This is a genomic window from Brevibacterium sp. UCMA 11754 (genome assembly GCF_021532275.1).
In the GTDB taxonomy this organism is placed as follows: domain Bacteria; phylum Actinomycetota; class Actinomycetes; order Actinomycetales; family Brevibacteriaceae; genus Brevibacterium.
This window is the reverse complement of record NZ_JACBOT010000028.1, coordinates 1-57,671: the sequence shown is the minus strand read 5'-3', so window position 1 is coordinate 57,671 and position 57,671 is coordinate 1. Positions and strand designations below refer to the sequence as shown.

The window sequence follows — 57,671 nt, the reverse complement described above, 5'->3', positions numbered from 1 at the left end:
GGCCAGCAGGTCTCCCAGGCTCTGCAGTCGGAGAAGGACAAGGCACAGGCCGTGGCGAGCGAAGCCGGTCAGGCCGTGACCAGGCTGGCCGCGGAGTTCAAGGCCGCATGGTCCTCGGTCGCCTCCGATCTCACTGCCGACGTCGCCGATCGACACGACTACCTGGGGATGCTCGACGAAATCCTGGCCCACGGTTTGCCCGATCACGAGAACAGATTTCGGGACCTGCTGCGACAGCGCTCCCGCGATCTCATCGGCGAACTCCTCAACGAGATCCACGCCGCCCCACGTGAAATCGAGGACCGGGTCGCACCGATCAATTCTTCCCTCCTGCGGTCCCAGTTCGACGAGGGACGATATCTGCGGTTGAAGGTCAAGACCCGCCGGAGTGAGACCGTCAACGCCTTCATCTCCGATCTCCGCAAGGTCGCCGGCGGCACCTGGGGCGAAGAGGATATGGAAACTGCGGAGGACAAGTACGACACCCTCGCCGAGGTGATGCGTCGGTTCTCCTCGAGCGAGTACGTTGACAAGGTGTGGAAGAACCAATGCCTCGACACTCGACTGCACGTGAGCTTCCTGGCCGAGGAGATCGACGACCACGGTCGCGCCCACGCCACCTACGATTCCGGTGCGGCGATGTCCGGCGGTCAGCAGCAGAAGCTCGTGATCTTCTGCCTCGCAGCGGCACTGCGCTACCAGTTGGCCGATCCGGACGAGGCGATCTCGAAGTACGGCACGATCATCCTCGATGAGGCCTTCGACAAGGCCGACACCAGGTACACGCGCATGGCGCTCAACATCTTCATTGAGTTCGGATTCCACATGGTCCTGGCCACCCCACAGAAGCTGCTGCAGACCATCGAACCCTATGTCGGTGCGGCGACCTCGATCGAGAACCCGAGCCGGCAGAAGACACTTGCAGCGACCATGGTCTGGGACGAGGAGAACGGCGACGTGCCGAGCAGTGACGATGGCGGCAATGGTTCCGGTGGTGAGACCGACGATGAGAGCTGACCAGGTGAGGCGGCGATGACGATGCTCACCGTCGCCGAGGCGCGGGCGAAGGCGCGTACCCGCCTGCGCTCGTCGATGTCGACCTGGGCCACCCGGCCCGACCCTGTCGTCGTCGAGATCGCCCTGCATCCGCCCACTGAGAAACAGGTGCTCGAGGACCAGGCAGCCGCCATGGAATGGGCCGGGACCTGGCGGACGATCGCCGCCCCCGATGCCAGTGATTCGAAGTCGGAGAATCTGAACGGCCCGAGTATCGACTGGACTGAACGCTCCTGGGCGCGCATCGGCCGTCAACAGATCCCACTGCGCCTGCGGCTAGGATCACCGGAGGCTGTGGCGAACTTCGTCGACGGTGACGACGCAAGACAATGGCGCCTCCTGCGGGACCGGACCGCAATGATCAGGTCGCGGTTCGAGGATCAGCACGGATCCGCCTCGGCGATCAAAGCTCATGCGAAACGGATCCTCGGACTTGAACACACCGAGTTCGCCACACTCCTCGACGTCGTCGAATGGTTGCGCAATCACCCCGTGGGAACCCTGCGGCCCCGACAGCTGCCCATCCGCGGGGTCGACTCGAAATGGTTCGAAACACACCGCTCCCTGGTCACGGCACTGCTGGAAGCATCCGGGAGACCCGATGCGGTCGACGTTCTCGATGCCGAACCTCGGATTCGGATGCGCATCCTCGACCCGGAGCTCACACCGTCAGGACTCAGCGACATCAGCGCGCCAGTAACTCAGCTCAGCGATCTGGCGATCGCGCCGCGGCTCGTCTTCGTCTTCGAGAACCTCGAATCGGTGCTCGCGATGCCCGATTGGGCCGATGCTGTGGCTGTGCACGGCTCTGGTTATGCCGTGGACAACGTCGCCGGCCTGACCTGGGTGCACGGGGCGCATGTCCTCTATTGGGGCGATCTTGATTCGCACGGCTTCGCGATCCTCTCCCGGCTGCGCAAGCACCTGCCGCACGTGGACTCGACGCTCATGAACGAGGGCACTCTCACCGACCACAAGGACCTGTGGGTCCAGGAGCCGAAACCCCACACAGGGGTGTTCACGGAGCTGACTGGGACGGAAGCGCGGGCGCTGAACCGCCTGCGTGCCGAAGGCGACGTTCGACTCGAGCAGGAGCGCATCCCGTGGGCCACCGCGCTCGCCGCACTGAAAGCAAAGGCCGCCTCGGCGGGGGAGTCTGCAGACGCGTCGAATAAGTCTTCGGCCTCGCCAGGGGAGCCGACAACCTCGGCGGGTGAATCCGCAGCCCCGCGAGGGGCAGAGGGATGACCGACCGGCCCCGCGGAGGGCTGGCTGCCCTCTGCATTGCCGAATTGGCCAGCTGGGGACTGCTCTACTACTCGCTGCCAGTGGCGGTGACTCCGATCTCTGCCGATATGGGCTGGAGCCACACCACTGTGACTGCGGCACTGACCCTCGGGTTCATCGTCTCCGCGCTCGCCGGCGTGCGCGTCGGAAAGCTGCTCGACGCGCACGGGCCCAGAACGCTCATGAGCATCGGCACGCTCATCGGCATCGTCGCGCTGCTGCTCGTGGCAGCAGCACCGAATCTCTTCGTCTTCTTCCTCGCGTGGGTGCTGGCCGGATTCGCCCAGGCCGCCACCCTCTATCCGCCGGCGTTCGCTGTCGTCACCCGCTGGTACGGAGCCGAGCGAACCAAGCCACTGACAACGATCACGCTGGTCGGCGGCCTCGCCTCGACGGTGTTCGCCCCGATCATCGCCTGGCTCATCGACTCGTGGGGCTGGCGACCGGCCTATGTCATCCTTGCCGGCGTCCTGGCCGTGACGGCTCTGCCGATGCACTGGTTCTTCCTCAACCGCGGGTGGACCGATGAGATGTCGCGGAATTCGACGGTGCCGTCGCGTGCGGAGATCCGCAGCATCACACGATCCCCGAAGTTCGTCATCCTCCAGATCGCCGTCGCGCTGGCGACCTTCACCCTCTTTGCCGTCACGATCAACATCATCCCCCTCATCATCGAGCGTGGAGCCGGGTACTCGCTCGCCGCGAGCGCTCTGGGACTTGTCGGATTCGGACAGGTTTCCGGACGGTTCTTCTATCCGGCGTTTGAACGGCGCACGAGCTCACGGGCGCGAACCGTGCTGCTGCTCGGCACTGGAGCTGTCGGACTGTGGCTGCTCGCCTTCGTGCCGGGTCCCGTCTGGCTGCTCATCGGCATTGCGATGATCGCCGGTGGTGTCCGGGGATGCATCACGCTGCTGCAGGCGACTGCCGTGGCCGACCGGTGGGGAACCGCAAACTTCGGGGCGATCAACGGCGTCTTCGTCGCTCCCATCACCGCCGGTACCGCTCTGGCACCGGTGGCAGGCCCGGCCCTCGCCGGAGTCGTCAGCGGCTATCCGATGATGGCGATTGTGATGGCCGCGCTCCTGACCGGGGCGACGGTGCTGTCAGCACGGACGTGAGGGACGCGTTTTCGGCACCGGCACGGGCTGTGGAACAGCATCTGAAAGATGCGTTGCACGAGTTACCACAACACCGAAGCGTGTAAAGAATTCGTCGATTTTTTTACACGTTTCAAGGACGTAGTAAATTGCTTGTCATGTTTTCTGTCAGCTCGTGATTTCAGCCGACGGAGGATGTTCACGGAAGCGGATCATCATCTAGTCTGGACGCGTGCCTGATGCGTTGTTTTCAGACCCCCGGCTAGCTGGAGTCTACGATTCGCTTGACCCGGACCGGAGCGACCTCGACATGTATGTCGACGTCGCCAAAAGGTTCGGGGCCAGTGAAGTTCTTGACGTTGGCTGTGGAACAGGAACATTGGCCGCCCTTCTGGCTGGATTGGAGATTTCCGCTCTGGGCCTCGATCCCGCGTCGGCCTCTATCGACATCGCACAGTCGAAGGTGGTTTCTGACTTCGCTGAGTTCGTCGTCGGCGAGGCTCCTGACATTGCTGACGATCCTGCTCGGCACCGCGGCTTTGACCTGGCAACTATGACTGCGAATGTTGCGCAAGTTTTTCTCGACGATGATGAATGGCTGGCCACCCTTCGGGCAATACACTCTTGTCTTCGCCCGTCGGGATGCCTGGTTTTCGAAGCCAGACGACCCTCCGATCGTGCCTGGAACCGCTGGACCAAAGAACTGACCTGGCGAGTAGTCGACGTCGATGGTGAGGGACCGGTCGAGACGTGGGTGCAGGTCACCGAGGTCAATGGCGAGTACGTCTCCTTTGACTCACCGACGATCTTCCACAGTGATGGTGAACGAATCAATTCCACGTCGACCTTGCGCTTCCGAACCGAAGACGCGGTGAAAGGCTCACTGACAGACGCTGGCTTCGGCACCATCAATGTCCACGACCTTCCCTATGCTCCCGGGCGCGGATGGCTCTTCATCGCGTCTGCCTGAGTCGCGCTGGATAACTTGAGTCGGCTTGGACAGATTCTGCCCTTCTGCGCTGTCGATCAAGGACTCGTTTTAGACTGATTGCCATGTCGATGCCCGAGGTGAAGCCAGTGCGAGGTCACCGACCTCCGTTGCGCCGACACCAACGCGAGGCACTTGACGCACTTACGAGTTCAGTCAGCGCCGACTCTCGCCGGTCATGGATCGTGTTGCCGCCTGGCGCAGGGAAGACCCGTGTCGGCATCGAACACGCCAAGAACCTGCTTGACGACGGGCACGTCTCCACAGTCGTGGCCTTCGGCCCGAACACCGCCATCCAGACTCAGTGGGCGAACGCGTGGAACAGCCACAGTTCCGATCGCCTCGGCGACGGTGCCGACGACGCCGCTGACGAGCCCGCCGCTGACGCCGTCGACGAGCACGCCGCCTTCGACGAGCCCGACGCCGACCACGCCGACCGCGCCGGTCTCGACCGGAGACTCACCACCCGGTTCAGCGCGCTGACCTACCAATCGCTCGCTGTCTTCGATGATGACCGCGGAAGCACGAAGAACCTCCTCGACGAACTCGCTCCTGGAGGGCGGGAACTCGTCGACCGCCTCGGCGATGTTGGACCTCTGCTGCTCATCCTCGACGAATGCCACCACCTGCTCGACGTGTGGGGCAGCCTGTTGACCGAACTCCTCGACCTGCTCCCTGAAGTCTGGGTGCTCGGACTCACAGCCACTCCTCCCGGAACAATGACGACAGCACAGTCAGAGCTGGTGACCGGTCTGTTCTCCGACATTCGCTACTCCGCTTCGATCCCTGCAGTCGTCAGAGAAGGCGATCTGGCTCCATTCGCGGACCTCGTGTGGGTGACGACCCCGACGAACGAGGAGAACAGCTGGCTATCGGGGCAGGCTGTGCGATTCACCGAACTCATCACCGACATCCTCGACCCTACTCAGGGCTCGGTGCCGTTCCTCGAATGGGTCGACAGGCGGTTCCTGGGCACCCGAGAGCACGTTGTCAGTTGGGCGGCCATGAGCCGCTCGACACCGGAACTGTGCTCGGCTGCGCTGCGGCTGCACCACACGGATCTGCTCCGTTTGCCTCCCGGTGCCAGTCCCGCCGAACAGCATCGCCGCAATCCCGATTCCGAGGACTGGGCGCTGCTCATCGACGATTGGATGCGCCACCACCTGATGGCCTCCGAGGACTCCAAAGACATCGAACTCGCCGAGGTGATCCGTCGTGCCCTGCCCGCAATCGGGTACCGCTGGACCCGGAACGGCATACGGGCGGGACGCTCACCCGTCGACCGCGTGATCGCCTACTCGGCGTCGAAGCCACAGGCGACGAGCGAGATCATCTGCGCCGAGGCGGCCAACCTTCAAGAACGCATGCGGATGCTGGTCCTCTGCGACTTCGAATCGCTGACAGCGACGCTGCCGGCCGACGTCAGCAGGGTGATCAGCGAACGCTCCGGTTCGGCCCTGCTCGTTCTCGAAACACTCGTCTCCGATGCCCGCACCTCCGGCCTCCGACCACTGCTCGTCTCCGGCAAGACCGTGGCTGGAGCTCCGGAGGTACTCGACGAGCTGCGTGCTCGGATCGCCGTATCCGACGATTCCCTGGCTTCTCGCTTGCAGGTGAGCGAACCGGTGTCGGGAATCAGCCGACTCGAGGGTCCGTGGACCAGCCGGACGTGGGTTCCCTATGTGACCGACTTCTTCACCACGGGCAGGACTCAGGTGCTCATCGGCACCCGCGCCCTCCTCGGCGAAGGTTGGGATGCACCGGCCATCACCGGATTGATCGACTTGAGCACCGCGACCACACCGACGGCGGTGACGCAGACCCGCGGCCGTGCGCTGCGGCGAGACCCTTTCCAGGCACACAAGGTCGGGCTCAACTGGACCGTCGTCTGCGTCAGCCCCGATCACCCACGCGGTAACCAGGACTGGGGGCGTCTCGTGCGCAAACACGACGGCTTCTTCGGCACGGACTCTGAGGGTGAGGTCGTCGACGGAGTGGCTCATATCGATTCCGCGTTCTCGCCCTACGAGCCTCCCCCTCCCGATATGGCAGACGAGATCAATGCGCGGATGATCGCCCGATCCCAGGACCGCGGGGAGATCGCCCAGCGGTGGCAGGTCGGCAGTGACTATCAAGACGAGGAGATGCGCTCGGTGCGAATCCTTCAGCGCACCGGCCATCGACGCACCGAACAGTCGAGCCTCACCTCAGCCGACCCCATTCGCAACGGCGATGTCAGCGTTGTGCCGCGCCACCTCGGCGGGGATCCGGGGCACATCCTGCCATTCCGAGTGAGGACTGCCACGGTCGTGGCCTGGATGGGGCTTGGACTGATTCTCCTGCTGCTGGGTGTGGCGCTCGCCGGCATCGGCGGTGTGGTGCTCATGGTGCTCGGCTTCGGACTCTGGGTGAGCCTGCCGGTGGTGCTGTCCGTAGCCGGAAAACGACGAACTCGGCTCTATGCGAAGCCGCCGACGGTGGGCCAACTTGCCGGTGCCGTCGCCGATGCCCTGCACAGTGCGGGGTTGAGCAAGACCGGATCGGACTCGGTGCGTGTACGCGTCGACGCGAGTGGGGATCTGCGGTGTCATCTCGATGCGGAAGCCCAGTCCGCGGAGGTCTTCGCGCTCGCCCTCGACGAGGCGGTGTCCCCGATCGCCGACCCGAGGTATCTGGTTCCTCGCTGGTCCTTGCCGCAGTCATCGATTGGAGCGCGCGGACTGTGGGAACGTCTGAAGGTCGGGTGGTCGAATGCGCAGCAGAGCGATCCGGTCTGGCACGCGGTGCCTTCAGCTCTCGGCACGAGAAGAGAATCGGCAATGGCGTATTCGCGAGCGTGGAACCGGTGGATCGGCGGCGGTGAAGCGATCTACACGAGGAACCCGGAAGGTGCAGGCGTCCTTACCGCGTATCGCGGAACGAATCCGATGCAGATGACTTCTGTGCTGCGGACATCCTGGCACTGAGCTTCGGACCGTGAGATTCGGGCCGTGTGCCTCTGACCGTGAGCTTCGGACATTGATACCTGGTCCGGCGGTGCTGTCTCTGACTTCACACCCGCAGACCGCTGACCTCGGGGATAGACTGAAACCGCGGTACCAGCCTGTGTCGGCACTCTGACTGGGATGCTGATGGAGGTCCACCCAGGAGCTGTGAGAGCTCCACGTGTTTCAACGGAAGGAATCCTATGCCCACCGTCGCCGGAAACATTGTCGATACGCTCGTGGCCAGCGGAGTCAAGCGGGTCTACGGGATCCCGGGAGATTCGCTCAACGGCTTCACCGATGCCCTGCGCGTCAACCCTCAGCTCGAATGGGTCCACGTCCGCCATGAAGAGGCGGCATCCTTCGCCGCCAGCGGCGAGGCCGCACTGACCGGTGAACTCGCCGTCTGCGCAGGCAGCTGCGGACCGGGAAACCTCCACCTCATCAACGGACTCTACGATGCCCAGCGCTCCCGTGTGCCAGTGCTCGCCATCGCCGCTCACATCCCCAGCGATGAGATCGGCTCGAACTACTTCCAGGAAACCCACCCGACCGAGCTGTTCCGCGAATGCAGCGTCTACGTCGAACACGTGGCGACCGCGGAGCAGATGCCGCGCCTGCTGCGCATCGCCATGCGCGAGGCCATCGAGAAGCGCGGTGTTGCCGTTCTCGTCATCCCAGGTGACGTCGGGCTCACCGATATCTCTGCCGCCGCCGAGGTGGTTCGGTCCTACGCGCCCCGGGTGATCCCCGCCGAATCCCAGCTTGAAGCCGCTGCGAAGGCGCTGAACAAAAGCAAGAAGGTCACGATCCTCGCCGGCGCCGGAACGCAGGGTGCTCATGACGAACTCATCGCCATCGCCGCCAAGCTCCAGGCGCCGATCGTGCACTCGCTGCGCGGCAAGGAGTTCATCGAATACGACAACCCCTACGACGTGGGTATGACCGGGCTGCTCGGCTTCTCCTCCGGCTACCATGCGCTCAAAGACTGCGACACCCTGCTCATGTTGGGCACCGACCTGCCTTATCAGCAGTTCTATCCCGAGGACGCGACGGTCATCCAGGCCGATGTCAGGGGCTCCCAGATCGGCCGGCGAACACGCGTCGACATCGGTTTGGTGGGCACAGTGGCCGACACAGTCGGCGAGCTCCTGCCGTTGATCAAGCCGAGCCGCAGCAGTTCGCATCTGAAGTCGATGACCAAGCATTACGGCAAGACCCGCAAGGACCTCGACGAACTCGCCACCCCGTCGAAGCGGACGATCCACCCGCAGTACCTGACGCGCCTCATCGACGAGATGGCCGATGACGACGCTGTGTTCGTCCCCGATGTGGGCTCACCTGTCGTTTGGGCTGCCAGGTATCTGACCATGAACGGCAGGCGCCGGCTGATCGGGTCCTTCAGCCACGGGTCGATGGCCAACGCCCTGTCCCAAAGCGTCGGCGTGCAGGCCTCCCATCCTGACCGGCAGACGATCGCGCTCGCCGGCGACGGCGGACTCGCGATGCTGTTGGGAGAACTCATCACCCTGACGCAGAACAAGCTGCCGGTCAAGACTGTCGTCTACAACAACTCCTCGCTGAACTTCGTGGAGTTGGAGATGAAGGCCGCTGGCTTCGTCACGTTCGGGACTGAACTGTCGAACCCCGACTTCTCCACCATCGCCGAGGCGGTCGGCATCAAGGGCTTCCGCGTCGAGAAGTCGAAGGACCTGCCGAAGGTCGTCAAGGAGTTCCTCGCCTACGACGGGGCCGCGGTCCTTGACGTGGTCACCGAGCGCCAGGAACTGTCCATGCCGCCGACGATCACTGCCGAACAGGCCAAGGGCTTCGCCCTCTATGCGGTCCGCACGGTGCTCTCCGGCAAGGGCGACGAACTCATCGACCTGGCGCGCACGAACATCCGCCAGTTGTTCTGAAGGTCGCGCCCAAACGGTCGGTAAGTCCGAGTCGAATCTGAGCTTGTCAGCGACTCGGACTTACCGACCGTTTGAGTTGCAGCGTTTTTACGCGATCGGGTAGTCCGCCAGAGCCTGCGCGGTGACCAGCGCCGCGGTCATAGCCTCGTGGCCCTTGTCTTCCTGAGAGCCTTCGAGTCCGGCACGGTCGAGTCCCTGCTGTTCGGTATCGCAGGTGAGCACCCCGAAGCCGACTGGTTTGCGGGAGTCGATGGCAACGCGGTTGAGGCCATCGGTGGCTGCTTGGCACACATAGTCGAAGTGCGGGGTGCCGCCGCGGATGACGACGCCAAGGGCGACGACCGCGTCGAAGTGCGGTGCCAGTCGGGCTGCGGCGATGGGCAGCTCGAAGCTTCCCGGGACCCGCACCAGGGTGGCTTGGGCCCCAGCTTCGGCGGCCGCCCGCTGGGCGCCGTCGACCAGGCCGTCCATGATCTGTGTGTGCCAGGATGCTGCGATGATAGCGACTCGAGTATCGGCCGCGGAGACGGCGAGTTCGGGTGCTCCGGAATGTGCCATGGGTAAGTCCTTTCGTAGCGGCCGTGATGGCCGGAAGAGTCAGTGGTGATGAGTACGAATCAGTTGAAGTGCCTGATCAGCAGTGGAGTCGCTCAGCAGTGGTGCTTCTCAGCGATGGTCGCCGAGGCTGTGGCGCTGCCGACCACCGAGGGCAGGGTCAGCGTGTGGTGCATGCGCTCGCGCTTGGTGTTCAGGTAGTTCGAGTTCTCCGGCCGCGCTGGGATCTCAAGCGGAACGACGGCCTCGATCGTGATTCCCAGTGCTTCGAGCGCCCGGGTCTTGTCCGGGTTGTTCGTCAGCAGACGGATACGAGTTAGGCCGATGGAGCGCAGGATCTCCGCGGCTGCACGATAGTCACGGTCATCGTCGTGGAAGCCGAGCTCACGGTTCGCATCCACGGTGTCCAGCCCCCGATCCTGCAGGGCGTAGGCGCGGAGTTTGTTGCTCAATCCGATTCCGCGGCCCTCGTGACCGGTCATATAGATCACGGCACCACCCTCGTCGGAGATGCGCTGCAGTGCCAGATCCAGCTGCTCCCCGCAGTCGCAGCGGTGAGATCCGAAGACATCCCCGGTCAGGCACTCCGAATGCACTCGAACCAGGGGAGCGGGCCCGCGAAGTGAAGGGTCCTGACCCGCCGGTTCATGGGTAACGGCGGCAGAATCGATCCCGGAGAACACGCCGAGGTGGTCGTGGCCGTCGATCGTGAATGCGCGGGCACTGAAGCTCCCGTGCTTAGTTGGCAGCGGCACCTCCGCCGAGGCTTCGATCGCCTGCGGGTTCGCCTCATCCGTCGCGCCTTCGCGATCCGACTCATTCAGGTAGTCGATGAGTCCTTCGATCGAGACCATGACCAGCTTGTGGGTATCGGCGAACTCGCGCAGGGAGTCGAAGCGCATCATCGAACCGTCGTCATGGACGACCTCGCCGATCATCGCCACGGGAGCAGCCCCGGCCAGTCGTGCGAACTCGACTCCAGCCTCGGTGTGGCCTGGGCGTTCACGGACTCCACCGGACTTGGCGATGAGCGGGAACACATGCCCGGGGCGTGTGATCGATGCCGGATCGGGGGCTGCCGCGGCAAGGTGACGTCCGGTCAAGGCACGCTCGGCGGCACTGATTCCGGTGCTCACGCCGACCGCGTCGCAGCTGATCGTGTAGGCGGTTCCCTTCGGGTCTTCGTTCGTGGAGACCATGGGCGGCAGGTCGAGTGCCGCGGCACGCTCAGCATCCATGGGTGCACAGATGACTCCAGAGGTGTAGCGGACGAAGAAGCCCATGGTGGCCGCCTCGGCGAACTCGGCGGCCATAATGAGATCGCCTTCGTTCTCGCGGTCCTCATCATCGACGACGACGATGGGCTGGCCCGCCGCGAAGGCAGCGATCGCGTCCTCGATCGGATCGAGCCGCGCAGCGGTTGGGTCGGTATCAGGCATTGTCGGCTCCTTGGCGGGTGCTGCTGTCGGTTGAGTTGAAGAGAGTGGTTGTCTCGGCAGATGTGGCAGATGTGGCAGATGTGGCAGATGTGGCAGATGCGGCAGGTTCCGCAGGAGCGGTGACCTCTGTGTGGAACGAGAGCAGGCGGGCGGTGTACTTCGCGAGCACGTCCACCTCGACGTTGACCGGATCGCCGGGGGCCAGATCGCCGAACGTGGTGTGGGTCAACGTGGCCGGGATGAGTCCGACCTCGACCCAGGCACTGGTCTCGCTGGGTTCTGATACGGCTGTCAGAGTCAGCGAGACGCCGTTGAGGGCGATGGACCCCTTGGTGGCGGTGTAGGGAGCCAGAGAGTTCGGGATGCCGATGCGTAATATCGACCACTCATCGAAGTCGTCGCGGCTCAGCAGTTCACCGCACCCGTCGACATGTCCCTGCACCACATGCCCATCGAAGCGCCCCGAGGCGGGTGTGCACCTCTCCAGGTTGACTCGGTCCCCGGTGCGCAAGGCTCCCAGTCCGGTCAGTCGCAGGGTCTCGCCCATCACCTCGGCGGTGAAGGGTCCTTGCACCTCGGCGGTGAAGGCACCCGGCGATTCGGAAGGTGCACCGTCGGGCGGCGAGGATGCTTCGTCCCTGACCGAGGTCAGACACACGCCGTTGACGGCCAGCGAGCCGCCGAGTCCGAGGTCGTCGACGAGTTCCTTGGCGTCGATGGTGATGACAGCCGAATCGTCCCTGCGGTCGATAGCTGCGACGATGCCGAGCTCTTCGATGATGCCGGTGAACATGTGCCCTCCGAGTGAGTGTGCGATCAGTGAGTGGATGGTGCGTCAGATGGTGTAGTTGTCAGTGCTGCCGGAACTCGAACCGCTGCCCGAGCCCGTGACGAAGTGGAGAAGCACGTCGGGTCCAAGTCGCGCGACTGCAGGTTCGGCGGTCTCGTCGGGAACCAGACCGACCGCCTCACTCAGTGTCGACGTGCCCAGGCCCGACAGGCTGGATTTCCCCGCGCCCACCAGCAGCGGAGCCTGATAGCAGAAGACTTCGTCGACTGCACCGGCGGCGAAGAAGGCGCCGAGCACGCTGGGCCCACCCTCAACAAGGATGTGACGCAGACCGCGGGCATGCAGTTCGCCCAGTGCTGCAGTGATGTCGCGTGTGCGAAGGTGAATCGTGTCGGGGTTGAGTGCGAGGAAAGATTCCTGAGGCAGGGAGGTCAGCCCGAGCACGATGGGCACCGGCTGGGTTTCCAGCGGTTCACCGCCTGGTCCCCTGGCATTGAGTCGGGGGTCATCGGCCAGGACCGTTCCGGTGCCGACGAGGATGCCGTCGACCCGGGACCGAAACTCATGTGAATGCTCTCGCGATTCCGCCGAGGTGATCCACTGGCTGGTCCCATCGGAGGCAGCGACCATGCCATCAAGACTCTGCGCGATCTTCACCGTGACGAAGGGACGCTCGGCATCGACAGCACGACGCCACCTGGCGTTGAGAGCCGAGGACTCGTCATGGCCCAGGCCCGAGCGGACCCGGACCCCCGCCTCGGCGAGGGTGGCCCCACCACCGGCGGCGACGCCGTTGGAATCGGGCAGTGCGAAGACGACGTCGGGGATGCCGGCATCGATGATCGTCTGGGTGCACGGCCCGGTCCGGCCGGTGTGATTGCACGGCTCCAGGGTCACGAACAGGGTGGAGGCGGCGAGGTCGACGCCGAGGTCGATGGCCGTGGTGATGGCGTCCACCTCGGCGTGGGGACTGCCTGCGCCTGCATGATGGCCGACGACGATCTGCGAGTCCCTCGTCAGAATCGCGGCTCCAACCAGAGGATTCGCGCCCCGGTGACCGTTTCGCGCGGCCTGCAGGGCAGCGGACATCGCGGTCGTTTCGAGATCGGTGAACCCCGCGTGCATGAAAAAACCTCCCGAACTGATGCCGGGAGGGAGGATATTGCGGGTGCAACTGTCAGAGCGTGCAGACGTGTGCGACAGCGCATTGGGATGCACCGAATCACAGCGACCGCGGTCGCCATGCTCCTCCCATCCAGACTCTGACTGTCGGTTTCGGAATTTCACCAAGTCAACCTCCTGCACGAATGCAGTCGGCTCGCGGACTATCACCGCCGGTACGGATTTTCACCGTCCCCGGAACATGTGACCACAGATTAGCATGACCCTCGCCGAGGTGGCCATGATGTCCGTCACATGAGAAGTGCAGGTGCCCTGCCGCAGTTCTTGCGATATTGCATAACCAAGGTATATAAAAGAGTTATGGATGATGTTGATTCGGCGGAGCTCGTCACTGACCTTGTCGTTGTCTCCTCGCGTCTGACCAGGGCGTTGAGGCAAGTGGTCGGCAATGAAAGTGACCTTGTCGCGTTGCGTGCGCTCAGCGTGGTCGAGCAGTACCAGCCTGTCCGGGTGGGGCATTTCGCACAGGGATATCTGTGCTCGCAGCCTGCTGCGACCAAGGTCTTGGCCAGACTCGAAGTGGCTGGATACGTCCTTCGCGAAGCCAGCCCCAGTGACAGGCGGGCCTCACAGTTCTCACTGACGGAGGCGGGCCGTGCGCGGTTGGCCGAGAACCGCACCATCTTGGTCGAGCGGATGGAGCCCTACTTCGAGGCTCTGACTCCCGACGACAGGCTCAGTGTCCATCGGGCGCTGGGACTGGTCTCGAAGTATCTGCAGGAACAGCATCCCGTAGATGTTGACGAAGTCCAGCAGGACGAGACGCACACCGGCTGACGAAGACACATCAGGCCAACAACAGCGAAACACGAAATATAGACGAAAGGGTGCGCAGGAACAGCAATGAGCGTGTCACCAGGTAATGAAGCACAGACGAAGGATGGGGAGGGCGCGGAACCATCTATTCTGCGTCAACCACGAGCAGTATGGGCAGTCGCGTTCGCCGCGGTCATCGCGTTCATGGGTATCGGTCTGGTTGACCCGATTCTGCCCGCGATCTCCGCCGAACTCCACGCGTCCCCGTCGCAGTCGATGCTGCTGTTCACCAGCTACCTGTTCATCACCGGCGGCATGATGTTCTTCACGAGCTTCGTGTCCTCCCGGATCGGTGCGAAGACCACGTTGCTCATCGGCCTCATCCTCATCGTCGCGTTCTCCGCCCTGGCCGGTTTCTCTGGCAGCGTCGACCAGATCATCGGCTTCCGTGCCGGTTGGGGGCTGGGCAACGCGCTCTTCATCTCCACCGCGCTCTCAACCATCGTCGGTGCTGCCTCCGGTGGTGCCGACAAAGCGATCATCCTCTACGAGGCGGCTCTGGGCATCGGCATTGCGACCGGACCTCTGCTGGGTGGCCTGCTGGGCGGAATCTCCTGGCGCGGACCGTTCTTCGGCACCGCTGTTCTCATGGCCATCGGCTTCATCGCCATCGTGATCCTGCTGCCCGGCGGGAAGACCGACACCGGCATCAGGACCTCGCCCGAGCCGATCAAGCTCAGTGCCACCTTCCGGGCGCTTGCGCGTCCCGGCGTCCTCGTGCTGGGCATCGCCGCATTGCTGTACAACTTCGGCTTCTTCATTCTCCTGGCCTACAGCCCATTCCCTGTCGAGGCGGCCGCGGCGAAGGCCGGCATCGAGGACTTCGGGGCCATGGGCCTCGGTTATGTCTTCTTCGGCTGGGGCATGTGCGTGGCAATCACCTCCGTTTTCGGGGCGCCGCTTCTGACCAAGCGCATCGGGCGTCGCCGCAGCCTCGTCGTCGCGTTGATCGCACTGGCTGTGCTGCTGGCAGTGATGGGATTCCTCGTCGAGTCTTTCGTCGGCATTATCGTCTGCGTCATTGTGGCTGGCCTGATTCTGGGCGTGCTCAATACTGTCTTCACCGAATCAGCGATGGAAGTCAGTGATCTGCCTCGTCCTGTGGCTTCGGGGACCTACTCGGGTGTGCGCTTCATCGGAGGCGCGGTCGCACCGATTGTGGCCGGCATCGTCTCCGAGTCGATCGGTACCGGAGCACCGTACTTCTTCGGCACTGCAGTGGTGTTCTTGGCCGTCGTCGTCATCGCCGTCGGTTGGAAGACTCTGCGCCGCGTCGATGGCCACATCGACGAAGCCCCGGTTGACGAGGCCTATGCGCTGACTGGCGGAGATGCCTGAACCGAGAGCTTTGACGGCGAAGAGCTGCGTGCTCCGAATGTTCGTCTGAGGTGATGCGGCAGGGGCGTTCGAGAAGATGTGTCTTCTCGGGCGCTTCTTGCGTAGTAGTGCCGTTGTGGTTGGCCCAGTCGATCATTTCATCACACTGTTCATTTCACGTTCCAGATCTGGAACACCGCGAATGCGCGGATTCGGGTCACTATGTAGCACAATTGGTATCGCACTCCCTGTGCAGAGACGATATTTTTCCTACACGAAGGTCACCATGTCCTACGACGCGAACAGCGCCTACAACGCGAACAACGCCTATCCTGCTGGCCCCGGTGCCGCTGGCCCAGGTGCTATGGGTCCTGGTGGCCAGATCCGTGGGGCGGCCAGCCCCGATGATCTCTCGCTTCCTCTCTACGGCGCATCATTCGGCCAGGCCGTCAAGCGCTTCTTCAAGAAGTACGCCAAGTTCTCCGGACGTGCATCGCGCAGCGAATACTGGTTCGCCTACCTGTTCCTCGGCTTGCTCAGCATCGTCCCGGTGGTCCTCTACTCGATCGGTTTCGGGATGAGCGCGGCGACTGCGTCGATGGCGTCGGCGGATCCTTACGCGATGCAGTCTGCCTCTCCGTCGGGTGGAGCGATTGCTCTGATCGCGATCGGCGGCATCCTCCTGCTGATCATCGGTCTTGCCACCATCATTCCGCATCTGGCGATCATCTGGCGCCGGCTTCACGACGCGAATCTCGCCGGGCCGTTCTTCTTCCTGTCATTCATCCCCGGTGTCGGCTCGATCATCCTCATTGTCCTCATGATTCTTCCCTCCAAACCGGAGGGGCAGCGCTTCGACGTGTGAGCGCCTGAACGCTTACGTTGTCGCAGGACTCTCATGGGGGTATCCGCGCCTCTAACGAACTGAAGCTGCCGCATGCACATCGTGCATGCGGCAGCTTTTTGCTGTGTGGGTGTGGCCAGATCATCGTCGTGATTGATTGTTGCCAACGATTCGGAGCTTGGCGGGCATCGTGTCTGAGGTTCGCCGCACTCTATTGCGCGAGCGCGGGACAGCCTACCGTCAAGGAATCATGACATACGATGGGAACACGACATACCCCGCCCGCTGCTGTGCTGATTGTCCGTTCATATTTGGCGCTGTCGGCGAGACCCGCGAGGCTGCACGTGCTGACGACCTGTCTTTGCCGCTCTATGAGGCGTCGTTCGAAGAGGCGATCAAGCGCTTCTTCAAGAAGTACACCACATTCTCAGGGCGCGCATCCCGCAGCGAGTATTGGTGGGTGGTTCTTTTCTACCTCGGGCTGAATTGGATCCCGCTGATTTTTTTGCTGGTTGGCTCGTCGTATGCTTCCTCGCCGACCGCTTCAGAATCCGGCACAGCGTTGGCTGTCGTCGGAGGAATTCTGATGTTCATCGCGTACTTCGGCACTATTGTTCCCCTCTTGGCGATCTCATGGAGGCGACTCCACGATGGTGGCTTCGCAGGACCGCTGTATCTTCTGATTTTCGTTCCAGGCGTAGGCGGGATGATGGTGTTCATCCTGATGCTCATGCCTCCCGAACCAAAAGGGCAGCGCTTCGACGCATGAACGACTCACCGTGTATGGCGTGAGCCATCGGCCTCTGTATTAGAGGGCGCCCCCTACTGTCAGTGGCAATTCATTCCCGGACTTCCAAATGGCACCGTTGGTTCCTCGCAGCGCCTCGTTCGCTTCGAAACCTACCGTTGCAACAGTAGGTTTTAGTGCCAGCTAGGCGCTGTGCTTCTGACATTCGTCAGTCCAGGCCGCCTCGATGCTCACCTATGACACGCAGCGGTGGCTCTCGCTCGTGGCTCTCGCTATCCGGCGGTATCAGAGACGCCGGCCCTCGCACTCATGGACTTGATGAACGACCACACCATCGCGGCGAAGACGAGCGCCCAGACGGTCAGCGCGATCCAGTACCACTGAGCGCCGATCCAGGAGATGACCGGCACGTCGTCGACCTTGCCCACGTTCGTGCTCGCCACGGAGTACATTCCCATGGGGAAGACCATGCTCCACAGCCCGGCCGAGTATCCCAAGGGGATGCGGTGACGGAAGTGCCGCCACAGCCCGGCGATGACAAGCGCAGGGATGAGCCAGGTCGAGATTGCCCACAGGATCGCCGAGGCGCCGGCGATGATGACGGTCGTCGCCGCGAAGATAGGGGACGTCCCGCCTTCGAGGATCTTCGAGCCCGCGACCACGGAGATGGCCAGAGCGCCCATCATCACCCAGTACGGGGCATCGAGGCCCTCTGGGCCGATGCGCTGGAGCAGTGCCCTCGTTCCCACGAAGACTGCGCAGACGAGGTAGAGCCCGATGCCGACGCTCCAGGCGATCACCGCGATGACCGCGAGCGCGGAGCCGAAGCTGACTCCAGACGCAGTGTCTTGATTCGGCAGATGCGCCATCAGCCCGGACGCGGCGACGGCAACGGACTGAGCCGCGACCACGCAGACGAACCAGGTTCCATTGACCTGAAGGAGTATGGGAGAGGCCGAAGAGCTGAGCACGGCGGAGAAGGGGATGAGATATCCCAGGATCAGCCAAGCGATAAGGCCGAGGCCGAAGATCGCGAGAGCGAAACGAAAGTGCCCCTGCCCCTCCAAGGCCGTCGCAAGGACATTGGTCGCTGCGACGAAGGTGAAGAACCCGAAGGCCTTCGACGGATCGTGGAGATCGGCACGCAGCTCATCGCTGTGCGAGCAGGCGCGCCAGATGACGAGCGTCAGGAAGAAGCCGTAGAGAATCACGGCCAGCCAGAACAGGGCGGTCGACAGTGCGGTCAGGCCCTTGAGATGCGCGCCGACGGACATGATTCCGGTGGCCATGACGGACGCGAAGCACCCTGGTGTGACCGTGCCCGGGCTCAGGCCCCACCTTGTCTGGAGGTGTGCCATGCTCGTCTGTCCCTTGCTCATTCCTCCATTATCGACTTTTTGTGGGATTGGAGACATTCGGGAAAATGTGGGTAGATTGTTCAGCTTCGACCATTATAGTTACTTATGAGTAACTTGACCTGCGTCAGACGGAACGGCTTTGTCAGTGCCCATGTGGCGTAATGTGCTTGGCAGTGGAACGTGAGTGACCCGCGTTCCTGGCGTCAGCGGCCAGCACACGGTCGATATAGTCGCACACACTGGGAGCAGTACGAATGCAGAGCACTTCACAGACGCTCATCGATGAGACGGAACGGGCAATCAGTCAAGTCAGCCTCCGCGAATGGGGGATGTCGGGAAAGCGCGGAGACGTGTTCTCCGGAATCGACCTCGACGTACCTCCCGGAGCAATCTCCATCATTCAGGGCCCCGCCGGTTCGGGCAAGACATCCCTGCTGCTGTCGATCGCCGGGCGCATGCGCGTGGACACCGGCGAGGGTCACGTGGGCGAACTCGACATTCGCAAACAGGCCCGTCGCGTGCGTGAACAGGTGTCCGTCGGCCACGTCGCTGGTCTCACCGACCTCGAGAACGACTTCACTCTCGCCCAGCACCTCGCCGAGCGACTCATCATGCTTCAGCCCTGGTATAAACCCTGGGTCTCGAAGTCCTCCCTGCACGAGGTCATCGAAGTCATTCGCGAGACCTTCACTTCCGCCACCGAGGTGATCGACCGTCTTCCCGAGGGGAACTTCTCCGCGTCTGACGCCAAGGACGCCGACTTCCTCATCGATGACGAGGGCAAGGCCTTCGTCTCCGAACTCAGCGAGCTGCAGAAGTTCCTCCTCGAACTCGGCCTCGCCAGCCTCGCCCAGGCCCCGGTCATCGTCCTCGACAACATCGACTATCTGCGCGAGCGCGAAGACCGTGCCCGCGCATGGGCGGCAATCCTCATCTACCAGGAGCTGCGACGCAAACGCGATCCAGAGCATCCGCTCACGGTCATCGCCTCCTGCGAAGATTCCTCCGACGTCGACCTCGTCCTCGACGCGCTGTCCACGGAGGTCTCACCCACCTCGGCGGACAGATTTTCCCTAACGCGGCAGCCCCGTCACTGAGGTAACTGCCTCCATCAGCTTTTCCGAATCAGACCCGACAATAAGGTGTTTCTGCGATGTTCTCTCTGCCTTGGCTCGAACTCTCTCGCTTCAAGCGGCACACGATCACTCGACTGGCGATCATCGTCGTTGCCGTCATCCCCGCGATCTACGGCGGCCTCTACCTGGCCTCCAACTGGGCGCCGACCGACAACCTCGACAAGCTCCAGGCAGCCGTGGTCAACACAGACGAAGGGGCCGAGAAGCCTGGCTCCGAAGGCGAGAGGCTCCAGGCAGGCGATGAGCTCGTCGACCAGATCACCCCCAAGGGTGAGGGTGGATTCGACTGGCAGGAGGCATCTTTGAAAGAGGCCAACGACGGCCTCGCCGAAGGCAAGTACTTTGCTGTCCTCGAGATCCCGAAGAACTTCTCCGAGCGACTCGTCTCGACCGGGGGAGATGATCCCGAGCAGGCAGGACTGAATCTGCGCACCGATGATGCGCGCAATTTCATCGTGGGACAGATGGCTGGAACCATCCTCAACGAGATCAAATCCGGACTGAACGAGACCACCACGGCCGAATACGTCACGGAGGTCTACCTCGGTTTCAATGACATCCATTCCTCGACGAAAAAGGCCGTCGACGGGGCGAGGCAGCTCAACGACGGTGCCGTCGATCTCCACGACGGAACGGGCGAGCTCTCCGACGGTGCGCATACCCTCGACAAGGGAGTCGGCACGCTGCAGACCGGCATCGGTGACCTCGATGAGGGGGCCGGTGAGCTGAAAAAGGGCAGCGGCGATCTGAAGACCGGCGCAGATAAGCTGGCCAAGAGCACGACCGAGGCGAAGAACGGTTCGAAGAAGGTCGCCGACGGTGCCGGGCAGGTCGCCGACGGAACGGGCCAGTTGCGCGATACAGCTGACGAGGCCACGGACAAGGCCGAGGACCTCAAAGACAAGGCCGACGACCTCGTCGACGGGACACGGCCCAAGCTGAACCAGGCGGAGGACGACTTCGACTCGGCGCGGAACACGGTCAACGGCGACATGGATGACCGGGTCGCGCAGCTGCGCGAAGACTACCCCGACGATCCGAATGTGGCGAAGCTAGCCGATGACATGGACAACCTCGGCGGGGATCTGGACAAGGCCCACGGGCGAGCGTCGAAGGCGGCAGATGAGGCTAAGGATCTCGAAGATCCGGTCAAGAACGCCGTCGACGACGTCATGGGCAAGATCCGGGAGGCCGACAAGAAGATCGGCAAACTCGACGACGGCGCACAGAAGGTGGCCACAGGAGCTGACGACCTGCACTCCGGGCTGATCAAACTCGACGCCGGTGCAGGCGACCTGGCCAAGGGTGCCGGCGACCTCAATGACGGCGTCATCCAACTCAAGGACGGCACCGAGAAGGCCAAGACGGGCGTCGCCGACCTCAAGGACGGATCCTCGCAGCTTGCCGATGGATCCGATGAACTCGACAAGGGTGCGAAGAAGCTCGTCGACGGCTCGGGAGAGCTCGCCGACAAGCTCGCCGATGGCCTCAAGCAGATCCCGACCTATGACAAATCCGATCGCGAGAACCGTTCGGACGTCGTCGCTGTGCCCGTCGATGCCCAGAAGCTCAAGGACAACTCCGTGGACGCCTACGGCGAGGGCCTGGCCGCGTTCTTCGTCTCCCTGGCACTGTGGATCGGCGGCATGATCACCTACATGGTCATCAACGCGATCCCGTACCGCGCACTGATGTCATCGGCGAAGTCCTCCCGAATCGCCTGGGCCGGCTACGTGCCTGGCCTCCTGTTCGGGATAGCCCAAGTCGCGGTGCTCTACGGAGTCCTCACCTTTGCCCTCGATTTCTCCGCGGGCAGCTGGTTGTGGACCCTATTGTTCTCGATCCTCGTGGCGGCCAGCTTCCACGCGGTCCACCAACTCTGCGTCGCGGCCTTGGGAGGTGTCGGCAGACTTGTCGCCCTGGTCCTGCTCATGGTCCAGATCGCCTCGGCGGGAGGCACCTATCCGGTGCAGACGGCGCCTGGCATCTTCCAGATCATCTCGCCCTTCCTGCCCATGACCCACGCGGTCAACGGCCTGCGGACCCTGATCGCCGGCGGGGACATGTTCATCGCCGCTCAGTCGGCAGTCGTCCTGCTGCTGATGACCGCGATCTGTCTGGTGGCAACCATGTTCGTCTGCGGCCGAAAGCGCACGGTCACGCTGACCCAGCTGCACCCGAGCCTGTCGCTGTAGGGCCTGATCCTCGCCGAGGCGTCGGTGCGTCGGCGCGCACCGCCGTCACCGTCGTCCCCGTTGTCCGGGGCGGGCAAGTCGGCGAAAAGAGGCGGTCAATCATCATCGAAATACCGCAGGTATCGCTGTGGTTCCTGGAGGAAGCGTCTCCAATGGTCGACCATGTCGAGCCGATCCCATGTGGATTCGCGCAGCCCCCATTCCCCGACCTCGACGAGTTTGGCACCCTCTGCGCGGGCGAGGACGGGGGAGTGGGTGGCCATAATGGTCTGCAGCCCCGCGCGATCTCGCGCTCGGATGAGCTGCAGCAGGGTGAGTGAGGCGGTGAAGGACAGGGCGCTTTCCGGTTCGTCGAGGACCCACAGCCCCAAATCCATGAACTTCCCCGTCAACATCTCGATGAACATCTCACCGTGAGACTGCTGCGAGTAGTGGTGGCCGCGGCCGGCGCCGATCTCCATCAGGTAGGCCATGTTCTCGTGCATTGTTTCAGCGCGGAGGAAGAAGGCGCCCCGTTTGGAAGCCGCGCCGCGGACGATCTGCACGTGTTCGCTCAACTCCGGGACTTCCTCGGCGTGGTCTCGAACCTCCCATCCCGTGCCGCCTCCGTGCGGAAGGTCGAGGGCGGTGGCCAGTGCTTCGATGAGCGTCGACTTGCCCGAGCCGTTCTCGCCGACGAATACGGTTGTGCGCTCGAACTCGAAGCCGTCCAGAAAGTCGCGCACAGCAGGAAGGTCATGCAGCCATGGGCTGAGCTCTGGCGGAGAGTGCGCATGTTTGATCACCGACCGCAGCGGCAGATCTACCCGGGAATCCATGTGTCCGAATGTAGACGACGGTATGGACATGACAATTCTGGGCAACGGCGCCGAGGCAGCTGGCGAAGACGGCTGACGTGCCGACGGGTCGGCCCCCGCTGCTAACCCCTACCCGAACGCAAGCCGGAGTGCCAGGATCACCAGCACGATAGCGATGATGATGTCGAGGACCTGCCACACCCGCGGCCTGGCAAGATATCGCGAGAGACCTCGGGCACCGAAGCCGATTCCGAGGAACCAGGCGAGAGATCCGAACATCGCCCCGAGCGTGAACGGCAATGCTCCGCCGGAACCCTGCTGATTCGCCAGGTTGCCGAGCATGACGACGGTGTCGAGGTAGACCCCAGGATTGAGGAACGTCAGAGCCAGGGTCGTCGCGATGATGGACTTCAGACTGCGCTGATGTGTATCCGCCGTCAGCCCCGATGCCTCGCGCGCAGATTTCAGGCTTCCCCACGCATACCAGAGCAGATAGGCCACACCAAGCCACCGCAGGATCTCCAACGCCCACGGTGCCAGGAGCACGATCGCTCCGATGCCGACGGTGCCCGCGCCGATGAGCAGGACGTCAGCGAGGATGCAGATCGTAAGCACGACGCCGAGGTGCTCACGCCGAATACCCTGGCGCAGGACGAGGGCGTTCTGCGGGCCGACGGCGATGATGAGCGACCAACCGGCAAGGGTTCCGCTGATGAGATGAGTGAGCACGGAGACAGACTATGACGCACGAATGGATAAGAAAAACAACATAGTCTTCATCTGATGCACAATTGCTTCATGAACATCGATCACGTCAAAGCTCTGGCTGCCGTCGTCGACGAGGGGACTGTGGAAGGAGGAGCATTCGTCCTGGGCGTCACGCCCTCGGCGACGAGCCAGCGCATCCGCACGCTCGAATCCCGCATCGGGCAGGTGCTCATTCGCCGCACGAACCCCATCACCGTCACCGAGGCGGGGGAGGCGGTCCTGAAATATGCGCGCGAGATCGAGCTTCTCGAGTCCGAAACCATGGATCGTCTCCATGGCATCGACGTCGGGGCCCCGGACGGGGCCGGTTCCGCCCCGTCCCACGGACGCAGGAGGGTCCCGACGGTGCTGCGGATCGGGGTCAACGCAGATTCGCTGGCGACCTGGTTCCGCCCGATCTTCGCCGAGGTGGCGAAGTGGGACGATATCGTCATTCGCATTGAGGTTGCCGACCAGAACGTTGCCCTGCCCCTGCTGACGTCGGGGGAGGTGCTCGGCACCATCACCTCTGCGGCCTCCGGCGGCTACGGCACTCAGGTGCAGAGGCTCGGGTCCATGCGCTACATCGCCGTCGCATCGAAGGGGCTCCTGAGCAGACACCGTGCCCTCGGCGGTCAGGCCGGATCCGGTGTGATCAGGTCCGGTACCGACGCCGAGGTGGACCTCGGATCCCTGCCGATGGTGAATTTCGGTAAGGATGATGATCTGCAGTTCGCCTTCCTGCGCAGGGTGGGGATCACCAGCATCCCTCCGATGTCAGTCGTGCCCAGCTCCTCGGAATTCGCAGTCGCGGTCGAGGCCGGGGTCGGCTGGGGGCTGATCCCGATCATGCAGCTGGGAGACCTCAGCGATGACCTCGTGCCGATCTCGGCGGACCCGACCATCGACGTGGGCCTGTACTGGCATCACTGGAATCTCGCTTCTGAGAAGCTCGGTCGACTCACCGAAGCTCTCCAGCGGGCCGCAGCCCAGATGCGGTGAGCCTGCCGGTCGCATCGTAGACGGCTCAGCTGCTTGGCTCGAGTACCTTCGCGATCAGCCACCTGAGCTGATCGAGCGCGGCATCGACGGTGACGCGCTCGGGAGTCACGATCGAGTGCAGAGCCAGCCCGTCGAGCATGGTGAATAGCGCAACGGAGGTGGAAGTCACCTCGGCGGGGTCGATATGCCCCTCCATGGCCAGGATCCCAAGCCAGCGATGCAGGCACTCATAGGTGAAGTCGTGGCCGTACTCGAGGAGCCTGCGGGTCACGGCCCGGCGTTCGGGTCCGAGGGCGCTGATATGCATCGTGAGCCACAGCTCGAGCTGCATATCGCGGTGCTCGTGGCTGGGCAGGAACTGCGCGCAGCACTCGAAGAGGCGATCGACCGGATCCAGGCCGGATTCGGAGATCGAGAAGTCCTTGACTGCGGTTTGCATGGAGCCGCGAGCGATGGCCTCGTGCAGGTCAGCCTGGGTGGGGAAGTAGTGACGCAGCGTCGAGGCACCGATCCCAGCCTCTTTGGCGACCGCCCGCACACTGAGGTTGGTCTGTCCGGGCGGAGCCTGCTCAGCCAGACGGATTGCCGCAGAGATGATGTCATCGCGTCGCGACATTCGTGCTCCTCTCGGCCTCGCGCATCATTGCTGTCTCCTGTATAGTACAACGTACTAGCACGCTGTGCCAGAAGGATGGGTTCCTGCGTCGAGATTGACCATGACCCTCGCGTGCGCCACATCGACAGAGACTCCGAACCAATGAAAATGGAGCCCCAGAATGATCGAAAGCATCCAGGAATTCGCCGGATCGATCCCCGACTGGCTGCAGTGGGCAGGCATCATCCTCGTCTCCGCGATCCCGTTCGTCGAGTCCTACTTCGGTGCCGTGATCGGCGTCGCGATCGGTCTGCACCCGGTCGTTGCGATCCTCATGGCCGTCATCGGCAACGTGGTGTCGATGCTCGCCTTCGTCTACGGTGCCGGAGCCATTCGCGATAAGGCGAGGAAGAACAGGGACAAGAGCGAAGAGCCCTCGCAGAAGCGCCAAAGACTCAAACGCATGTTCGACAAGTTCGGCGTCCCCGGGGTCTCTCTGCTGGGACAGACTCTGCTGCCGTCTCAGATCACCTCGATGGCGATGGTCGGATTCGGTGCCGATCGCAACGCCGTGGCATTCTGGCAGATCATCTCGATCATCCTGTGGGGCGTGCTCTTTGGCGTCCTCGCCACCTTGGGCATCGAACTCGCACTGCGCTGAGCGCTCGGCTCGGTCGCGCGAGCTCGCGCTGGGGTGATGGATCAGGGGCTGGGCGGCTGCGTCAGTGGCGACATCTAGACTGTGCCCATGACCGAATCCACCCCGACTGCACCGACCATCGACGCCGACGAATTCGCCGCTCAGGCTCAGCGCATCCTGGCCGAGCTCACTGCGAATCCCGAGGCCCAGTTCCGGGACGGCCAGCTCGAATCGATCCGCGATCTGGTCGTGGAGAAGAAGAGGGTCCTCGTGGTCCAGCGGACCGGGTGGGGCAAGTCGGCCGTGTACTTCGTGGCGACCAGAATGCTTCGGGCAGCTGGCACCGGTCCCAGCCTCATCATCTCCCCGCTGTTGGCCCTGATGCGCGACCAGATCGCGGCGGCGCAGCGCGCCGGGGTTCGCGCAGCCAGCCTCAACTCCTCCAACGTCACCGAATGGGACACCGTCCTCGATGACCTCAGGGCCGGCAACCTCGACGTTCTCCTCGTCTCGCCCGAACGGCTGAACAACCCGCAGTTCCGAGACGAGGTCCTGCCCCAACTCCTGGCTTTCCTCGGCCTCATCGTCGTCGACGAGGCGCACTGCATCTCCGACTGGGGCCATGATTTCCGCCCCGACTACCGGCGGATCGGACACATCCTGGCCGAACTGCCGGGCAACACCCCTGTCCTCGCCACAACAGCCACCGCCAACTCCCGGGTGGTCACCGATGTCGCCGAACAGCTCGGCCACGACACCACCGTCGTCCGCGGTGAACTCGCCCGTGACTCCCTCCGGCTCGGTGTCCAACCCGGACTCGACGCGAGCGCACGCATCGCATGGCTGTGTGCCCACCTCGGTGATTTCTCCGGTTCGGGAATCATCTACACGCTCACGGTCAGCGCGGCCGAAGACATCACCAGAATTCTGCGCGACCGGGGTCACGAGGTCCGTGCCTACACCGGCCGCACCGATGCTGAGGAGCGGGCCGAGCTTGAGCAGCAGCTCAAAGACAACCGGATCAAGGCGCTCGTGGCCACCTCCGCGCTGGGAATGGGATTCGACAAACCGGACCTCGGCTTCGTCATCCACGTCGGTGCGCCATCATCTGCCGTCGCCTATTACCAGCAGGTTGGCCGTGCCGGTCGTGCCACGGACTCCGCCGATGTCCTGCTCCTGCCCGGTGCTGAGGACCAGGAGATCTGGAACTACTTCGCCACAGCCTCGATGCCCAATCAGTCCGACGCGAACGCCGTGCTTCAGTCCCTCGCCGAGGCGGACGGCCCCCTGTCCGTGGCTCGCTTGGAGACGCTGGTCGGGACCAAACGCACCCGCCTGCAGCTGCTGCTGAAGACCCTCGAAGTCGAAGACGCGGTGACCAAGATCAAAGGCGGTTACATCTCGACTGGCCGAGGTTGGACCTACGACCAGGAACGATATGAGAAGGTCGCGGCCGTGCGCGCAGCTGAGGCGCAGGCGATGCTCGACTACGAGTCCACTGGCGAATGCCGAATGGAATTCCTCATTCGCCAACTTGATGACCCCGACCCCACACCCTGCGGACGCTGCGACAACTGCGCCGGAACCTGGTGGTCGGCCGAGATCTCGGACGAGAACAGGCAGGCAACGGCAGGAACTCTGCATCGCGTCGGCCTGCCCATCGACCCGCGCAGCACCTGGCCCAGCGGCATGGCCAACATCGGCGTCCCGCTCAAAGGCCGCATTCCCGCCGGAGAGTTGGCGGCCGAGGGCAGAGCCATCGCACGGCTCAGCGACTTGGGGCAGGGGCAGACCTTGAGATCATTCCTCGCACCGGACGCTCCCGATGCCGAAGTGCCCGCACAGATCGGCAAATGGTGCCTTGAGGTCCTGGCCCAATGGGACTGGGAGATCCGCCCTGAAGTCGTCATCTCGGTGCCAAGCGCGCGCAGGCCCACGACAGTGAGATCCTTGGCGGCGAATCTGGCCTCCGCAGGCCGACTCATCGACGGGGGAGAGCTGCTGCAGGTTCATGACCATGGCAGCCCCGAGGTCAACAGTGCCTTCCGGGTGAAGGATCTCTACGATGCGTTCGTCGTCCCGCCCGAGGTCGAAGAGGCGGTGGCCGGAAAGGCGGTGCTTCTCGTCGACGACGAGGTCGTCTCACGGTGGACGATGGCGATCGGGGCACGTCTGCTCAGGCAGGCGGGGGCGACTGCGGTGCTGCCGTTCGCACTCGCACTGCGTGCCTGAGGAAGATCATCAGCATCTATCTCGCACCCGATCTCACTGATGGGCTGGTCACCTATCCGGGAGCGCAGCTGAGAGAATCGATCGCTCACGGATTCTGCTGGAGCTGGAACGTCGCCCCTTCCGGATCGGTGACGGTGGCGATGCGGCCATACGGTGAATCTTCGGGCCCGGCGAGCACCTTGCCACCGAGTTCGGCCACCCTGGTTGCGGTGGCATCGGTGTCCTCGACGTTGATGTAGTCACGCCAGAAGGACACCTGGGTCCATTCGCTGGCGTCGCAGATGCCGGCCACAGCGTTCTCATCGGCGCCATGTGTCGAATACGGGAACCCCTCCATCGCCACGATATCGAAGGAGAAGACGGTGCGATAGAACTCCTGCGCGACGGGATAGTTGCGCGTCATGAGCTCGAACCACACCGGAGTCCCGGGAGTGAGCGGGGTGTCGAACCCGGTGAACTCGCCGGGCTGCCACATGCCCACACCGGCACCGGTGGGATCGGTGATGACAGCCATCTGTCCCAGCGGTCCGACGGACATCGGTTCGGCGATGGGGGCCGCACCAGCGGTGAGTGCTGCCGCATAGGTGTTCGCGATGTCGTTGGTGTGAAGGTAGGTCGTCCACATCGCCGGGATCATCGGGTTCGGAGTGCCGTCCATGTTCATGGCACGCATAGCGCCGCCGACAGCTGCTCCGTCCTTCGTGATCATGTTGTAGTGGCCGAAGTCAGGTCCCTGATCTTCGAACTTCCACCCGAAGATCTCGGAGTAGAACTTCGTCGTGGACTCGAAATCGTGGCAGGTGTAATCGATCCAGACTGGCTGTCCTTCACGGAGATTCTCAGGCATTGCGGCTCCTCATCATTGCGGTTGGCGATCTGCTCAGTGACTGTGGTCGATGGCCGCGGAATCAGCGGCTGTTGTCAGTGCCAGTTCCTGGTGAACTTGGCGAAGTAGTCATACATCGTGGCTTGCAGCAGAGGCCCGAAGGTCACGCGCTTCACCCCAAGGTCCTGCAGCTGAGAGAGGTCGAGTTCGTCGGGCACGCCACCCTTGACCGGGTGGGCGGTGACATTCAGCGGCAGTCTCACCTGCGACAGTATGGTTTTGAGAGTCTCGGTATTCGGCAGCCTGACAGGATAGACGGAATCCGCACCGGCCTCGGCGCACAGGTTGAGGCGTCGGACCACCTCGACGGTGGGGTCCTCGAAATCATCGGGATTCTTGAACACATCGGTGCGGGCATTGATGACCACGTGCACCCGTTGCGCGTCAGCGGCGCGACGCAGATCGCCGATGTACTCGGCGTGCTCCTCGGCGCTGCGCAGTCGTCCTTCGCTGTGGACGGTGTCCTCGATGTTGACGCCCACAGCGCCGGCCTCGAGGAGCCCTGCGATGAGATCCGGCGCCGCAGTGTCGTAGCCGGATTCCAGATCGGCGCTGACCGGCACATCCACGGAGCCGCACACGCGGGCGATCCCCGCCAGCGCCTGGCTGAGGCTCATGGTCTCGCCGTCCGCGGAGCCCACGGAGTCGGCGAGAGGATGGGAGCCGATGCTCAGGGCTTCGAAGCCGGCATTGACCATGGCCTGGGCTGACCAGGCGTCCCACACTGTCGGCAGGACGATCGGACGATCCTGATGATGGGCTTCGAGTAGAGCGGACGCGCGTTCGGCAAGAACAGAGAAATCGGTCATGTCCAATACTGTTCCACCGATTGCTGGCTACGATCCAGTAATCTGGCGAGTTCACCCGAAGGTTTCAGGCTTATTCACTCGATTGTGAATCGCCACCATCGCTCGCTCTCACTCACAGCCTGGGCGTCCGCGGCGGCTCCTCACGTCGACCACCGGTGGCTTCGAACGCCGCAGCGAGTTCGATGAGCTTCGAGTCATCCCAGCCGCGGCCTGAGATCGTCAACCCGATGGGAATCCCGGTGTCGGTCATTGTGCCCATGGGCACCGTCACCGAGGGGATGCCCAGATGCCGTGGCACCAGATTGCCGTTGGCGACCCAGGTGCCGTTGCGCCAGCCGAGATCCGCCGAAGCCTCGTTGACATCCATATCGGCCGGTCCCACATCGGCCATCGCCGGGTAGACGACCGCGTCGAGGCCGTTGACATCCATCCACTCTTCGAGGTCGATCCGCCGAGTCACCTCGAGGCCTCGGATGCCGTCTTCGAGATCGGGGATCTCCGTCACCGAGGTGAAGGGGCGATCCTTGGCCAGCTGCGGGTATTCGGCGATGTCATCGTCGAACCCGGTGTAGCGGTCCGGCAGGGCACCGTCCGGGTGGGGGAAGATCTTCGTTCCATCCACCTCGGCGAGGGAGGACAGCTTCGGATCACCGTTGGCGGCCAGGAAATCGTCCCAGGCCCACGCGGAGAGGTCGTTGATCTCCCGATCGAGGTAGTCGGTGCTGACGATGCCGCGCGTTCTGATCGTCGGAGCACCGGGGCGATCGCCCTCGTAGTTGCTGACGACTGGGAAATCGGTCTCGACGACCTCGGCACCGGCGGCCTCAAGATCGCGGCGGGCAGCCTCCCAGGCGGCGATCACCGAGGCTCGGGTTTCGACCCGCTGACCTGTGGGCCCGCCGATGCCGCCATCGGGGTTCGTCCCGGCCTCGGGGTCGGCATTGATGTACATCTTCGGGATGCCGAAGCGTCTGCCGGCCAGAGTCGAACGAGCCGCCTCGGCATCAGTTGGAAGCAGCGCGGCATAGGAATCGGGTCGGATGGCAGAAGCAGCGGGAATCTCGACCCAGGGCTGGACTCGCCAGAAGTCGCCACGAGTCTCGGTGTCGTCGGCGACGATGATGTCGAGGACCTCGCACAGGTCGGCCATCGACCGGGTGTGGGGGACGACGACGTCCATCGTGGGCACCAGAGACCAATTGCCGCGCACGGAGATGACTCCGCGAGAGGGGGTGTAGGCGATGAGTGCGTTGTGTGAGGCAGGGGCGCGTCCCGAGGACCAGGTCTCCTCGCCGAGACCGAAGGCGGCGAAGCTCGCGGTTGTCGCGGTACCGGAGCCGTTCGACGAGCCGGAGGCGAAGGCGCTGGTCAGCCACTGCGCGCTATAGGGGCTTTCGGCTCGGCCGTAGAGGCCACGCTGCATGCCGCCGTTGGCCATCGGGGGCATATTGGTCAGCCCCAAGCAGATGGCACCGGCGCCGCGGAGGCGTTCGACGGTGAAGGCATCCTTTTGCGCGATGAGTTCGGCGAACGCGGGGGAACCGGCGGCCACGCTCAGCCCGGTCACCATGTAGCTGTCCTTCGCGGTGTACGGGATCCCGTCGAGTGGTCCTCGCGTCTGGCCGTGGGCACGTCGTTCGTCGGAGGCGGCCGCCTCGGTGAGGGCATCCGGATTGGCCACGATCACAGAGTTCAACTTCGTGCCGGTGTCGGGCCGGTCGAAGGCGGCGATGCGAGCTTGGTAGGACTCGACGAGCCCCACCGAGGTGGCGGTTCCGTCCTCGAGTGCCTGTCGCAGTGAGGCGATGGATGCTTCGACAACATCGAACTTCGTCATTCTCGATTCCTCCGTGCAATTCCGGTGCGAACGGGCGCCTTCGCCGGGTCGACGATGCCCGGCTGGATGCAGCCCGCCATGAACTGGTGATGTCTCACAGTATTGCTCACCTGGACCGGAAATGTTGTGCGAATCCCGTTGCCGCTGAGGTCTTCGCGCGTTGGATCATGATGTCCTCGCGCGTAGGATCGGGGCATGTCGATCAGGGCGATCATACTCAGCGGAGGCCGCTCGAACCGTTTCGGCGGCGTCCACAAACCCGCGGTCGAGCTGGGTTGGACCACGGTGATCTCGCGGATCCTCAGCGCAGTTCGCACTGCTGATCCCGACGCCGAGGTGTGGGTGGCCGGACCATGTGATGGGCTGTCTGCGCGGGAACAGGAATCCGTGCATTCCGTCGTTGAGGAACCAGCCTTCGCCGGTCCTCTGGCTGGCATAGCAGCGGTATGCGCCGTGGTTCGAGACGCTTCTTCCGCAGCGCCTGCGGGTGTGACCCTCGTGCTGGCGGGGGACATGCCGCTGATCACTGCGGACCACCTCGGCGATCTGATCCAAGCCTGTCAACGGACAGGGACTCCGGCAACTGGGACCGATGACCGGGGGAAGACACAGTTCCTGTGTGCCGCATGGCCGACAGAGCTTCTGCTCTCGCGCCTGGACGCCATCGGCGATCCCACGAACGGCGCGGTGAAATGGCTGTTCTCCGGGCTCGAGCCCAGTCTCGTGGACGTGGAACCGGGCGTCGTTGCCGACTTCGACACTGCCGATGACCTCCACCGCATTCACACCCGCCTCGACGACGAAGCGGCCTCGAGGCAGTAAGCGTCGAAGCCGCCTCGACCGACGAGGCGGCCAAACGGGCTCAGTCGTCGACGCGCTGAGTCTGTTCGATGGCTTCGACCGACTCCTCTGGCGAGAGTCGGCAGCTGATGCCGACGTAGAAGACGACGACCGAGAAGATCACGGTGATGAGCTCACCCCAGATGAAGCCCATGATGTCGAGTCCACCGCCGTAATGGCCGATGAGACTGAGAACGACCAGGCCGACCATCCACAGGATCATCCACCAGCCGGAGCGCATCTTCAGGTCCGGCAGACGAGCCTTGTCCTTGGCGAAGATGTGGTGGAGGATCATGACGACGTAGCCGATGGCCACGGCCAAGAAGAGCTTCCAGTTCGTCTCCCAGCCTGTCCAGTACACGATGAGGTTGGCGCAGATGAAGCCGATGATGGGCAGCACGTCGTTGCCGGGCAGTTTGAATGGACGGTCCTGATCTGGCAGCTGACGGCGCAGCGCGGCGACGACCACCGGACCCGTGGCGAACGAGAGCACGGTGCCGGAGGTGATGAACCCGACGAGCTTCGCCCACGAGGGGAACGGCAGGAACATGATGCAGGAGACGATGAATACGACGAGGAGCGAGATCCAGGGAACACCGTGCTTGTTGAGCTTGGCCAGTGCGCGTGGCGCATTGCCGACCTTCGCCTGCGAATAGGACAGTCGCGGGGCGAGTGCAGTGTAGATCAGGCCTGTGTCGGCGGGGGAGACGATCGCATCACCGTAGAGGATGACGGCCAGCCACACGGCACCCAGCAGCAGGGAGATCTCGGCGAGAGGACCCGCGTCGTTGGTGAAGGCCAGGTTCTTCCATCCGCCGTCGAGGAGGTCCGAGGGCAGGGCACCGATGAAGGCCGCCTGCAGTGCGATGTAGATGACGCCGGTGACGAGGATCGACCCGATGACGGCGAAGGGAACGTTCTTCTGCGGGTTCGTCGTCTCACCGGCGAACTCGACGCCCTGGCGGAAGCCGAGGTAGGAGAAGACGATGCCGGCAGCGGGGAGAGCTGCGAAGATCGGTCCGATGCCGTTGGGCGCGAAGCCGCCGAACTGCTGGCTGACAAAGTGACCGGGGTTGAACGAGAGGGAGAAGAACACGACGATGACCAGCACGATGACCGCGAGCTTCCACCACACGAGGACGTTGTTGAACCGTGCGAAGAGCTGGACGCCGTAGAGATTGATGAAGCTGAAGACCAGCATCAGCGCAATGCTCACCACGATGCCGGGCCCGGTGAGCACGGCGACGTCATCGACGGTGTGCATCAGCCAGGGGAGGTAGCTCGATGCGTACTGGACGGCGGCCATGACCTCGATGGGGACAGTCGCTGCCACAGAGAGCCAGGTGATCCAGCCGCTGGTGAAACTTGCGAACGAGCCGAACGAGAAGTGAGGGAAGCGGATCACTCCGCCGGCAACAGGGAACATCACGCCGAGTTCGGCGTAGTTCAGCGCAACGAAGATCATCATGACGGCACCCAGCGCCCATGAGATGAGCGATGCGGGCCCCACCATCACCGAGGCGTTGAATGCTCCGAAGAGCCATCCGGATCCGATGATCGAACCGACGCCGGTGAACAGAAGACCGATCTTTCCGATGTCTCTCTTGAGTCCCTTATCGTGCCGGATCTCGACCTTCGTTGGTCGCCCGGCAGTGGGGGGATTGATTGTGGACATCATCGCCCTTTCGATTATGCTAACAGCTTTCAACTGTTGAAGTTTGCTCCTTTGGAATAGGTGATGTCAATCACTCCAACGGTGATTTCGGGTCATCGAGAGATCCCTTATATACCTCATGTGACCAGCGGTGATACTCAGGATTCTGTTGGGCATCGCCAGGTGACTTCGATTGGATCCAATGTCGAATCTGTCATTGGTCGAATCTCAAATGATGCCCGGATTCATAGAATGCCTACTTGTCGGATTGGATCCAATGTCGGTCGAAATTCCCAGCCGACAATTCTGTATTGTGGAGTGTCCTTGCTCGAAATGGCAGCAGATTGCAGTTTGATTGCAATCAGAAAGGCGTGTCCCCATCCGATGGCCATTGCGCGGCCCTTGGCCGTATTCTCACGGCCCTGGGCTCGTATTCTCACGTCCTGAGGGCGACTATGCTTCACGGCAGAGGGTGGATGCCTGAGGGGTAGGGGATCGCCCGAGGGGGCGTGTCCGAAGGCGGATGGCTATATGAGAGCGAATGCCCAAGGGCGAGCACCGCGATCGATGGGAGGGGGTCGAACTGTGGCACACGATCAGGCGGCCAGTGCCAGAATCGCGGCCGAGCTGAGGTCGCGGATCATTCAGGGAGTTCTCGTCCCCGGGACCAGGATCAGGCAGGAAGAAATCGCCGAGGAGTTCGGTGTGAGCAGGCTGCCGATCAGGGAGACCCTGCGAATCCTCGAATCCTCAGGGCTGGTCACTCTTGTGGCGTCGACCGGAGCGTGGGTGTCTGCCCTCGATCTTGACGAGTGCCGGGAGATCTATCTGATGCGCGAGCGGCTGGAGCCGCTGCTGCTGAGAATGGCGATGCCCTCGCACACGGCCGAGTCGTTCATCGAGTTCGAAGCCAGCGCCCAGCGGGTAGAAGCGGCGACCTCGCCCGGTGAGTTCCTGGAGTGCGATCATGACTTCCATCGAGCGCTGATGGCGGGCCCGACGACGATCAGGCTCCACGACACTGTCGACCACCTGTGGAATCTCACCCACTATTACCGCAGGCAGCTGCTTGCGCCGAACGCAGTCACCCGACGCTCCCGACGAGAGGACATCTTCGCCGAGCACCGCATGATCCTTCGGGCCGTCATCGACGGCGATGTCGAATCCGCCGAGGCGATGCTGGCGCTGCATATTCGCCACACCCGAAAGCTCGTCGAGCTCTACCCTGAGATCTTCACACACGGCAGTGCGGGCGGTCCCAGGCGTTCGCGCTGAGCTCGGATCAGCCCTGGCGTGCCTTGAATCGGGGATTGAGCTTGTTGATGACATAGACGCGGCCGCGTCTGCGCACGACCTGTGAACCCGGCTGCTTCTTGATCGAGCGCAGGGATCTGCGAACCTTCATGGCTGATCTCCTTAATGAGAATGAGTATTGTTAGACTTAACAATAGATACTTTGAGGGAAGGATGCCAATGCCAGAGTCAAGTGATGCCGATGTCAATGTGATTGCAGTGACTGGCGCATGTGCCCAGGAGAGGGCCAGCTGCGCCCGGAGCATAGCGAAGGTCCGGGGATTCGTCTTCGTCCCTGCCGAGCAGACGGGTCAAGGACTCGAAGCTGTCGACAGGGCAGTCGATCTGATGCGCAAGGCGATCCACGTTCCCGGCGTCGTCCTGGAATACCCACTGGAGGTGCCGGTGATGGAGGTCGTCGGCTCACTCACGGCTCCGGACGCGGGGACGACTCTCCTCGACCTCGTCTGCGTCCTCGACGTGGGATGTATGCTGGCTGATCTTGGCTCCGAGGAGTTCATCAGAGTCCCCCTGACGAGTGAAGCGAACGACGGAGGCGTCATCGCCTCGAAGGCTGAGCTGCTCGTTGCTCAGATCGAATTCGCCTCGACGATCGCAGTTGTCAACGGAGGGTCGCTCCAGCCGAAGGCGCTCGAGCGGGCTGCCTCGCTGCTCAGCCATCTAGCCCCAAGTGCTGAGCAGAGACTCGTCGCGAATCCCTGCAGCCGGCACGGTCTTGACGGTCTAGGCAGTCTAGGCGGTGGCGACGGTTTCGAAATGCTCGGTCGTGCAGGGAGGACCTACGCGCAGCGGCCGCCGGATGCCGGCTGGGTGGCGATCCTCAACCAAGAATTTCCATCGCAACGGCAATCCTGCGCGGTCGAAGCCATTCGGTACGAGCAGTATCGCCCCTTCCACCCAGGTCGCCTGCGTCACGCGCTGGAAGCATGCCTGTTTCAGGGGCACTGCGGACACATTCTGCGCTCGGCCGGATTTGCGCGATTGGCCACACGTCCGCACATCACCGCCCAGTGGGATCAGGTCGGCCGCATATTCACGCTGTCTCCATTGGCGCTCGACGACAGCCTCGGCGCCGAGGCTGAGCTCCTCGCGTTCGGTCAGGACCTGGCGTTCATCGGCACCGGACTCGACGAGCTCCGGCTGCGGCAGGTCCTCGACGAGGCCGCACTCAGCGATGCGGAGCTGGAGGCCGGGCCTATGGAGTGGGCGGGCTTTCCCGACGAATTTCCGGCGTGGAGCACAACGGCGACGTAAGTTCGACGATGCTGTCCGCCGACGACCGTTATCGGTTCTTGGCCAGGGCGGCGCACTCGGCGCAGAGACCGAAGATCTCGAACACATGTCGAGTGACTTCGAATCCATGTGATTGTGCCGTGGTGGTGATCCAGTCCTCGCTGGGTGGTTCCACCTCAACGGCCTTGCCGCAGTTTTCGCACACCAGGTGGTGGTGATGTTCGTCCTGGGCACAGGCGCGGAACAGCTGTTTCTCGGCAATGGTGATGGAGTCGGCGTGCCCGGAATCGCTCAGGGAGTTGAGCTGTCGGTAGACGGTGGCCAGCCCCACTGTATGGCCCTGATCCTCAAGCGTCCGATGGAGCTGTTGGGCGGAGACGAAGCGCTTCTCACTCTCGAGTGCGGAGCGGATCACGGCCTTCTGAGCCGTGCTGCGGGTCTTCTTGGGTTCTTCAGCCGTCATGTCCTTGTGCCTCCGACGCTGCAGCGCAGTTGGTCCTGTGAGCATATGCGCATACGTTGATATGTTTCGGTATTAATGAAAAACGTTACCATTAGCGGATGACGAGCGTCCCGATGGCAGATGTGGAGGAGATGTGAACAGGAAGCAGTCCGTTGGAGCCGTCCCGGTGATCCTCCTGACTGGCTACCTGGGGGCGGGTAAGACCAGTCTGCTCAATCACCTGCTGCGCCATCCCGATGCGCGCATCGGGGTCGTCGTCAATGACTTCGGCGACCTCAACATCGACGCGGGCCTCGTCGTCGGGCAGGTCGATGAGCCCTTCTCCATCTCGGGCGGGTGCATCTGCTGCCTTGATGATGACACTTCGCTCGAAGACGCACTCACCACTCTGGCGAAACCTCGGCTGCGTCTCGACGCCATCATCGTCGAAGCCAGCGGTTTCGCCGAACCGCTGACACTGGCCCGGATGGTCACCCGCATGGGTCACCACCGCTTCCACCTCGGCGGGGTCATCGACGTCGTCGACGCCACCATGCATGCCGCCACGGTCGACACCGAAACCGCACCGCCGATGCGCTACGCGGCGACGACCCTGGTGCTTGTCAACAAGCTCGATCAGCTCCCCGTCGCGCACCGGGACCCGGCTGTCGCTGCGATCCGGGAACGGGTCCATCAGCGCAATCCGCGACTCCTCGTCGTCGGCACCAGCTACGGCCGTCTCGACCCGGCGCTGATCTTCGACCCCGGTTCAGGGGCCGAACGAGGCGGCGATGGAACACGGTCGGGTGACAGTTCAACCGGGGATGAGAGCGCAGAACCCATCCAAGCTGAACTTCCGATCCGGGAACTCATCCGACAGGCCTACGCCGAGGCCGCTCAGGAAGGCCTCGACGGCGAAGGTGAGAGCGCCCCCGTCCACCATCACGCACAGTCGGTGACGATCACTGCCAGCGGGTGTGCCGACGCCGGCGCCGTGCTGGACTTCCTTGAGGATCTGCCGGCCGGGGTCTACCGGGTGAAGGGCTCGATTCTTGTCGACGACAGGGCCGGAAGCAGGCGCTATGAGCTCCAGGCGGTGGGCCCGAACGTCTATGTGTCGACGACGGCACCGCAGGAGGAGAGCTGGGACAGCGCGTTGGTCGTCATCGGCGAGTCCTTCGATGAAGCAGATGTCAGGGCGAAGCTGAAGGCCGCGTTGCGCAGCGACGGAGGCGCGAACGGAGGCGCGAACGGAGTGGAGCGACTCCGCCACTACGTACGCCTGCACAGCTGAGAGCAATTAGGCGCCGATCTGCGCCGAGATCCGTCACGCTCACGATTGTGGTGTTTCCGGAATCTAAGACGGAGGAAAACACCCGCGCCCGCAGACTGCTGCGCTCATATGATCGAATTATGACCGATCTCCCATGCCTCACTCAGCCTTTTGGGGGAGGAAGAAGACAACTTTCGGGGGACGCGTCGACCGGCCCGGCCTGAAAGACTGAACTCGTTCCACCCTCGCCCGGATCATCCCCGTCGACACCGTTCCACAAAGTCACCCGAACACCCATCCGCAGCTCCCGCATGCCCAAAACCCGGAGGAACCCGTGTCCCTGATCACCAGGATGAGTCTGAAGAACCGCCTCATCGTCGGCCTGCTCACCCTTGTGATCGCCGTTTTCGGCGTCATTGCGACCACCTCACTCAACCAGGAGACGATGCCCTCGGTCGAGCTGCCAGGCACCTCGGTGCAGGTCACGGTTCCGGGAGCCTCACCCGAGGTCGTCGAGGAATCGGTGACCAAACCGATCGAAACCGCGCTCGAAGGGGTCGGCGACCTCGAAACGGTGAGCACAACCTCCTCGGCGGGATCGATGTCGGCCAACGTCACCTGGCCCTTCGGCAAGGATGCCGAGGAGATGACGGACTCTGTGCGCTCCGCCGTCGACTCTGCGAAGGCAGACCTTCCCGACGGCGCGGAGGCGGAGGTGCTCTCCCAGCAGATCGACGACGTTCCGGTGGTCATGTTCGCCGTCTCCGGGGGAGAGGACTCGCAGAAGCTCGGCGATCTCGTTGAGACTGAACTCGTCCCCGAGCTCAAAGGCGTCGCGGGCGTCTCCAGCGTCGACGTGGCCGGGCAGAACGAGCAGCGAGTCAACATCAGCTTCCGTCCCGACGACGTCAACGATAAGAACGTCGTCACCACCTCGGTGCCGGACGAACTCACGGCCGCCGGAACCGTCGTCCCCGCAGGTCAGAGCGCTCAGGGGGACAAATCACTGTCCGTGGAGGTCGGTACCGAACTGGACGCAGTCAAGGAGATCGAGAAGACCCCGCTGCGCACCGCTGACGGTACGGTCCTGCTAGGCGACGTCGCCGATGTCGAACTCGATTCCGTGGATAAGACCTCGTACTCGCGCGCCGATGGCAAGGACGCCGTGACGGTGTCGGTGACCAAGGGCCAGGACGACAATGTCGTTGAGGTCTCTCACGGAGTCAATGAGGTCCTCGAGAGGATGGGACCCGAACTCGGCGACGACATTTCCTTCTCCACGATCTTCGACCAGGCTCCCGAGATCGAGAAGTCGATCCATGACCTGTCGGTCGAAGGCGGGCTGGGACTGTTCTTCGCGATCCTCGTGATCCTGGCCTTCCTCGGCTCCTTCCGGTCCACCGTGGTTGCCGCGATCTCGATCCCGATGTCACTGCTGATCGCGATGATCGGTCTCATGGTCGGCGAATACACCTTGAACATCTTGACCCTGGGAGCCCTGACCATCGCCGTCGGCCGTGTCGTCGACGACTCCATCGTCGTCATCGAGAACATCCGCAGACGGCAGGGTACGAGCGACCTGACGATCGATGACATCGTCGCCTCTGTCAAGCAGGTGGCCGGCGCCATCACGGCCTCGACCCTGACCACTGTGGCCGTGTTCCTGCCCATCGCCTTCGTCGACGGCATCGCCGGGCAGCTGTTCCGACCATTCTCCGTGACCGTGACACTGGCTCTGCTCGGCTCGCTCCTTGTCGCGCTGACAATCGTTCCGGTCTTCAGCTACTGGGTCCTGCGGAAGAGCCCGAAGCCCCTTTCCCCGAAGCGCCAGGCTGCCACCGACGCAAGCTATGAGGCGTGGGCCCGGAAACATCGGGAGAAGGGCATCAAGCGCGCAGAGAAACGACAGTCGAAGATCGACGGGAAGAATGCCAAACGCGACGCCAAGGGCAAGACGCTGCTCCCGGCGGCGACTGCCGATGCTCCGGTGACGCCGATGCCCGGCGATGGCGAGGCCTCGGACAGGGTCGACCGTCTGCAGCAGCGAAGCCTGCCAGCTATCCTGGCCGCACTTCGACACCCATGGCGCACGATCGTCATCTCCGTGGCGATCTTCGCCGTGACGATGATGATGGCCAGCTTCCTCAAGACCGACCTCCTCGGGGCCGCCGGGCAGAACTCTCTCTACATCGCGCAGACTCTGCCAGCCGGATCCTCGCTCGAGGCCAGTGATGAGGCGGCGAAGAAGATCGAAGACGTCCTCGCCTCCGACCCAGATGTCGACACCTACTCGACGACCGTCAACGGACCCGAAACCGGTTCCGAGAACTCCTTCAACATCACCCTGAAGGACGATTCCGAAGCGGAGATCGCAACGAACCGGCTGTCGAACCAGATCGACGGACTCGGCGACGATGTCGGCGAGATCGATCTCCAAGACGCCTCAGGCAGTGCGAATGAGGATGTGGAGATCAAACTCTCCGGCTCTGATCTGTCAGCGCTGGGCGAGGCAGCCGATTCCGTGACGAAGAAGATGAGTGAGACCGAGGGCGTGACGAACGCCCGCAATGACCTCGCCTCCGATCAGCCGATCATCCACGTCGATGTGAACCGGGAGAAGGCCGCGGACTACGGCTACAGCCAGGCCGAGGTGGGACAGGCCATTGCGGCAGCCCTGCACGGAAGTGAAGCCGGAACTCTGACGCTGGAGGGCAAGGAGCGAGATATCTTCCTCGCCCCGACCCACCCCGATGCGACTCCAGGCGAGATCCGAGCTTTGGAGCTTCCGGTCACCGAGGTGCAGACGCAGAACGCGCAGGAAGACGCGACCGATGCCGTCGAAGAGAAGACCGACCGCAGGGCCGAGGAAGCCAAGGCCAAGGCCGAAGAGGAATCAGCCGATCAGCTTGACTCGGCCCGGGAGGCCCGCGACAACGCCGCCGATCAGCTTGAAGAAGCACGGAAGGCCCTGCGAGATGCCCAGAATCCACCGCCGGCTCCGAGCCCCGGCGACATGGCCGCCGACCAAGTGGAACAGGCAGAAGAAGGCGTCGAACAGGCAGAGAAGGGCCTGAACGAGGCCAACGACGCCATCGACGACCTCGTCGACAGCCAGCGCGAGCAGGAGGAGAGCCAGGCCGAGGAACAGGACCTCGCCGACGAACAGGCGGCGATCCCCGACATCAAGGGCGACCCGATCACGGTCGATGAGATCGCCAGCGTCGACGAGACCGAAACCCCAGCCACCGTCACCCGGGAGGACGGAAACCGTCAGGTCACAGTGTTCGCCACCCCTGCCGAAGGACAGCTCAACCCAGTCTCCACCGAGGCACAGGAACTGACCTCGAGCATGGATCTGCCCGATGGTGTGAGCTTTGACGTCGGCGGTGCGAGCCAGGAGCAGGCCGACTCCTTCTCCCAGCTCGGATGGGCAATGCTCGTGGCGATCGCGCTGGTCTTCCTCGTCATGATCGCGACCTTCCGCAGCTTCGTCCAGCCGCTCATCCTGCTCGTGTCGATTCCCTTCGCCGCGACCGGTGCCGTGCTGCTGTTGCTGCTGACCGGCACACCGCTGGGCATCCCCTCGCTCATCGGCCTCCTCATGCTCATCGGCATCGTGGTGACCAACGCGATCGTGCTCATCGACCTCGTCAACAAGCTGCGCGAGCATGAGATGGGGCTGTGGGACGCGATCATCCACGGCACCCGGCTGCGCCTGCGGCCGATCCTGATGACTGCCGCTGCCACGGTCTTCGCCCTCGTGCCCATGTCATTGGGACTCACCGGCGGGGGAGTCTTCATCTCCCAGCCTCTGGCGATCGTCGTCATCGGCGGCCTGACCTCCTCGACCGTGCTGACCCTGATCCTCGTGCCCGCCCTCTACCTCCTCGTCGAACGGCGCAAGGAGCGCCGGGCGGAGCACCAGGAGGCCAAGGCCGCGGCCAAACATCGGGCCGACCAGGACAGGATCGATGCAGAGACCGCCGAGGTGGCCGCCCGTCCCGTAGATGAGTGAGGTTCCGTGCGGCGACGGTTCACCGGCGCGGGAGTTCTGGTGATCGAGTTCTGGTGAGTGCTCACCGAAACGCGAGCGCACCCTGGCACAGATGGACGACGTGGTCGGCCCGAGCTGCCTGGGTGCGCTCGTGCGTGGCCATGACGATCGTGGCGCCCCGGCTGCGCTCGGAGTCGATGGCCAAGGTGATGTCCTCGGACGCGCGAGCATCGATTCCGGCCAGAGGTTCGTCGAGGAGCAGCAGGTCCGCGCGTTGTGCCAGACCTTGAGCCACCAGGGCACGCTGACGCTGACCCCCGGAAAGTGAACCGAGGCGACGCGAGGCGAGGTCGTCGATGCGCAGCTGAGCGAGGCAGTCGTCGACGATCCGCTGATCATCACTGCCGAGGCGGGCGAAGAGGCCCAGTGCGCTCCATCTGCCCATGGCCACGACCTGTCTGACGGTAATCGGAAGGTGGTCGGGAGCAGAACTGCGCTGAGGCACGAAAGCCACATTGGACGGCAGGCCGGATATCGATCCGTGTGTCGGTCTGAGCAGGCCTGCCAGTGCCATGAGCACCGTTGACTTGCCTGAGCCGTTGGCGCCGACGAGTGCCGTGACTCGGCCCAGGGGAGCGGCCAGGGTGATCTGGTCAAGGGCGAGATGCGCACCATAGTGAGCGCTGAGGTTGGTGAGGGTGATCGGATTGTCCACACTCTAACAATAATGGTTATCATCATCGAATGGAATTCCTATTCGCGCCCTTCGAGGTGTCCTTCGTCCTCCGCGCCCTCATCGCCGGTGTGCTCGCCGCAGTGCTGTGCGGGTGCATCGGCACCTGGGTCGTCCTGCGCGGTCTGGCCTTCTTCGGGGACGCGATGTCGCACGGGATGCTGCCGGGAGTCGCAATCGCGGCGCTCCTCGGTGGTCACCTCATGATCGGCGCAGCGGCCAGTGCTCTGGTGATGGCGGCCGGGATCACCTGGGTGTCTCGCGAGTCGAAGCTGTCCCAGGATGTCGGCATCGGACTGCTCTTCGTCGGAATGCTGGCCGTCGGCGTGGTCATCGTGTCCCATTCCCAATCTTTCGCCGTCGACCTCACGGGCTTCCTCTTCGGTGACGTGCTCGGTGTCCGCGGTCAGGACCTGATCGTCCTCGCCGTCGCGGCCTGCCTCGGCGTACTGGCCTGCACGCTCCTGCACCGACCGTTCCTTGCGCTCGCCTTCGACGAGCGCAAGGCGGCAACCCTGGGCATGCGGCCCGGCTGGACCCATAGTGCGATGCTCATGCTCACGGCCCTGGCAGTCGTCGCATCGTTCCAGGTCGTCGGCACTCTCCTCGTCTTCGGGCTCCTCATCGGGCCCCCGGCCACGGCCTGCCTTCTCTTCGACCGCGTCGGGGTGATCATGGCGGCCGCCTCGGTGATCGGTGCGAGCGCGTGCTTCTTGGGGCTGCTTGTTAGCTGGTATGCCCAGACATCTGCCGGCGCGACCATTGCGCTGCTCACCGTCCTCGTCTTCTTCGTGGTGCTCGTCGCGAGGAGGGTGAGAAGTGCGCTACGATACTCTCAATACAATGAGAACCATTATCAATAGAAAGATCTCATGACGAGGACAACAGAATTCGCCGCATCCAGCGCGGCACTGATCGCACTGCTCGCCCTCACCGGGTGCCTGGGACAGCAATCGGCCAACGGGGCCGGCAGTCCCAGCCAGTCGACGGCTCCCCACGGATATGTCGAAGGCGCGGAGGAGGCCGATGAGCCGCAGCTGCGCCTGGCCGTCAGCGAAGCGAAGACCGGCGCAGTCTCGGTCGTCGACCTGCTCACCGAGAACGTCGTAGAGAAGGTCGAAGGCTCACCGTCGACGACCCTGTCGGGGGCAGATTCCCGATATCTCTACCTCGGCGATGGTGAAGCCGGAACGGTCACGACCGTCGACACGGGGGCATGGACGGTCGACCACGGCGACCACAGGCACTACTACAAGGCCGAGCCGAAGACCATCGGTGAGATCGACGGGGCAGACCCCGCGCACGTCGTCTCGACGCCGACAGAGGTGGCCTTCTTCTTCGACGGAGAGGGCCGAGCGAAGATCTACGACCGGAGCGCACTCGGCGACGGCGAACTCAACCAGCTCGGCACCGTGAAGCCGGGTGCCCACCACGGAGTGACGATCCCCTTCGAAGACCACTTCGTGTCCACACTTCCAGGAGACAAGGCCGAGGATCTGCCCTCCGAACTCACCGTGTACGACGACAAGGGCCAGGCCTCGCCGATCGATGCGAGATGCGACGAGATCCACGGCACCGGCGTCACTCGTGATGGACTGGTCTTCGCCTGCGCCGACGGCGTGATCAGGGTCAACGAGGACTTCGACGCCGAGGTGCTGCCCTACCCCGAGGAGACCGGCGAGCGCGCGTGGTCTGTCGAGGTCGGTCGGGACCTCGCCGCGACCCCCTTCGACGATGGTGGCATCGGGATCCTCGATGCGACGACGGATGAGTGGACCTTCGCCGACACCGACGCCGAGGTGGTCTCCGCCGGCATCGCCCCCGACGATTCCGCGGTCGTGGCCCTGGACGAAGACGGGACCGTCTATTCGCTGGACCCAGAGACCGGGAAGGTGCTGACGAAGAAGAAGCTCATCGCACCCTTCGACGCCGAGAGCCAGGGTCACGGAGCCGGACCCTCGGTGGCCGTGGACAGCGAACGCACCTATGTCAGCGACCCTGCGTCGGGGGCAGTGCTTGAACTCGACCCGGCCGGTGGGCTGCGTGAGGCGCGCAGCTTCGACCTCGGTGGGGCACCCGCAAGCCTGGCTGTGACGGGGCGGTGATGGGCACACGGCACCACCTCACGGCGGCGGCGCTCACGCTGGCCATGCTCGGATCACTGACCGCCTGCGCGGAAGGAGGCGATGAGCCGTCGATCGTGGTGACGACGAACATCCTCGGCGATGTCGTGCACAGCCTCGTCGGAGACCACGCAGAGGTCACGGTGCTGATGCAGCCGAACTCCGATCCGCATTCCTTCGGCATCTCGGCGAAGGAAGCCGGAGCGATGGAGGATGCCGATCTCATCATCGGCAACGGACTGGGGCTTGAAGAGGGGCTGTCGGCGAACCTCGACAACGCGCGCAGCGAAGGGGTGCGCGTCCTCGAGGTCGGTGAGCACATCGATCCCCTTGAGTACACCTCGGGCGGCAGTGCGGGGGCACCTGACCCGCACTTCTGGACCGATCCCGCGCGGATGGCCGCCGCCGCCGATGTCATCACCTCGGCGCTGGGAGAGGAGGTCGGTGGTGACCTCGCCGAGGCGATCGAACCGTCCGCAGCCTCGTATCGAGGGCAGCTTCAAGACCTCGATGCCGAAATCGAAGAGATCGCCGAGACGATCCCCGCCGAAAACCGGAAGCTCGTGACGAACCACCACGTGTTCGGCTACTTCGCGAACCGCTTCGACTTCGAGATCATCGGAGCGGTGCTTCCGAGTGGAACCACACTGGCATCACCCTCGGCAGCCGATCTCGAGGAGCTTGCCCGCACCGTCGAGGACGCGGGCGTGCCCACGATCTTCGCGGACTCCTCGCAGCCGCAGAAGCTCGCAGAGGCCCTGTCTGAGGAGGTCGACCTCGAAGTCGAAGTGACACCGCTGTTCTCGGAATCGCTGACCGAAGCCGACGGGGAGGCCGGAACCTACATCGACATGCAGCGAACCAACGCGCAGGCCATCGCAGACGGACTCGTGCCCCGCTGACGAGCCCTTCTCAGCGCGGCACACGGCCTCGCACCACCACAGATCACGGACACACCATCATGGAAATAGGGAAGAGAGAAGAATGAGAACACAACGAACCCTGATCGCACCACTGGCTGCCAGCGCGGCCGTCACCGCCCTCCTGCTGAGCGGATGCGGCACCACTGGTGCGGAGGCCGACCCCGACAGCGGCGAGCAGGCAGACACAGCTGAACCCTCGGACGCCGAACAGGTCGAGGAGACGCAGCCACGGCTGATCACCACCTATGACGGCGGCATCCTCACTCTGGACGCGAGGACGCTCGAGGTCATCGACGACACGAAGCTCGAGGGCTTCAACCGAGTGAATCCGGTCGGTGACGGACGGCATGCGATGGTGTCGGTGGCAAACGGATTCCAGCTCTTCGACGCCGGCGTCTGGACCGAAGAGCACGGCGACCATACCCACAGCTTTGCCGGCTCACCGCAGCTGACCGACAAGGTCTACGAAACCGATACCCCAGGTCACGTCGTGCGCCACGGCGGTTCGACAGTGCTCTTCGGCGACGGCGACGGGCGTATGCAGATCTTCGATACCGACGCCTTCCACGATGGCGCACCCGAACCCGAAGTCAAGGAGGCAGAGGAGGCACACCACGGTGTGGCGGTGCAGTTGGAGAACGGCAACGTGCTGCACACCATCGGCAATGAAGAGGAGCGCTCGGGAGCGAAGGTCGTTGACGGCGAAGGCAAGGAGATCGCCCGCAACGAGGACTGCCCGGGCGTCCACGGGGAGGCCGCTGCCCAGGACGAGGCGATCGCCGTCGGCTGTGAGGATGGAATCCTCTATTACAAGGATGGGAAGTTCACGAAGGTCGACTCCCCGGACAGCTATGGTCGGATCGGCAATCAGGCAGGATCCGATGACTCGCCGGTCGTGCTCGGCGACTACAAGGTCGACGAGGATGCCGAACTCGAACGCCCGGAGAAGGTCACACTGACGAACACCGAGACTGGGAAGATGAAGCTCGTCGACCTCGACTCCTCGTACAGCTTCCGTTCCCTGGCCCGAGGGCCCGAAGGCGAGGCACTCGTGCTCGGCACCGACGGCAAGCTCAACGTCATCGACCCGGAGTCCGGCAAGATCACCGACTCACACCCGGTCACCGAAGCATGGAAGGAGCCCGTCGACTGGCAGCAGCCCCGGCCGACGCTCTTCGTGCAGGGGGAAAAGGCCTATGTCTCCGAACCGGACAAGAGCCAGCTCCACATCGTGGATCTGACCACCGGTGAGGTGGAGAAGAGTGCTGAACTGCCGCACGCCAGCAATGAAGTCACCGGTGTGACCGGCTGACGCCCGCGCTCAGCCGCGCTCCTGCCAGCCCTGCGTCAGCTGCGGCAGGGCCGCGGTGGCTGACCGGATATGGTCTTCGGTCAGCTGCACCGCGTGATCGGTGTCGCGGTCGACGATCGCCTGCATGATCGCATGATGCTCCTCCTGCAGCTGCGCCATCAGAGCGCGCGGATCGTCGACCTCGTGGAAGGCGTCGAGGATGGGCCGGCGCAGAGAGCCGCGGATGGCTTCCGTGAGATCTGACAGCAGCTGATTCTCCGAGGCATGGGCGATGGCCACATGGAACGCAGTATCGGCATCATTGAAGGTCTCCAAGCTCACGCCCGGGGTGTCCATGATCGCCAGGGAGGCATTCATGCCGGCCAAGGCGTCTTCGTGGACCCGTCCGGTCGCCAGGGCGGTGCTTGAGCGCTCAAGCTGGATGCGCGTCTCAATGGCCTCTTCGATGCTGAAGTTCGCCAGGGCCACATGCAGGCGCAGGAACCGAGTCAGGGCCTCCTTGGGCATGGAGGCGATGAAGGTGCCCGCGGACTTGCCGGAGCCGACGTTCGACACGACGACGCCGAGGGACTCCATGACGCGCAGCGCCTCACGCACCGCCGCGCGACTGACCTGAAGCTTGGCAGCCAGCTCCCGTTCCGAGGGCAGTGGATCGCCGACGGTAAGGGATCCAGAGGTGATCTGCTCCTCGATCGCATTGATGACGAGTTCGTGTGTGCTCGATCGGGAGACTGGTTTCCATTCCGGTGCCCGGGGCGCGTTGAGGGCGTGACCTGCGGCGGTGCCGTCTTTTGAGCTGACTGATTCACTGGGCATGAGTACTCACTTTTCGCACCTCGCCATAATAGGACCCTGCCTCATCGGGTATGAATTCTTGACCTGGATCACATCCGGTCCTACACTCACTTTAGTGGTCTGACCACACAAAGGACATACTGAAGCCCATCGAGTATGCATGTTCGGGCGCGTTCAACGTCGAAACGCAGACGCTGTAGTCGAGCACCGACCGTGCAGGAGAAAATATGTACACTCCTGAAATCGCGCCACTTGCAGACAGCCTCCTGTGGTCATCGCTGGCTGCGCTGCTGCCGCTGCTGACCATCTTCGTCACCCTCGGGTTCTTGAAATGGAAGGCCCACTGGGCAGGACTGGCGGCAGTCATCGTCGCCCTGATCGTTGCCATCCTCGTCTACGGCATGCCGGTCGGGCTGGCTGGCCTCTCGGCGAGCCAGGGATTCGCCTTCGGACTGTTTCCGATCATGTGGATCGTCATCACCGCCATCTGGCTCTACGAACTGACGGTGAAGTCAGGACACTTCGAAGACCTCAGATTGGTCATCAACGTCATCTCCGATGATCCTCGCGTGCAGGCGATCCTGGTCGCTTTCTGCTTCGGGGGACTGCTCGAAGCCCTTGCCGGATTCGGTGCCCCGGTTGCCATCACCGGTGTCATGCTCATCGCAGTCGGCTTCACCGCCATGCGAGCTGCAGTCGTCGTGCTGGTGGCCAACACTGCTCCGGTCGCCTTCGGCGCGATCGCCATCCCGATCATCACCGCCGGCAACCTCACCGGGATCGACTACAAGGAGATCGGTGCCATGGTCGGTCACCAGACTCCGTTGCTGGCTGCCATCGTGCCTCTGTTCCTCATCTTCCTCGTCGACGGCAAGCGAGGTCTGCGTCAGCTATGGCCACTTGCTCTGGTCGTCGGGGTCGTGTTCGGGGCAGCGCAGTTCGTCTCTGCGAACTATCTCTCGGTCGAAATGACCGACATCATCGCCTCGCTCATGGGCCTCGCTGCCGCAGTGATCATGCTCCAGTTCTGGAAGCCCGTCGGCGGCCAGGACGCCCTGGATAAGATGGCCGACGAACGCAGTCGGGAGAAGGCCAGCGCGCCCGATGCCGGTGGAGCAGCCGCAGCTGTGGCGACCTCTGTGGACACGAAGGCGGCACCTCTGACCGGCAAGCGAGTGTTGATGGCGCTCTTCCCCTACCTCATCGTCATCGTCATCTTCTCCGGTGCCAAACTGATCCCGGTCATCGACAAGTGGCTGGCCGGCACCGATGTCAAAATTCCTTGGCCGGGGCTGGATGGGAACATCATGACCGCTGCAGGGGAGCTGTCGACGAGCACGGTCTACAACTTCCAATGGTTGTCATCACCGGGCACGATGCTGCTGGTCTCAGGCATGATCGTCGCCATCGTGTACAAGATGACCGTCAAGGACGCGTTCCAGGTCTTCGTCGACAATGTCGTCAAAATGCGTTTCTCCATTCTCACCGTCGGACTCGTCCTGGCGCTGGCCTACGTCATGAATCTGTCGGGACAGACGATCACAATCGGCACCTGGATCGCCGGAGCCGGGACGCTGTTCGCCTTCCTCTCACCGATCCTCGGCTGGCTCGGCACAGCAGTGACCGGATCTGACACCAGTGCCAACGCACTTTTCGCGACGCTGCAGCAGACTGCCGCGACGAAGGCCGGGATCGATCCCGTCCTGTTGGTGGCTGCCAACAGCTCCGGTGGAGTCGTGGGCAAGATGATCAGCCCGCAGAACCTCACCATCGCAGCTACAGCGGTCGGTCTCCTCGGTCAGGAGGCCTCGATCTTCCGCCGCGTCATCTGGTGGTCGCTGGGCATGCTCGTCGTCATGTGCCTGCTGGTCGGCCTGCAGTCGACCGTCCTGTCGTGGATGGTTCCCGGCGGGGCGTGAGGCCCAGCGAGCTGAAGGCTGAATACTGAAGACTGAACACTGAAGAATACGAACTGAAGAGAAAGAGACTGCCAATGGTCAAGAGACAACTGCCCAATCCGTCCGAGATCTTCGAGCTGATGAAGTTCAAGAAGTTCGAGCTCGACTCACGGAAACGCCGTCTCGAATCGGCGTTCACGATCGCGGACCTGCGCCAGATAGCCAAGCGGCGCACTCCCGCAGCCGCGTTCGACTACACAGACGGCGCAGCGGAGGGGGAGATCTCGATGGAGCGCTCCGTGCAGGCCTTCCAGGACATCGAGTTCCACCCCTCCATCCTCAACGATGTCTCGCAGGTCGATACGTCGACACAGATCCTTGGCGGCAGTTCGGCGATGCCCTTCGGCATTGCGCCCACGGGATTCACCCGGCTGATGCAGACCGAGGGTGAGATCGCCGGTGCCTCTGCAGCCGGTGCAGCAGGCATTCCATTCACCCTGTCCACCTTGGGCACGACCTCGATCGAGGACGTGAAGAAGGTCAACCCGAACGGACGGAACTGGTTCCAGCTCTACGTTATGCGCCAGCGAGAGATCTCCTACGGTCTGGTCGAGCGGGCGGCTGCGGCAGGCTATGACACGCTCTTCTTCACCGTGGACACTCCGATTGCCGGCGCCCGGATCAGGGACAGTCGCAACGGGTTCTCCATCCCGCCGCAGCTCTCGCCGAGGACCGTTCTCAACGCGATTCCGCGTCCCTGGTGGTGGTGGGACTTCCTGACCACGGAGAAGCTGCAGTTCGCGTCTCTGTCCGAGACAGGCGGAACTGTCGGCGAGCTGCTCAACTCGGCCATGGATCCGTCGATCGATTTTGACGACTTGGCCACGATCCGAGAGATGTGGCCGGGCAAGCTTGCGATCAAGGGCGTCCAGACTGTTGCCGATGCCAGGAAGCTTGCCGATCTCGGCGTCGACGCCATTGTGCTGTCGAACCACGGCGGACGACAGCTCGACCGCGCCCCGGTTCCCTTCGAACTGCTGCCCTCGGTGGCGAAGGAAGTCGGCAATGACCTCGAGATCATCGTCGACACGGGAATCCGCGATGGTGCCGACATCGTCGCGGCAATGGCCTTGGGCGCGGACTTCACACTCATCGGCCGCGCCTACCTCTACGGGCTCATGGCCGGTGGCAGGGAAGGCGTCGATCGCACGATCGCGATCCTCAGCGAACAGGTCGAGCGGACGATGAAGCTGCTTCAGGTCTCAAACGTCGCCGAGCTCAACCCGAGCCATGTGACCCAGCTGCGCAGGTTCAGTCGGGACGGTCAGTTGGACGGTGCGGACCCGGAGACGAGGTCCGTGTGACTGCTGTCTGAGCTGGCAGCGGTCTTCGCGCCGGAGACTGCTGCCAACTCGCCCGTCGAATGCTGGTCAGGGGGACGCCTCCTTCGCCAGATATCGTCCCGTGACGCTGTCCTTCTCATCGGCAACCTGGTTCGGAGTGCCGGCGACCACGATGCGACCGCCGTCCACTCCGCCACCCGGGCCCATGTCGATGACATGGTCGGAGTTGGCGATGGCATCGAGGTCGTGTTCGATGACGACGACGGTGCCTCCCTGATCGACGAGTCGCTGCAGGACGCCGATGAGCACTCGTACGTCCAAAGGATGGAGCCCGATGGTGGGCTCGTCGAAGACGAACAGGGTGCCAGTCTGCGTCCGATCGAGTTCTGAGACGAGACGCAGACGCTGCGCTTCACCGCCGGACAGGGCCGGAGTCGCCTCGCCGAGGGTGAGATATCCCAGCCCCACCTCCTGAAGCGCCTGCAGCCGTGTGGTGACCTTCCTCAGGTCGGCAACGTGCCCGGCAGCCTCGGCGACGGTCATAGCCATCAGATCGGGCAGCGCAATCTCACCGTCAGCACCGGGACGGCGATGAGCCTCGGCGTCGGGACCGTAGCGCCTGCCCTCGCAGTCTGGGCAGGCGATGTCGACGTCGGGGAGGAACTGCACGTCGAGTGTGATCTCTCCCGTCCCCTCGCAGCGCGGGCACCGCAGAGAGCCGGTGTTGTAGGAGAAGTCCCGGGCGCTCAGGCCGGCGGCCTTCGCCGAGTCGAGTTTGGCGTAGGCACGCCGGAGCTCATCGAGGATGCCCGAGTATGTGGCGACGGTCGAGCGGACATTGACCCCGATCGGGGTGGCGTCGACGACACTGGCCTTCTCGATTCCGGCACCCTCGATCGAGGTGACGTGCGAGGGCAGACGCGCTTGTTCCGTTGCACGGAGTGCGGGAATGAGGCTGTCGAGAACCAGCGTGCTCTTCCCGGATCCGGACACTCCGGTGACCGCGGTGATCCGTCCCCGAGGGATCGTGACGTCGAGCGCATGCACGGTGTGGATGGGGGAGGTGCGCAGCCTGATCGTCCCCTTGTCGAAGACGTGGTCGGGCGCCGCAGAAGTGCGGACCAGAGTATCTTCTCGTCCGGTGAGGAACCCACCGATGAGAGAATCCGGATTGTCGCCGAGGCTGCTTACCGTTCCGGTGGCGACGACCGTTCCGCCGTCGTTGCCGGAACCGGGGCCGATCTCGATCTCAGGCCGAGGTCGAGCAGTCGCTTCGACATGTGCCCGAGCGTGCTGGTCAGTGCCTCGGACATGGAGCGCATGGTCTTCGGCACGGTGTCGGCGACAGTGCCGGCCCAGTCGCTGAGTTCGCTCAGGGTCATGGCGGTGACATCGGCGAGATTGAGATCGCCGATCTTCGGCAGCAGCGCCGCAGGTGCGAGCCGGGTGCCGTGGCACGTGGTGCAGGTGTGTTCGGTGAGGAACCGGCTCACCCGGGATAATCGTTTCTCATCGGTGGCGCGTTTGAGCTCCTCGCTCACGGTCAGTCGCGCATTGCGGAAGGTGAAGTCGAGCTCGTGCAGACCCTTCTTCGAAGTGACGGCGATGTGCTTCTTCTCTTCCGGGCCATCGAAGACGATGGTCTTCTCCTCGGCGCTCAACTCCTTCCAGGGGATGTCCGTGCGGACGCCGAATTCGCGTGCGATCTGCGGTTGGACGTTGAAGCCGAACATCTGCCATGGAATCACCGTTCCATCGTCGATGCTCATGTCCTCGTCACGGATCAGGGAGGCATCGTCGACCTTGCGTACAATGCCCGTCCCTTCACAGGATGGGCAGGCTCCCACCGAATTGAAGGCCAGCTCCTCTTCTCCTGGAGCGTGAACGTTCGCTCCGCAGCTGAGGCAAGCGGAGGGCTCCTCTGCCGCGACATTGAGCGTCGGTTCCTGCCGGTGGCCGTTCGGGCAGACATGTGACGCCAGGCGCGAGAACATGAGCCGGACGACGTTGAGCAGTTCGGTGGACGTGCCGAAGGTCGATCTGACGCCGGGGATGCCCGGGCGCTGTCGCAGAGCCAGAGCGGCAGGCACGTGACTGACCCGGTCGACGTCGGCACGCGGCGCTTGGCTCATCCTGCGGCGCGTGTAAGTGGACAGCGCTTCGATGTAGCGCCGAGAGCCTTCCGCGTACAGGACTCCCATCGCCAGGGACGACTTGCCCGAACCGGAGACACCGGCGATACCGACCAGCGAACCCAATGGGACGTCGACATCGATGTTCGCCAGGTTGTGCACGCGGGCGCCTCGAATCTCGATCATCTGGTGATTGCTCATGTCCCCATTGTCGCCGCGCGAGGGGATGATCGCGATGAGATCAGCATTGTAGGGTCTAGCGGAACTTGTCAGAGGAGCACCGCGCTGACCTGAGATGTGACACAAGCATGAGACGGCATCTGTCTCACCAACTTGTCAAAATCCTCAAGCACTATGGAGGACCGCGGCCGGAACGAACAACGCTGGCACCGTGGCGGTCTCGAGATCGATGATGAGCGTCTGATCCGCATTCCTCGTCGTGCGGAGGCCAACTCACCGGCTCTCCACAATCTGTAGGATCCAGTGCCATCCTTCAAGGGCTTGCACCCCTGTCTGTTGCCCTTCCCGCAGATCCTGAATTGGCTATTGGTGGTGCTAAGGAAATGATGGAGAGTACGATACCTTGCCGTGTAGTCGCCCGGGGGAGGAGTTCAGGCACCCCTGACTCTCGCTCATTGGGGGAGTCGCGGGTCCTCGTTAGTCGCCAGCCTCAATGCGAAATCACCCGGGCTCAGTCTACTCTGAACCCGGGCGAGTCGCCTCACAGAATGAGCGTCTCAGGCGATAGTGGTCGATTCCAATTGCTGAGAGCGTGCCCGGACTTTGTTCTCGGGATCTATCGCGGTTTGATGAAGCGCGACGACCAGGGCACCGAACAGAGCAACCAGCGCCCAAATTGTGCCGACCCACCACAGACCTCCGAACGGAAGCAGCATAAGAGCCGAAGCGAGCATAGGAGTGATTCCTGCGCCCAGAGCCGCTGCTCCCTGGTAGGCGACGGACGCGCCCGTGTAGCGCACAGACGCTGGAAACAGCTCTGCCACATATGCCGAGATCGGACCGTAGATGAGCCCCTGAACGATTCCCTGTCCAAAAAGAATCGCGACAGAGAACATCTCGATGCGACCCGATCCGATAAGAAACGTTATGGGAAATGCAGAAGCCGCAACGACCAAGCAGGCGATGAAGATCATGCGCGCCCTACCGATCCTGTCGCTCAGGCGTGCGGACACGAAGCAGGTGAGAATCATGATGAGGGAGCCACCGGCCTTCCAGTTCAGCACCCACGTCTTGTCCTCGCCCGCATCGACAGCCATGGACACTCCCCACACCGTGACAAGCGATTGCGTCGTGTACACGCTCACAGCCACTGCCAAGCCGATGAGAACAGGCTTCAGATGGTTGCATAGCACATCGAAGATCGGAATCCGTCGACGGTCATGTTCTTCTTCGAGCGTCTGGAACACCGGCGACTCCGACACTTTCAACCTGATCACCAGGCCGACGACGATGAGCACCGCAGAGAGAAGGAACGGGATCCTCCAGCCCCACACAACGAACTGATCGCCGGTGAGCACGGTCATGACAGACATGACGACAGTCGCAAGCACAGCCCCGGCCGGCCCACCGGCATTGGCGAATGACGCGGCAAATCCCCGCTTGGCCTTGGGTGCATGTTCCAGCGCCATGAGCGCAGCGCCACCCCACTCACCGCCGACAGCGATGCCCTGAATCACCCGGAGGACCAACAAAGAGATCGGAGCAATGATGCCGATCATCGATGCAGGAGGCATCAGTCCGACGATGACGGTAACACTTCCCATGATGATCATTGAAAGCACAAGGGTCTTCTTCCGACCGAGTCGGTCGCCGAAGTGCCCGAAGATCACTCCTCCGAGCGGCCGAGCCAAATAGCCTGCAGCAAGAGTCGCGAATGAAGCGAATACCGCCAAACTTCCGCTGCCGAATCCGGTGAAATAGAGAGAGGCAAAGACGATTGACGATGCCGTCGCGTAGAGGAGAAAGTCATAGAACTCTATCGCAGATCCGATGAAGCTCGACGCCAAGATTCTGCGCATCTCAACTGTACTCAGCGTCAGCTGACGCCCCTCGTCGTCGACAACGACAGGGGGCGGTCCCTGCTGCGGCGTAGGTGACGACTCTGTCATGGAACCCCCTCATTGGAAACTGAACATTCTCAATAATCTACAAACAGGTTATGATTGTCAACATTTTTGTTAACATAGAACTCGAGTACAGATCCGCATGCGATCTTCAGTCGGTCCGCGAGCAGGATCCGTCTGCCCCTGGGTCCTGCGCGTCAACCCCGCAGGACATGGAGCGACCATGAGCCAGCTGCGCACCCTCGGGGTATTGTTACTAACTTTGCTTGCAGTATTGTTGACAATCTCTACTGGGCACTGTTTGACTTGCCTGTAGCAATTCCAATGACGAGATTTGCGAAGCGATCGCAAGGTTCGACACCGCTCAAAGGAGAAGCTGACACCGGGCCAACACCATCGACAGAGCTTTGAGTGCACGGATGCACTCGACCCTGCCCTTGATTGCGCACTGGGCTTCCGATCTCATTCAGCGGGTGTTCGACAGCTTTGCTCTGTTCGCATCGACGACCGACAGGATTACTCTCTATGTCCCTTTCCATCTGGGCAATGGTTGCCTACTTGGCCTTCATCATCGTGTGGAACGTGGTGATCAAACGCAATATCGGCGAGTCCATGTTGCTGGGCTTCGTCGTCGTCTGCTTGTTCGGCGGCAAAGACTTCTTCCAGATCCTTGGTACCGGCATAGTTGATGCGCTGCAGGAACAGGTCGTGTTCGCCGCACTAGCGTTCATATTCATGGGCTTCATGCTCAAAGAGCTGGGGCTCATGGAGAAGCAGGTGGAGATTCTCAATTCTGTCTTCGGCCGCGTCAGAGGCGGAGCGGGGTATGTGTCCACAGTGGCATCTGCGCTATTCGGCACGATCTCCGGTTCCGGATCAGGGAACGCCGCAGCGGTCGGATCAGTGACGATCCCGTGGATGACCAGATCCAACTGGAAACCGGAGATCGCGGCCTCGTTGGTCGCCGGAAGCTCCGGACTCGGCCCCAGCTTCCCGCCCTCGTCCTCGATGTTCGTGCTTCTCGGCTCGGCCGCGGTCGCTCCGTTCGTTGCAGCAGATCAGTTGTTCATCGGTCTTTTCTGCGGCGGTGCTTGGGCATTGTTGTACCGACTGATCGTTGTCACTATATGGATCCGCATCTACGGCGTCGACAAGGTCGAACGGGCTGACATCCAGCCGTTCAAGGCGGCCATTCGCCAAGGATGGACCTCGCTGTTCATCTACATTGGCATCGCCGTCCCTCTGCTGCTGACGGTCGGCCCGGGAGCCGATTGGCTCACTGGACGCCTGGGAGCAGAGACCTTTGAGTCAATCAGTATCATCGTGTGGATCCCGGTCATGATCCTTCTGGCCTGCTTGATGGTGGGCGCAAAGCACCTGCCTCGGTCGGCGAAGAGCTGGAACAAGCTACTCGATAAAGTTGCCCCCCAATACTCTCTCGTCGGTGCGACGCTGTTCTTCGCTTTCGCCGCTGCCAGTGCGCTGGGCGAATTGGGACTCTCGGAAGACCTCGCGGTATTCATGAGCAGAATCGAGGCGCCTGGCCTCGTCGTCGCACTTGCTGTCGGCTCGCTGGTAGTCCTGCTAGCAGCGCCACTGACGTCAACCGCAACCATTGCCGCAGTCGGCGGGGTTGCCTTCACGGCGCTGACCGCAGCTGGAGCTGGCCCGGTCCCTGCTGCAGTGGCTGTGCTTCTGTTCTCCGCAACCGAAGGCTGCTCCCCTCCTGGAGCAGCACCGATCTATATCGTCTCCGGCATCGCAGGAGTCGATCCGGGAAAGCTGTTCGTCAGACTCATTCTCTGGTTCGTGATACCCACCATCATTTTGGGCTCACTGGTCGCACTCGGCCTGCTACCGATCTTCAGTATCGCCTGAACAACCTGAACGATCAGCCTCGACTGACGTTCTCCATCAACTGACCATACCTACAGATTCGAACAAGGAGTCCGACAATGTCCGAGAACTCTTCTCAGGATGACACCACGCCAACCGGGATCCGCGCGCTTCTGGCGTGGCTGCTCCTTCTGCTCTTCAAGATCACGCTCGTAGCATTCCTCGTTTTGGGAACGGTACTTGTGCTAACCCAATTGGCCGGTGCGCTCTTTGCTCAGCAGACGCTGGTCTCAGGCGCCATGGATGTACTCTTCGCGCCGACTACGGCCTGCGCAGCAATTACCGGCTTGGCAGGGTTCGCCATCGCCTATGTACTGAAATGGGACACGTCCGACTGACCCCGTTTGCGGGCTCTGTCAAGCACGCGTCCTCCGTTCCGAGAGGGGCCCTGCCTTGACATAGGTCCTCCGTTCCGAGAGGGGC

Annotated in this window: 47 protein-coding genes and 1 riboswitch (1 of these 48 running past the window's edge); of the genes, 28 read left to right on the top strand and 19 right to left on the bottom strand. The window is 63.0% G+C overall.

All coding sequences use genetic code 11. The annotated features are described in order from the left end of the window. From HX613_RS15305 to poxB, 6 genes are all read left to right on the top strand, one after another. Positions 1 to 1,017, top strand: the final stretch of a protein-coding gene (locus tag HX613_RS15305) for an ATP-binding protein (protein ID WP_235346108.1). 2,409 nt of this gene lie to the left of the window's left edge; the window shows 1,017 of its 3,426 coding nt (coding positions 2,410–3,426); the start codon falls outside the window, past its left edge; the stop codon is at positions 1,015 to 1,017. 15 nt (positions 1,018 to 1,032) lie between these two features. Beyond that, on the top strand, positions 1,033 to 2,304 hold the full coding sequence (locus HX613_RS15300) for a Wadjet anti-phage system protein JetD domain-containing protein (RefSeq protein WP_235346107.1): 1,272 nt from the start codon (positions 1,033 to 1,035) through the stop codon (positions 2,302 to 2,304). After that, entirely contained in the window at positions 2,301 to 3,464 is a 1,164-nt protein-coding gene (locus HX613_RS15295) for an MFS transporter (RefSeq protein WP_235346106.1), read from the top strand. The genes HX613_RS15300 and HX613_RS15295 overlap by 4 nt, the downstream gene beginning before the upstream one ends. Positions 3,465 to 3,675: 211 nt before the next feature. Then, a complete protein-coding gene (locus tag HX613_RS15290) occupies positions 3,676 to 4,413 on the top strand; it encodes a class I SAM-dependent methyltransferase (protein ID WP_442862609.1) in 738 nt (245 codons plus the stop codon). A gap of 83 nt (positions 4,414 to 4,496) precedes the next feature. Further along, positions 4,497 to 7,397: a DEAD/DEAH box helicase family protein gene (locus HX613_RS15285; RefSeq protein ID WP_235346104.1), complete on the top strand. Its 2,901-nt coding sequence runs from the start codon at positions 4,497 to 4,499 to the stop codon at positions 7,395 to 7,397. Between the two features lie 221 nt (positions 7,398 to 7,618). Then, positions 7,619 to 9,334, top strand: coding sequence for a ubiquinone-dependent pyruvate dehydrogenase (gene poxB, locus HX613_RS15280; RefSeq protein ID WP_235346103.1), 1,716 nt, complete (start codon positions 7,619 to 7,621; stop codon positions 9,332 to 9,334). Between the two features lie 87 nt (positions 9,335 to 9,421). Here the strand turns inward: poxB and ribH are convergent, their stop codons facing one another. The 4 genes from ribH to ribD form a co-directional block, all read right to left on the bottom strand. Beyond that, on the bottom strand, positions 9,422 to 9,892 hold the full coding sequence (gene ribH, locus HX613_RS15275) for a 6,7-dimethyl-8-ribityllumazine synthase (RefSeq protein WP_235346102.1): 471 nt from the start codon (positions 9,890 to 9,892) through the stop codon (positions 9,422 to 9,424). A 92-nt stretch (positions 9,893 to 9,984) separates the two neighbouring features. Then, positions 9,985 to 11,328, bottom strand: a complete 1,344-nt coding sequence (gene ribB, locus HX613_RS15270) for a 3,4-dihydroxy-2-butanone-4-phosphate synthase (protein ID WP_235346101.1) — start codon at positions 11,326 to 11,328, stop codon at positions 9,985 to 9,987. After that, on the bottom strand, positions 11,321 to 12,121 hold the full coding sequence (locus tag HX613_RS15265) for a riboflavin synthase (protein WP_235346100.1): 801 nt from the start codon (positions 12,119 to 12,121) through the stop codon (positions 11,321 to 11,323). Before HX613_RS15265 ends, ribB begins: the two co-directional genes overlap by 8 nt. 42 nt (positions 12,122 to 12,163) lie before the next feature. Beyond that, positions 12,164 to 13,243, bottom strand: a complete 1,080-nt coding sequence (gene ribD, locus HX613_RS15260) for a bifunctional diaminohydroxyphosphoribosylaminopyrimidine deaminase/5-amino-6-(5-phosphoribosylamino)uracil reductase RibD (protein ID WP_235346099.1) — start codon at positions 13,241 to 13,243, stop codon at positions 12,164 to 12,166. Positions 13,244 to 13,357: 114 nt separating this feature from the next. Then, positions 13,358 to 13,486, bottom strand: a riboswitch (FMN riboswitch). A 114-nt stretch (positions 13,487 to 13,600) separates the two neighbouring features. Here ribD and HX613_RS15255 point away from each other — a divergent pair. From HX613_RS15255 to HX613_RS15240, 4 genes are all read left to right on the top strand, one after another. Then, positions 13,601 to 14,077 (top strand): MarR family winged helix-turn-helix transcriptional regulator, encoded by a 477-nt coding sequence (locus tag HX613_RS15255; protein WP_235346098.1) that lies wholly within the window; start codon positions 13,601 to 13,603, stop codon positions 14,075 to 14,077. A 66-nt stretch (positions 14,078 to 14,143) separates the two neighbouring features. Beyond that, positions 14,144 to 15,454 carry an MFS transporter gene (locus HX613_RS15250; protein WP_235346097.1) on the top strand — a complete coding sequence of 437 codons (1,311 nt, stop codon included), beginning with the start codon at positions 14,144 to 14,146 and terminating at the stop codon, positions 15,452 to 15,454. Positions 15,455 to 15,719: 265 nt separating this feature from the next. After that, the gene (locus HX613_RS15245) at positions 15,720 to 16,298 is read left to right on the top strand and encodes a DUF805 domain-containing protein (RefSeq protein ID WP_235346096.1); all 579 of its coding nucleotides are present in this window, start codon (positions 15,720 to 15,722) and stop codon (positions 16,296 to 16,298) included. 229 nt (positions 16,299 to 16,527) lie between these two features. After that, positions 16,528 to 17,046, top strand: coding sequence for a DUF805 domain-containing protein (locus tag HX613_RS15240; protein ID WP_235346095.1), 519 nt, complete (start codon positions 16,528 to 16,530; stop codon positions 17,044 to 17,046). Between the two features lie 251 nt (positions 17,047 to 17,297). On the opposite strand, the gene HX613_RS15235 is transcribed toward HX613_RS15240, so the two are convergent. Further along, a complete protein-coding gene (locus HX613_RS15235; protein WP_235346094.1) occupies positions 17,298 to 18,404 on the bottom strand; it encodes a tellurite resistance/C4-dicarboxylate transporter family protein in 1,107 nt (368 codons plus the stop codon). Positions 18,405 to 18,637: 233 nt separating this feature from the next. On the opposite strand from HX613_RS15235, the gene HX613_RS15230 reads away from it, so the two are divergent. Together HX613_RS15230 and HX613_RS15225 are read left to right on the top strand one after the other, a co-directional pair. After that, the gene (locus HX613_RS15230) at positions 18,638 to 19,480 is read left to right on the top strand and encodes an ATP-binding cassette domain-containing protein (protein WP_235346093.1); all 843 of its coding nucleotides are present in this window, start codon (positions 18,638 to 18,640) and stop codon (positions 19,478 to 19,480) included. A gap of 56 nt (positions 19,481 to 19,536) precedes the next feature. Beyond that, entirely contained in the window at positions 19,537 to 21,714 is a 2,178-nt protein-coding gene (locus tag HX613_RS15225; RefSeq protein ID WP_235346092.1) for a YhgE/Pip domain-containing protein, read from the top strand. A gap of 95 nt (positions 21,715 to 21,809) precedes the next feature. On the opposite strand, the gene HX613_RS15220 is transcribed toward HX613_RS15225, so the two are convergent. Next, positions 21,810 to 22,532, bottom strand: coding sequence for an AAA family ATPase (locus HX613_RS15220; RefSeq protein WP_235346091.1), 723 nt, complete (start codon positions 22,530 to 22,532; stop codon positions 21,810 to 21,812). 108 nt (positions 22,533 to 22,640) lie between these two features. Next, the gene (locus HX613_RS15215) at positions 22,641 to 23,240 is read right to left on the bottom strand and encodes a LysE/ArgO family amino acid transporter (protein WP_235346090.1); all 600 of its coding nucleotides are present in this window, start codon (positions 23,238 to 23,240) and stop codon (positions 22,641 to 22,643) included. A gap of 69 nt (positions 23,241 to 23,309) precedes the next feature. On the opposite strand from HX613_RS15215, the gene HX613_RS15210 reads away from it, so the two are divergent. Continuing rightward, positions 23,310 to 24,260, top strand: coding sequence for an ArgP/LysG family DNA-binding transcriptional regulator (locus HX613_RS15210; protein ID WP_235346089.1), 951 nt, complete (start codon positions 23,310 to 23,312; stop codon positions 24,258 to 24,260). A gap of 25 nt (positions 24,261 to 24,285) precedes the next feature. Here HX613_RS15210 and HX613_RS15205 read toward each other — a convergent pair whose 3' ends face one another. Continuing rightward, positions 24,286 to 24,876 (bottom strand): TetR/AcrR family transcriptional regulator, encoded by a 591-nt coding sequence (locus HX613_RS15205; RefSeq protein ID WP_235346088.1) that lies wholly within the window; start codon positions 24,874 to 24,876, stop codon positions 24,286 to 24,288. A 160-nt stretch (positions 24,877 to 25,036) separates the two neighbouring features. Between HX613_RS15205 and HX613_RS15200 the strand changes: the two genes are divergently transcribed. Together HX613_RS15200 and HX613_RS15195 are read left to right on the top strand one after the other, a co-directional pair. Further along, on the top strand, positions 25,037 to 25,516 hold the full coding sequence (locus HX613_RS15200) for a hypothetical protein (protein ID WP_235346087.1): 480 nt from the start codon (positions 25,037 to 25,039) through the stop codon (positions 25,514 to 25,516). A gap of 87 nt (positions 25,517 to 25,603) precedes the next feature. Beyond that, a complete protein-coding gene (locus HX613_RS15195) occupies positions 25,604 to 27,727 on the top strand; it encodes a RecQ family ATP-dependent DNA helicase (protein ID WP_235346086.1) in 2,124 nt (707 codons plus the stop codon). Between the two features lie 85 nt (positions 27,728 to 27,812). Here HX613_RS15195 and HX613_RS15190 read toward each other — a convergent pair whose 3' ends face one another. From HX613_RS15190 to HX613_RS15180, 3 genes are all read right to left on the bottom strand, one after another. Continuing rightward, positions 27,813 to 28,574, bottom strand: coding sequence for a VOC family protein (locus tag HX613_RS15190; protein ID WP_235346085.1), 762 nt, complete (start codon positions 28,572 to 28,574; stop codon positions 27,813 to 27,815). A 74-nt stretch (positions 28,575 to 28,648) separates the two neighbouring features. Continuing rightward, on the bottom strand, positions 28,649 to 29,422 hold the full coding sequence (locus HX613_RS15185; RefSeq protein ID WP_235346084.1) for an isocitrate lyase/PEP mutase family protein: 774 nt from the start codon (positions 29,420 to 29,422) through the stop codon (positions 28,649 to 28,651). Positions 29,423 to 29,534: 112 nt separating this feature from the next. Next, positions 29,535 to 31,259, bottom strand: a complete 1,725-nt coding sequence (locus HX613_RS15180; protein ID WP_235346083.1) for an amidase — start codon at positions 31,257 to 31,259, stop codon at positions 29,535 to 29,537. A 195-nt stretch (positions 31,260 to 31,454) separates the two neighbouring features. On the opposite strand from HX613_RS15180, the gene mobA reads away from it, so the two are divergent. After that, positions 31,455 to 32,081 carry a molybdenum cofactor guanylyltransferase gene (gene mobA / locus HX613_RS15175; RefSeq protein WP_235346082.1) on the top strand — a complete coding sequence of 209 codons (627 nt, stop codon included), beginning with the start codon at positions 31,455 to 31,457 and terminating at the stop codon, positions 32,079 to 32,081. 40 nt (positions 32,082 to 32,121) lie between these two features. Here the strand turns inward: mobA and HX613_RS15170 are convergent, their stop codons facing one another. Continuing rightward, positions 32,122 to 33,777: an APC family permease gene (locus HX613_RS15170; protein WP_235346081.1), complete on the bottom strand. Its 1,656-nt coding sequence runs from the start codon at positions 33,775 to 33,777 to the stop codon at positions 32,122 to 32,124. A gap of 561 nt (positions 33,778 to 34,338) precedes the next feature. Here HX613_RS15170 and HX613_RS15165 point away from each other — a divergent pair. Continuing rightward, complete coding sequence (locus tag HX613_RS15165) at positions 34,339 to 35,028, top strand: GntR family transcriptional regulator (RefSeq protein ID WP_235346080.1); 690 nt, start codon at positions 34,339 to 34,341, stop codon at positions 35,026 to 35,028. A gap of 7 nt (positions 35,029 to 35,035) precedes the next feature. Here HX613_RS15165 and ykgO read toward each other — a convergent pair whose 3' ends face one another. Then, positions 35,036 to 35,158, bottom strand: coding sequence for a type B 50S ribosomal protein L36 (gene ykgO / locus HX613_RS15160; protein WP_096162004.1), 123 nt, complete (start codon positions 35,156 to 35,158; stop codon positions 35,036 to 35,038). A 68-nt stretch (positions 35,159 to 35,226) separates the two neighbouring features. On the opposite strand from ykgO, the gene HX613_RS15155 reads away from it, so the two are divergent. Beyond that, positions 35,227 to 36,321 carry a GTP-binding protein gene (locus HX613_RS15155; protein ID WP_235346079.1) on the top strand — a complete coding sequence of 365 codons (1,095 nt, stop codon included), beginning with the start codon at positions 35,227 to 35,229 and terminating at the stop codon, positions 36,319 to 36,321. 28 nt (positions 36,322 to 36,349) lie between these two features. Here HX613_RS15155 and HX613_RS15150 read toward each other — a convergent pair whose 3' ends face one another. Then, positions 36,350 to 36,763 carry a Fur family transcriptional regulator gene (locus HX613_RS15150; RefSeq protein WP_235346078.1) on the bottom strand — a complete coding sequence of 138 codons (414 nt, stop codon included), beginning with the start codon at positions 36,761 to 36,763 and terminating at the stop codon, positions 36,350 to 36,352. 133 nt (positions 36,764 to 36,896) lie between these two features. Here HX613_RS15150 and HX613_RS15145 point away from each other — a divergent pair, with 133 nt between their 5' ends. Further along, a complete protein-coding gene (locus HX613_RS15145; RefSeq protein WP_235346077.1) occupies positions 36,897 to 38,036 on the top strand; it encodes a CobW family GTP-binding protein in 1,140 nt (379 codons plus the stop codon). A 313-nt stretch (positions 38,037 to 38,349) separates the two neighbouring features. Beyond that, positions 38,350 to 42,030: an efflux RND transporter permease subunit gene (locus HX613_RS15140; protein ID WP_235346076.1), complete on the top strand. Its 3,681-nt coding sequence runs from the start codon at positions 38,350 to 38,352 to the stop codon at positions 42,028 to 42,030. Positions 42,031 to 42,091: 61 nt separating this feature from the next. Here the strand turns inward: HX613_RS15140 and aztA are convergent, their stop codons facing one another. After that, the gene (gene aztA, locus HX613_RS15135) at positions 42,092 to 42,724 is read right to left on the bottom strand and encodes a zinc ABC transporter ATP-binding protein AztA (protein ID WP_235344878.1); all 633 of its coding nucleotides are present in this window, start codon (positions 42,722 to 42,724) and stop codon (positions 42,092 to 42,094) included. 29 nt (positions 42,725 to 42,753) lie between these two features. Between aztA and aztB the strand changes: the two genes are divergently transcribed. The 4 genes from aztB (at position 42,754) to aztD (ending at position 47,100) form a co-directional block, all read left to right on the top strand. Continuing rightward, on the top strand, positions 42,754 to 43,605 hold the full coding sequence (gene aztB / locus HX613_RS15130; protein ID WP_235344880.1) for a zinc ABC transporter permease AztB: 852 nt from the start codon (positions 42,754 to 42,756) through the stop codon (positions 43,603 to 43,605). Between the two features lie 9 nt (positions 43,606 to 43,614). Continuing rightward, positions 43,615 to 44,847, top strand: coding sequence for a PQQ-binding-like beta-propeller repeat protein (locus HX613_RS15125; protein WP_235344877.1), 1,233 nt, complete (start codon positions 43,615 to 43,617; stop codon positions 44,845 to 44,847). Then, on the top strand, positions 44,847 to 45,767 hold the full coding sequence (aztC, locus tag HX613_RS15120) for a zinc ABC transporter substrate-binding protein AztC (RefSeq protein ID WP_235346075.1): 921 nt from the start codon (positions 44,847 to 44,849) through the stop codon (positions 45,765 to 45,767). Before HX613_RS15125 ends, aztC begins: the two co-directional genes overlap by 1 nt. A gap of 82 nt (positions 45,768 to 45,849) precedes the next feature. Further along, positions 45,850 to 47,100, top strand: coding sequence for a zinc metallochaperone AztD (gene aztD / locus HX613_RS15115; RefSeq protein WP_235346074.1), 1,251 nt, complete (start codon positions 45,850 to 45,852; stop codon positions 47,098 to 47,100). A gap of 9 nt (positions 47,101 to 47,109) precedes the next feature. Here the strand turns inward: aztD and HX613_RS15110 are convergent, their stop codons facing one another. Beyond that, positions 47,110 to 47,916, bottom strand: a complete 807-nt coding sequence (locus HX613_RS15110) for a FadR/GntR family transcriptional regulator (RefSeq protein ID WP_235346073.1) — start codon at positions 47,914 to 47,916, stop codon at positions 47,110 to 47,112. 206 nt (positions 47,917 to 48,122) lie between these two features. Here HX613_RS15110 and HX613_RS15105 point away from each other — a divergent pair, with 206 nt between their 5' ends. Continuing rightward, entirely contained in the window at positions 48,123 to 49,814 is a 1,692-nt protein-coding gene (locus tag HX613_RS15105) for an L-lactate permease (protein ID WP_235346072.1), read from the top strand. A 74-nt stretch (positions 49,815 to 49,888) separates the two neighbouring features. Continuing rightward, positions 49,889 to 51,157: an alpha-hydroxy acid oxidase gene (locus tag HX613_RS15100; protein ID WP_235346071.1), complete on the top strand. Its 1,269-nt coding sequence runs from the start codon at positions 49,889 to 49,891 to the stop codon at positions 51,155 to 51,157. A gap of 66 nt (positions 51,158 to 51,223) precedes the next feature. On the opposite strand, the gene HX613_RS15095 is transcribed toward HX613_RS15100, so the two are convergent. The 3 genes from HX613_RS15095 to HX613_RS15085 form a co-directional block, all read right to left on the bottom strand. Continuing rightward, positions 51,224 to 52,183, bottom strand: coding sequence for a hypothetical protein (locus HX613_RS15095; protein ID WP_235346070.1), 960 nt, complete (start codon positions 52,181 to 52,183; stop codon positions 51,224 to 51,226). A gap of 140 nt (positions 52,184 to 52,323) precedes the next feature. Beyond that, positions 52,324 to 53,469 carry a hypothetical protein gene (locus tag HX613_RS15090; protein WP_235346069.1) on the bottom strand — a complete coding sequence of 382 codons (1,146 nt, stop codon included), beginning with the start codon at positions 53,467 to 53,469 and terminating at the stop codon, positions 52,324 to 52,326. Between the two features lie 536 nt (positions 53,470 to 54,005). Beyond that, complete coding sequence (locus HX613_RS15085; protein ID WP_235344963.1) at positions 54,006 to 55,397, bottom strand: MFS transporter; 1,392 nt, start codon at positions 55,395 to 55,397, stop codon at positions 54,006 to 54,008. Positions 55,398 to 55,877: 480 nt separating this feature from the next. Here HX613_RS15085 and HX613_RS15080 point away from each other — a divergent pair, with 480 nt between their 5' ends. Together HX613_RS15080 and HX613_RS15075 are read left to right on the top strand one after the other, a co-directional pair. After that, positions 55,878 to 57,230: a TRAP transporter large permease subunit gene (locus tag HX613_RS15080; protein WP_235344962.1), complete on the top strand. Its 1,353-nt coding sequence runs from the start codon at positions 55,878 to 55,880 to the stop codon at positions 57,228 to 57,230. Positions 57,231 to 57,307: 77 nt separating this feature from the next. Next, on the top strand, positions 57,308 to 57,586 hold the full coding sequence (locus tag HX613_RS15075) for a hypothetical protein (protein WP_235344961.1): 279 nt from the start codon (positions 57,308 to 57,310) through the stop codon (positions 57,584 to 57,586). Positions 57,587 to 57,671 lie beyond the last annotated feature (85 nt).

Coding starts and splice junctions, on each gene's coding strand:
- HX613_RS15300 (WP_235346107.1), top strand. CDS start 1,033: ATGACGATGCTCACCGTCGCCGAGGCGCGGGCGAAGGCGCGTACCCGC.
- HX613_RS15295 (WP_235346106.1), top strand. CDS start 2,301: ATGACCGACCGGCCCCGCGGAGGGCTGGCTGCCCTCTGCATTGCCGAA.
- HX613_RS15285 (WP_235346104.1), top strand. CDS start 4,497: ATGTCGATGCCCGAGGTGAAGCCAGTGCGAGGTCACCGACCTCCGTTG.
- poxB (WP_235346103.1), top strand. CDS start 7,619: ATGCCCACCGTCGCCGGAAACATTGTCGATACGCTCGTGGCCAGCGGA.
- ribH (WP_235346102.1), bottom strand. CDS start 9,892: ATGGCACATTCCGGAGCACCCGAACTCGCCGTCTCCGCGGCCGATACT.
- ribB (WP_235346101.1), bottom strand. CDS start 11,328: ATGCCTGATACCGACCCAACCGCTGCGCGGCTCGATCCGATCGAGGAC.
- HX613_RS15265 (WP_235346100.1), bottom strand. CDS start 12,121: ATGTTCACCGGCATCATCGAAGAGCTCGGCATCGTCGCAGCTATCGAC.
- ribD (WP_235346099.1), bottom strand. CDS start 13,243: ATGCACGCGGGGTTCACCGATCTCGAAACGACCGCGATGTCCGCTGCC.
- HX613_RS15255 (WP_235346098.1), top strand. CDS start 13,601: ATGGATGATGTTGATTCGGCGGAGCTCGTCACTGACCTTGTCGTTGTC.
- HX613_RS15250 (WP_235346097.1), top strand. CDS start 14,144: ATGAGCGTGTCACCAGGTAATGAAGCACAGACGAAGGATGGGGAGGGC.
- HX613_RS15245 (WP_235346096.1), top strand. CDS start 15,720: ATGTCCTACGACGCGAACAGCGCCTACAACGCGAACAACGCCTATCCT.
- HX613_RS15240 (WP_235346095.1), top strand. CDS start 16,528: ATGACATACGATGGGAACACGACATACCCCGCCCGCTGCTGTGCTGAT.
- HX613_RS15235 (WP_235346094.1), bottom strand. CDS start 18,404: ATGAGCAAGGGACAGACGAGCATGGCACACCTCCAGACAAGGTGGGGC.
- HX613_RS15230 (WP_235346093.1), top strand. CDS start 18,638: ATGCAGAGCACTTCACAGACGCTCATCGATGAGACGGAACGGGCAATC.
- HX613_RS15225 (WP_235346092.1), top strand. CDS start 19,537: ATGTTCTCTCTGCCTTGGCTCGAACTCTCTCGCTTCAAGCGGCACACG.
- HX613_RS15220 (WP_235346091.1), bottom strand. CDS start 22,532: ATGGATTCCCGGGTAGATCTGCCGCTGCGGTCGGTGATCAAACATGCG.
- HX613_RS15210 (WP_235346089.1), top strand. CDS start 23,310: ATGAACATCGATCACGTCAAAGCTCTGGCTGCCGTCGTCGACGAGGGG.
- HX613_RS15205 (WP_235346088.1), bottom strand. CDS start 24,876: ATGTCGCGACGCGATGACATCATCTCTGCGGCAATCCGTCTGGCTGAG.
- HX613_RS15200 (WP_235346087.1), top strand. CDS start 25,037: ATGATCGAAAGCATCCAGGAATTCGCCGGATCGATCCCCGACTGGCTG.
- HX613_RS15195 (WP_235346086.1), top strand. CDS start 25,604: ATGACCGAATCCACCCCGACTGCACCGACCATCGACGCCGACGAATTC.
- HX613_RS15190 (WP_235346085.1), bottom strand. CDS start 28,574: ATGCCTGAGAATCTCCGTGAAGGACAGCCAGTCTGGATCGATTACACC.
- HX613_RS15185 (WP_235346084.1), bottom strand. CDS start 29,422: ATGACCGATTTCTCTGTTCTTGCCGAACGCGCGTCCGCTCTACTCGAA.
- HX613_RS15180 (WP_235346083.1), bottom strand. CDS start 31,259: ATGACGAAGTTCGATGTTGTCGAAGCATCCATCGCCTCACTGCGACAG.
- mobA (WP_235346082.1), top strand. CDS start 31,455: ATGTCGATCAGGGCGATCATACTCAGCGGAGGCCGCTCGAACCGTTTC.
- HX613_RS15170 (WP_235346081.1), bottom strand. CDS start 33,777: ATGATGTCCACAATCAATCCCCCCACTGCCGGGCGACCAACGAAGGTC.
- ykgO (WP_096162004.1), bottom strand. CDS start 35,158: ATGAAGGTTCGCAGATCCCTGCGCTCGATCAAGAAGCAGCCGGGTTCA.
- HX613_RS15155 (WP_235346079.1), top strand. CDS start 35,227: ATGCCAGAGTCAAGTGATGCCGATGTCAATGTGATTGCAGTGACTGGC.
- HX613_RS15150 (WP_235346078.1), bottom strand. CDS start 36,763: ATGACGGCTGAAGAACCCAAGAAGACCCGCAGCACGGCTCAGAAGGCC.
- aztB (WP_235344880.1), top strand. CDS start 42,754: ATGGAATTCCTATTCGCGCCCTTCGAGGTGTCCTTCGTCCTCCGCGCC.
- HX613_RS15125 (WP_235344877.1), top strand. CDS start 43,615: ATGACGAGGACAACAGAATTCGCCGCATCCAGCGCGGCACTGATCGCA.
- aztC (WP_235346075.1), top strand. CDS start 44,847: ATGGGCACACGGCACCACCTCACGGCGGCGGCGCTCACGCTGGCCATG.
- aztD (WP_235346074.1), top strand. CDS start 45,850: ATGAGAACACAACGAACCCTGATCGCACCACTGGCTGCCAGCGCGGCC.
- HX613_RS15110 (WP_235346073.1), bottom strand. CDS start 47,916: ATGCCCAGTGAATCAGTCAGCTCAAAAGACGGCACCGCCGCAGGTCAC.
- HX613_RS15105 (WP_235346072.1), top strand. CDS start 48,123: ATGTACACTCCTGAAATCGCGCCACTTGCAGACAGCCTCCTGTGGTCA.
- HX613_RS15100 (WP_235346071.1), top strand. CDS start 49,889: ATGGTCAAGAGACAACTGCCCAATCCGTCCGAGATCTTCGAGCTGATG.
- HX613_RS15090 (WP_235346069.1), bottom strand. CDS start 53,469: ATGAGCAATCACCAGATGATCGAGATTCGAGGCGCCCGCGTGCACAAC.
- HX613_RS15085 (WP_235344963.1), bottom strand. CDS start 55,397: ATGACAGAGTCGTCACCTACGCCGCAGCAGGGACCGCCCCCTGTCGTT.
- HX613_RS15080 (WP_235344962.1), top strand. CDS start 55,878: ATGTCCCTTTCCATCTGGGCAATGGTTGCCTACTTGGCCTTCATCATC.
- HX613_RS15075 (WP_235344961.1), top strand. CDS start 57,308: ATGTCCGAGAACTCTTCTCAGGATGACACCACGCCAACCGGGATCCGC.